The sequence below is a fragment of the Streptomyces sp. NPDC006339 genome, assembly GCF_040612775.1.
Lineage (GTDB): Bacteria > Actinomycetota > Actinomycetes > Streptomycetales > Streptomycetaceae > Streptomyces.
Window position 1 is genome coordinate 1 of sequence record NZ_JBEXQW010000056.1, and the last position, 48,011, is coordinate 48,011.

Here is a 48,011-nt window from a genome sequence, read left to right on the forward strand (position 1 = left end):
CGACAAGCTCGGTCACCGTTCGGCTCCGTGGAGCGGAAGTTCGAGCCGTCCCCGACCCCCTGGCCTCTTAGCGGGTAGGAGGGCGCGCTGCGCCCACCAGAGACGACGGGCCGCGCTGCGGCCCGTGCGGGCTGATCTACGATGCAAACTAGAAACGAGCCGGTCAGCTGGGGTTCAAACGAAGCAGCGACGCGGGGAGGGGGTCGGTCACCTCGCCCGGAATTCCGGCTTTCTCAATTTCTTTTCCCGGTTTTCAATCCCGCTTCGCGGAATTGATTTCCGCTGGCCGTGAGATTCTTTGGCCTTTCCGGGATTTCTCCGATCGCTCCGCGATCGGCTCAACAAGACGATTCTTGCATCGTCTTCATGGGGTGTCAATGCCCGATTTCTAATCTCGGTTCTCTGATTCTCTATCGAGAGATTCTATATCATTCTCAGGGTCGTATGTGCTCATTTCCTGGATTGCCATTACGGCGCTAATCCTTGCCCATTCATCGCGCCTTGCCTCGTTTTCTCGGATTGATGACTCACTCCAGTAGGTGTGCTCTTCCCTTTCCTGGAGCCGGTCCATTCGTTCCTGGAACTCCTCAGCCTTCTCGGTGACTTGATCGGCTGTCATTCCGGTGGCTTCAGCGCGGATTTCGCTCCAGAGCTCGCTCTCGGGAACGGGAAGCGGGACGGGCTCTCCGAGGGGGTGGAGCCAGCGGGCCGGCATCGTGACGGTCTGCAGGTACGGCATCCCCACGGTCTTGTGGTCGGCGTCGAAGACGCTGCCGCCGACGAGGAAGTACCGGGGGCCGGCCGTGAGGCCGAGCGCGGCGATCTGTTCGGGGAGCAGCTCGATGCTGTCGACGTGCGGGGTGCTGCGTTCGCGGAAGCCTGTGACGGTGTCGGTGTCGTGGTGGATCTCGGTGACGGTGAAGGCGAAGCGGTGCCCGCACATGGCCTTGAGGGCGTAGACCTTGAGGGCGCCGTCGATGTCGTTGCGGGTGATCGGGTATCGGCTGCCGGGCAGCGAGTGCGGCACCTGGGCCGTGTAGGTCTGGCCGACTTCGATGTTCTGGGTGCGCATGGGGCTTCCCTCCAGGGGTGTCACGGGGAGGTGTCACGTTGGGCCCTGGAGCGGGGGTTTCGGGGTATCGGTGCAGGTCAGAGGGTGCGTGACACCCGGCGTGACAGGGGAGCGTGACAGGGTCCGTGACACCCGGCGTGACAGCCTCAGCGAGGCTGTGAGGCCAGGATCCCGCGCAGGCGCCGGCCTTCGCCAGGGCGTACGGAAGCACGTCGGCGAGCCGGGCCTCGTGGGAGGCCGGCTCGTATCACAACCACCCTTTGCCGACGGTCTTGCCGAGCGAGGTAGCAGAGTTCTGCAAGGGGTGGGATTTGCCCCTTGCAGAACCGTTTTGCGACTTTCTCGGGTCAAGTGCGGTGCCGGGCGCGGGCGTTGGTCCGAGGCGCTCCCGCTGCGCTGCTCAGCGGGCCGCTGGCGCCCTTGTCGGGGCCTGGAGGAGCCCGTGCGGCCTGGGCGCGGCGGAGGCCTCCAGTGGCCGCTGTGTGGGCTGCTGGAGGCCTCCGCCGGGGGTGCTCAGGCTTCTACGTACGCGACGACGATGACGCTGCGCAGCGCGGTGACATAGAAGATCACGGTGACGTCTTCGACGTCGTCGTCGTAGCGCCAGAGCTCAGGGTCGGAGCCGGGGATCTGCTCCCCCATCGTCGGGTCCACGGAGAGCGCGGCGAGGGCGCGGTCGAGAGCGTGGATCTCGGATTCGGTGAGCTTGTTGATCTGGTCGATGGCGCTGTCGGTGAAGCCGATCCGGGCGCGCCGGCCGGAGTGCTTGCCCATCAGGCGACGTGTCCGCGCTGCGCGGCGAGTTCGGCCAGGCGGCGGTCGCGGACCTCTTCCCAGGGGGTGGTGTGTTCCGGGGCGGGGAGGCCGTTGGTGGCGACGTCCTCGAGGAACGCGGCGAGCTCGTTGGCGCTGGTGCGCGTGCGGGCCGCGTAGGCCCGGAGCGCGTCGGCGCCTTCGGGGGTGACCGGCTGACGGTCGGCGGCCGGCTGCTGCTCGTGGTCGCTCATGGCGGGCTCCTGGGCGTCGTATGGCGTCGCCTCCACGGTAGCGCCGGGCCGGGGCGGGGCGCTGCCCCTTCCCGCCTCTTCGGCGGAGGTGTGCCGCGAGGCTTCGGCCGCGGGGAGAGTGGTCTTGTGGGAGGCCGCAGCAGACGCCGGATACGGGTCTGAACTTCTCCAGACACCTCTGTAGGGAAGTAGTCGGCGTGCTGCGGTGCTTCAAATCTCTGCGTTGACCTGGGGTTTCCCGGGGTCGCGGGAGGGTTCCCGATGCGACCCAGGGCGCGACCCAGGAGGCGACCCAGGAGGCGACCCAGGGCGCGACCTAGGACGCGACCTGCTCGCCGGGTGCCGCTCGGTCGAGGCCGAGGGTCTTCGTGACGCAGCGGCGGGCCCCGGGGAGTGCTCCCCGGGGCCCGCCGCTGGGTGGTGGTGGTGCTAGTCGATGGTGAAGTCCATGTAATCCAGGTCTTCAAGTTGCACTTCGACGTTCCCGTGCTTTCCGCCTTCGTTGAAGTATTCCTTCTGAAGGTAGGCCTGGAGGATTTCCTGAGCGCGGTGGTCGTCTCCGTGCTCCAGTGCGTCCCAGAGCGGGGTGGCGTACATGGCGGGGAGGGTTTCGGCGATGTTGCGCCACCGGGAATCAGGAGTTGTCGTCACTCCGGGGCGTGCGGTGGTGCCGTATCCGAATTTGGCGCGGCTCTGGATGCGGATGGATTTTCCGCGTGCTTCCTTGATGACCTTCTTCTTGAGTCCGGGCTTGGCGCTGTCGCGGACTTCCTTGTCGAGCTTTTCGGCGATTTCCTTCGGCGGGTTCTTCCGCTTGCCGGAGAGGTAGCGGTACACGGAGTCGACCTTGACTCCGAGGCGGGCGGCGAGGCTCTTCTTCGCGGCGGCCTCGCGCTTCCTCGGGTCGGTCTCCGTGCTGCGCTTCATCTCTTCCCGCAGGAGCGCGCTGGCCTTGCCCTTGGTGGTCTTGGGCAGGTCGCGCTGCTTGGGGGTGAGCTTGTCGTGGACGGCCCTGCGCATGCCGTCGAGGATCCGCTCGCGGTGGTTGTTCTTCTGGGTCATCGGTTACCTCACTCCCCTTCGTCGACGCGCTCGCCGTCGCGGGGCGCGACCTTCTTGGCTGCGTTGATGCCGTCGGCCTGCAGCTGCTGATACCAGTCGAAAGAGCGGATGCCTTCGACCTTGGCGTAGCCGGGGCGTACGCCGAAGTTGAAGGCGCCCTTGATCACGGTGGGTGCGGAGTCGGGCCGGATGGCTTCGAGCGGGTTGGTGGTGTGCGTCGGGTAGAGGACGCAGTCGGAGTACGTGGCGAGCGGGGCCCGGCCGGTGAGCGCGAGCGTCTTGACGATCTTTCGGTGCTGGACGATGCGGGCGGTGGAGATGACCGCGGCCCGGATGTCGGGGCGCCACCAGAACTGCGTCATCTCCGACCATTCGTTGCCGGGCCGGTAGCCGGGGATGTAGCTGGGGGTCTGGGCGAGCTTGCCGACGCCGGACTTCACGGTCTGCTTGATCGCCTTGAGGACGGTGCGCTCGATCGGGTCGCCCTCGCCCACGGCGAGGCGCTCCATGGCGGCGAGGAAGGCGTCCATCGGCATGTCCTCGGTGATGCCGAGGTTGGCCATGGTCGTCTTGTAGGCGGTGACGAGGCGCTCGTTCCACGGGTCGAGCCAGCCGGAGCCGAGGGGCTCGCGCAGCCAGGCCTCGATGGGCTCCACCTTGATGCCCATCTTGCGGGCGTAGTCGCAGGTCTGGGTGGTGTACCAGCGGGGGCCGGCGGGCGGTTCGCCGGTGTTGGTGAACGGTGAGGGCAGGCGCGGGTCGAGCGGGTTGGGCTTGCCGTCGGGCACCTGGATGTCGAGGTGGGCGCGGGAGAAGTCGACCTTCCACGCGCCGGGGATCTTCGGGTCGAAGGCGGGGGCGACGTGGTGCACAGGGTCGGCGTTGCCGCCGACCAGGAGGCGCGAGGAGGCCGACAGGAAGCTGGTGTTGGTGTCGATGCCGATGACGTGCGCGAAGGTGGCGGCTTCTTCGGCGGTGGCGTCGCGGTGCCAGCTCCAGGCTTCTTCGCGCATGAACTCTTCATCCGGGCGCTCGCCGTTGGGCCAGGTCTTGAAGACGATCGGGTGGTTCCCGTTCGCCTCGCAGGGGACTGCCTGGACCGTGCGGTGCAGGTGTTCCTCGATCTTGCCCTGCACGTACTTCTGCTCGTCCTCGCTCCACACCGGCTTCGTGGGCGGGCGCAGCTGGAGCATGAGCTCGAGGCCGCTGCTGCCCATCGTGCCGCGCGGCGAGATGACGCGCTGGGCGTAGATGCCGAGGGTGCGGGCGATGTCGGCGGCCGGGGTGTCCTCATCGAGGTACCAGCCGGACTTCGCTCCGAGGGCGTCCCAGGGGACGATGCCGATCTGGACGCAGGCGCGGTCTCCGCCCTTCTCCTTGTCGATCCGCTTGTAGATGCGGGTCCAGGGGCTGAAGCCGCGCTTGGTGAGCTCGAAGCCGGACTTGGCGATGGCCTTGACGACCTTGTGGTTGTCGGGGAGGCGCTGGTGGCGGACGTCTTCGAGGGTCTCGGGCAGGCCGAACTTCTTGGTGGCGGCCGCGGTGAGGATGACCATCGGGTCGCCGTCGGTGCCCCACTTGTGGAGCCGCTTGGCGCCGAGTCCGGCGTCCAGCGCCCACTTGACGAGGGTGGGGATGCTGCGGGCCGGGCAGTCCAGGGTGCGGCCGTCGACGAGGTGGGCGATCACCTGGTTGTCGTCGGTGACGTCGAGGACGGCGAGCGGCCCGTTGGGGTACGTGGCGTCGGTGGCCGGCGCGTCCTTCGTCGTGGTCGTCGTGTCCGTCGGCTTCGTGCGCGCGCTCGACTCGGGGGTGCGACGCGGGGAGGGGGCCGGTGCGGGCTCGGGGCGCTCGGTGAGGCGGGCGCGGGCGAGGTCGGCGTGCAGCTGCACACTCGCCGGGTCGCCGTCGCGCTGCTCGATGGTGACGGCGACGTCCTGGCCGTCACGGGCCACGGTGAGGGTGCGGTCGGCGTCCAGGGTGGCGAGCACGGCGGCGTCGTCGGTGTCGACGACCAGGAGCACCGGGACGCCCAGGCGTTCGGCCGTCTGCTTCAGTGCGCGGGCCGCGTCGGGCAGGGCGTCGCCGGACAGCGGGAGATGGTCGGCGTGCTCGTGCTGGAGCCGGTCGACGACCACGAGGGCCAGGCCGTCGCCGTTGATGTCGGCGGCGAGCTGGTCGATGTCCTGGGCCGTCAGTCCCTGGGTGTCGTCGACGAGGAGCGGCCAGCCGAGGGCGGTCGCGATCTGGTGGGCCGCGGCCTGCTGGTCGGGCGGCAGCGTTCCGGCGCGCAGCTGCTGGTAGTCGAGGCCGGCCTGGGCGGCGACCATGCGGCCGATCACGTCGTCGCGGGTCGGTCCGGACGCCGCGTACAGCACGGGCCGCTGGTGGGTGAGGACCGTGGTGCGGGCCATGGCGAGGGCCAGGAGGCTCGCGCCGGCGCCGGGGGCGCCCGCGATGACGGTGGTGGTGCCGCCGGTGAGGCGGGGTGCGGTGGTGTCGAGGGACGGCAGTCCGAAGGACAGCGTCACCGGCTCGGTGGGCAGTGCCATGTCTTCCTCCGGTCCGTGGGCGGGTGGAACGGTGACAGTGCTGGTCAGAGCGTTGTCACCGGTGGAGAGCGGGGCGGGGGCGGTGCCGGGCGGAACGGTTACGTCGCTGGTCAGCGCGTTGTCACCGTTCGGCGCGGCGGGGGACGTGTAGCCGTTGCTGTCACCGTTGGCGGGGGCAGGAACGGTGACAACGGTTACGTCGCTGGTCAGCGCGTTGTCACCGTTCGGCGCGGCGGGCTGCCCGGGGATGGAAAACCCGCTCTGACCTGCACTGTCACCGTTCTTGGTGGCGATGACGTCGAAGAGCGCGGCGGCAGGGCTCTGACCTGCACTGTCACCGTTGTAGCCGTTGTCACCGTTCTTTTCGGCATAGTTCGCGAGGGAGTTCCCAGAGGGGCTCGCGCCGTCTCCGTCGGCGGGCGGGGTGCCGCCGTTGCCGGGGCCGCCGTCACCGCCTCCGGTCTCCGGGGGCGCATCGAGGTCCCACACGAGGTGGGCCTTCATCAGCAGCAGGCGGGGGTTGTCGTCGCCGACGCGGACCTGGTGGACGGCGACGCGGTCCTTCTGCCGGTCGTTGCGGATGGTCAGCCCGGCCTGCAGGAGCGCGTCGGGCAGGCTGCGCTGGCCGATGCCCTGGACGCGCGGGTCAGAGCTGGCCTTGAGGAGGGTGTGGAGTTCGGGGGTGCGTACGGCGAAGGCCGGGCCCTTCTCGGGGAGCCAGTAGAAGGCGGGGCCCTTGCCCTCCCAGGTGCCGGAGCCGTCCTTGGCGGCGGTGACGCCCTGGACCTGTTCGACCTCGCCGGGGACGGCCGGGGCGATGGTGCCCTTGTCGTCGCGGACGTGGGCACGGCCGGTGGACAGGGCCTGGCGTACGACCTCCACCACGGCGGTGCTCAGGTCGTCCTGGGCGACGTGCTGGTCGTCCATCTTGGCGGCCTGCTTGGCCAGGGAGGCCGCGAGCGGCGCGGCGACGACCTCGATGAGCGGTTCCATCTCCAGGCCGGTGACGGCGGCCAGGAGGCCGAATCCGGCGAGCATCTGGGCGGCCGCGGTGATGACGCCGTCCATGGTGCCGCTGGCCTCGGGGAGTTCGGCCTCCGCGTACGGGGCGAACTGCTTGAGGGCCTTGGCTTCCAGGTCGGCGAGGTAGGCGTCGGCGTCCTCCAGGCCGTGGAGGTGGCGGATGATCCGGTCGCCGAGGGTGCGCAGCGGGACGGCGAGGCTGGTGCCTCCGCCGTCGCGGTACCACCGCCAGTCGAGTTCGCCGCCCTCACGGGTCATGTAGACGACGACCGAGCGGCGGTAGAGGGACTCCTGCATGGAGACCGGCAGCATCTGGGCGGCGATGACCGGGACGGCGCGGACGCGGTTGCCGGGCTTGGCGGTCAGGTCGCGGTTGCGGCGGCCGCGGATGTCGGTCATGTTGCCCGCCGCGCGCAGGACGAACTCGAGCTTCTTCTCCATGTCGCGGACTTCCACGGCGGACGAGGCTCGGGTGAGGGCGACGTCGTCCAGGAGCAGCGGGGTGTCGCCCTCGAAGTCGACGGCGCACTCGATGTCGGTGACCGTGCTGTTGAAGCCCTTGGTGACCACCGGCGGCCAGGGCTTGGGGCGCGCGGTGAAGAGCAGGCTGCGGCCGGTGTTGGCGGCGGCGGTCTTGCCGGAGTTGGGTTCGGCGTCGAACAGGAAGGAGGCCGGCACCGGGCGCAGGGTGTAGCCCAGCGAGCGGGCTCCGACGGCCAGGCCCATAAAGCCCGCCCAGCCGTGCACGGCGATGTCGGCGAGCGCCTGGCGGCACTCGCGGTCGTCGGCGGTGCGGTCCAGCGGTTCGGCGGCGCGGCGCAGCGGCTCGGGGGCGCCGATGAGCCGTACGAAGCGGCCCTCGGGGAAGGTGCGGCCGTCGGCGTAGACGTAGGTGAGGCCGACGTCGGGGAGGGTGTGCCAGCCGGTGCGGGTCACCACGGGGGTGCGGGGCAGCTTCTGCGCCTGGGTCTCCACGCAGTTCAGCAGGGCCTCCTTGACCGGCTTGGAGCCGGTGCCGACGGCGTCGGGGAAGGAGTCCCAGGCCTCGCCGGTGCGCAGGTCCATCACGGCGACGGTGTGGACGTCCTCGCCGACGCGGATGGTGAAGTGCTTCGATCCGGCGGTGCCGTCCTCGTTCATCACCACCAGGCGCTCTTCGGTGACGGGCGCCCAGCTCAGCTCGCGATCGAAGGTGCGGTTCTCGCCGCGTCCGGAGGCGCGCCACATCGCGCCGCGGCGGCCCACGGTGGTGTCGTAGCGCCAGCCGCTGGAGCCTTCGACCGCGTAGCCGGGCGGGGCGGCGCCGGGCTCGCCGTTGTCGTCGCGGTCCTCCAGGTCGTCGGCGGGCCGGTCGTCCTGGTCGTCGGCGGCGGGGGCGTCGGCCGGGGTCTTCGCGGCGGCCGGGTCGGTGGTGGCCGGGCCTTCCAGGCCGGTAGAGGCGAGGTCGGCGAGCGGGACGTCCACGACGTCGTCGACGCTGTGTCCGGCGGCGAAGTGGTCGCTCGCGTCGGCCTTCGCCGTGGTGACGGCCGGGTAGACGATGCGCAGGTCGATGGTGACGCCGGTGCCGTCCTCGGTCGGCTCCGCGTGCACGGCGCCCGCGGCGAGCAGCTGGTTGGCGACGTACCCGGCGTGCATCAGCCCGGCCGGGTCGCGGTCGGCCCAGATGACGACGGAGCGGGCGCCGCGCAGCTGCTCGGTGTGCATCGCCAGCCACTTGTCGCCGGTGCCGGAGTCGGCGCCGAACGGCGCGGAGACCGCGATCTCCCCGGCGGCGGTCAGCGCCTCCTGGTCGCCCTCGCCCTCGCAGATGTGGATGGTGCGGCCGGCCTCGATGGCGGCGGCGAGTTCGGGGGTGCCGTACAGCGGGACGCCGTCGTCGGGCTTGCCGTTGGGGTAGGCGGTGCGGAACGTCTTCTCGCGGCAGCCCTCCACCTTGCAGCGCTTGCGGTGGATGTTGGCGACGATCGTGCCGATGGCGTCGGCGTAGGTGTGGGTGCGCTCGTGCGCGAAGTCGTGGTCGTGGTCGGCCTTCGGCTTCTTCTCCCCCGTCGCGCGGCGCGGCTTGGTGGCCGCGCGCTTGGCCGCCGGGGCGGGGCGACGCGGGGAGGGGGTGGTGGTGCCGCGCCGTTCGGCGTACTCCGGGGAGAGGCCGTCGAACATGTCGGCCCGGCTCAGGCCGAGGGCGTCGAGGATCGTGTCGAAGGTGCAGCCGGACGCGGCGTGGCACTTGAGGAACATGGCGCCCGAGCGCGTACCGTTGGCGGGCTTCCAGTCGCCCGACAGGCTCGCGTCGGTGTCGTCGTGGGACGGGCAGCAGGCGTCCAGTCCCGACTCGCCCCGGGCGCGCGGCTTGCAGCCGGCCTCTTCGAGCGCGGCGAACGCACGCTCGTACGAGGAGCGGTCGGCAGCGGCCGAACGGGGGACGAGGGTGAGCGTCGTCACTGAGCACCACCGCCGGAGATCCACACGGACGGGGTGACATTCAGGACATACAAACTGTGCAAGTAGTGAATGGCCGAAGCCATGGGTACCCTTCCAGAAAGCGAAGCGGTCGCTCCCTGAACCCACAACGGTTGATAAGGCCGTCGTCCGGGCTTGATAACCCCGGCGGGGAACAGGTAGCGATCGGAGCAGGAGGCACGTGAGTGCCGCGATCGGGGCCCGGAATTCTCTTGGCGGAGGAGCCGGGCCTTTGTCGTACCTGGGATCAGGCCACCGCTATCACCCCGGAGTCCTCGTCCCGGGCGCGCATGATCTCGCGCACTAGCTCCTGCAGCTCGTACGTGGCGTTCAAGAACTTCTGCGGGTCCTCCGCGAGCGCCCGCGCGGAGCGCTCGGACAGCAGGCCCACCGACAGCGCGTTCGCCATCCTGCGCGCGTTGTCCGGGGAGATCCCGCGCCGGACGTGATGTCCGGGCACGCCCGCTCTCGCAGCGATCGAGGCGGCGGTCGGACGTGTGACGGCTCCGGACATGCGTGCGATCTCGGCTGCGGTCACCCCCTGCCGCTGATCCGGCCCGCGGTGAGTTGAGCTCATCAGTCTCTCCCCATCGTTCATGAGAAAAATGATCAGACATCAAGCTACACCACATCGCGGGCTTTTGGATCACAACACGCCACCCCAAACAACATTTGTCACATCGGTACGAGCACTGCGGGCCCGGCCTGTTGGTGCCGACCGGGCCCGCCTGGAAGGAAGGGTCAGTTCGCTGAGGTCACGTCATGGGGCGGCGCTCCCCTCGCAGTTGGAACGACGCGGGAGGAGGGACGTGGCGGCCTTCATCCGGCTGCGCAGGTCCTCGTCCGGGATCCACAGGCCGCGGGCGCCGGAGACGCGGACCGGCTCGTCCAGCGCCCGGACGTCGGTCAACTCCCAGTGCCACACGCCGGGTTCGGCCCACCGGCTGCACTCGCCATCGCAGCGGTGGCAGCCCTTGAGGCGGGCGGTCGCGATGACCGCTCCGCGTACGCCGGGCAGAGTGGCCGGCGCCTGCTTGGCGGCCTCCTGGTCGACGCGGAGCCCGGCGTGGATGAGCAGCGGGCCGGTGTATGTCGTACGCCAGGTGCGGTTCTCGATGTCCTTGCCGAGGTACGCCACGGCGTCCGCCCAGGGCTGCTTGATGGTCAGCCCCCGCAGGGCTTTGGTCTCGAGGATGTCGACGGCCATCATGCGGCGCCCCTTCCGGCCGGGGCGGCGGCGTCCTCGATCAGTTCGAGGCCGCCGGGCGTGAGGCGGACGAGGGCGCGGCCGCGGTAGACGAGGACGCCGTCGTCGTCGACGTCCAGGAGCACCGGGGCGCCGGCGAGGTCGAGCCGGTCGGCGTCCTTCGCGTCGAGGGGCTCGTAGATGGCGGTGGCGTCCAGGCGGCGGCCGTCGACCAGGAGGCCGTGGTGGTCGCAGCGGATGGTGTGGCCGGCCTTGTAGAGGACGAGGGCCTGGGCGTTCGCGGCCTTGTCCTCGCGGTCCCACCGCCAGGCGCGGAACTGGTCGTCGCTCATGCCGCCGCTCCCGTCGTCTGCGTACGGCGGCCGCGGCGTCCGCGGCCCTTGACCGCGTACATCGCGGCGTCGGCGGCGCCCAGGGCGGTGGAGGCCGACGGCTGCTCGAGGTCGGCGGTGTGCACCGTGCCGAGCGAGGCCGTCACGCGCAGCGGCCCGCCCGGCCACGGGAGTGGACGGGCGAGCTCTGCGGCGAGGCCGGCGGCGAAGGACTGCGCATCGGCGGTGTCGAGGGCGAGCGCGAACTCGTCTCCCCCGAGCCGGGTGATGGCGGCGTGCGGGCCGCAGGCCTCGGTGAGCCGGGCGGCGGTGGCGACCAGGACGGCGTCGCCCGCCTGGTGGCCGAAGGTGTCGTTGACGGGCTTGAAGTCGTCCAGGTCCAGCAGCAGCACGGTGTTCGCCCGGCCGCGCCGGATCATCCGGTCCGCAACGCGCATCCAGGTACGGCGGTCGGTGAGGCCGGTGAGCGGGTCGCGGCGCTCCGCGCGCAGCTGCCGGTGGAGCCATCCAGCGTGCAGCACCCAGGCCAGGGCCAGGACGGCGAGCACGAGGGCGGGTATCGGGCCGGTCATCACCGCTCACCGCCGGTCTCGGTGCGCCGGGTGTAGTCGAAGGCGGTGGCGTCCTCGAGGAACTGGTGGCGCTGCTCCGCGAGGTCGGGGCCGGTCTGCTTGGTCCGCAGGTCGGCGATCAGCTGGTCGACGGCCGCACGGTCCAGGACCGCGGTCGGGGTTGCCGTACGGGTGGTCGGTGTGGTCATCTCGATCTGCTCCTTCGGGAGTGGTTGGGGCGTGCCCTTCGTGCTTGCTGGCGAGGAGGGCGCGCCCCGCTTGTGTGTGCGGGTCAGTTCGTGCGCACGGTGAGGTCGGCGGGGAAGAACCGCAGGTGGTGCTCACCGGTGGAGGCGAGCAGGACGGCGCGGTCTTCGTGGGTGGCGGCGTCGGGCTGCTGCAGGAGCGCGGGGAACGCGGCGCGCAGCTGGGCGCGGCCGGGGAAGTGGGCCAGCCGCGGCGTCCAGTCGTTGGCGATCACGTGGTGGCCGGTGCGGTGGCCGCTGACGAGGACCTGGAGCAGCAGCTCGTCCACGGCGGTGGCGAGGCGGGTGTTGTCCTTCGCCTTGGTGCGCAGCCAGTTGAGGCCGTCGATCAGCAGGAAGCGGTGGTCGGCCGGGCGGCGCGGGGTGCGCGCGGTCTGCATGCTCGCGTGGAAGTCCTCGATCGCGGCGGCGGCGTGGGCGTGCGTGACGCAGCTCAGGTCCGGGCGGGCAGGCAGCGGCGGGTCCATGAAGCCGGGGATGATCGCGGTGAGTGCCGCGCCGTGGTCGATGACCCGCCGGGTCAGGGCCTCGATGACGCCGCCGACCGGCCAGGTGAACGTGGCGCCTTCGAGCAGCAGGTGCGCGTCGCGGGCGAGGTCGAGGTGGATGGGCCGGCCGCTGGTGGTGTCGATGCCGAGCAGCACGCTCCAGCCCTGCGGGGCGAGCGGCGACGCGGGAGAGGGGTGCAGGCGGGCCTGCCCGGGGACGGCGGGTGCGGGCAGGCCCGCGATGGTGACCGCCGGGCGGCGCGGGGCACGGCGCATCCAGCTGGGGAGGCGTGTGCGGTTCTTGCCGGTGCTGCGGGCCATTCGTCGTGCCTCTCGTCTTGGGCGCCCGGGGCCGGAAAGGCCCCGGGCGCTGATGATCAGCGAGGTCGCCTGTGGATAGAGATCGCGGTTAGTCGGCGATCGGCGGCCGGTTGGCGACGATGCGGGCCTGCTCGGGGGTGAGGAAGGAGAGCGCGATCTGGCGGCCGGTCGTGCCCGGGGTCTTCAGCACCGCGGCGCCGGGGTACGTGCGGCGCAGCTGCGGGTCGACGCCCAGGTGCTGCGCCGTCATCCGGGTGGTGCGGCCCAGGAGCAGCACGGTGACGGCGTCCTGCAGGGCCGCGTCGCCCATGCGGCGAAGCGTGCCGCGGTCGACTCCGCTCAGGGCCAGGTGCATCCCGGCGGCGCGGCCGGCGAACGCGACCTTGCCCAGCAGCTGCACCGCTCGCTTCAGGACGGCGGAGCTCGCGAAGGAGCGGGCGGCCATGAGCGAGGTCGCCAGGTCGTCGACGGCCAGGATGCGGCGCGGTCCCTTCGCGGACTGCTCGTAGCGCCGCTTCATCTCCGCGTGGAACGCCTCGATCTGCGCGGCGAACCCGGCGGGGTCCGTGGTGATGCTCACGCCGGGTACGCCCTCGAACTCGGCAAGGCCGACGCGCCGGGGGTCGATGACGTCGACCGTGCCGCCGGTCGCCACGGTGTGGGCGGTGATCAGGCGCAGGGTGGAGGAGACGCCGCTGCCGGTGCCGCCCGCGATGAGCAGGTGCGGATACAGGTCGAGGTCGAGGGTGATCGGGCGGCTGTTGGACGGGTCGACGCCGAGGGGGAGCAGCTGCTTGTTGTGCGGGTCCGGGATGTACGGAACGGCCACGGGGGTCCTCTTCTCGGTCTGCTTGGCGTCGATGACGGTGAGGCGCTTGCCGGCCGCGCGGGCCTGGGCGATGAGCTGGCCCAGTACCGGCGACTTGCCGGACCCCGCTCCTTCCTCGAAGACGACGGGGCCGGTGCCGGGCTGCGGGATGTTCGGGAGGGTCATGGGTTCCTCTTCTCTCGGTGGATCCGGTCGGACAGCTGCATGGTCTGCGCGAAAGCGGACACCTCAGTCGCCGGCGTTTTCGGCGAGGGCGGCGGCGGTCTCCATCAGCTCCAGGACGGCGCCGAGGGAGGCGGCGAACAGGTCGTTGTGCGTGGCGATGTCGACCTGGCGGCGCACTGCGCTGACGTCGGCGCCGGCGCGGCGGCAGCGGGTGGCCAGGTCTTGCTCCCATTCGTCCGAGCGGGTCGGCAGGCCGGTGGTCATCGCGGCGCGGATGTGGGTGTGGGAGCGCAGCACGGTGTCCGCGTCGGCGTCGACGGCCTGGAGCGCACCGAGGACGCAGTGCCGTCCGGCGGCGTCGGTGAGATGGGTGCGCGACCAGCCCGCGGTCGCCATGACGGCGGCGGCGCGGCGGATGTGGAGGCTGGCGCGGGCGGCCGGGCGGCGGTGGGCGCGGGTGAGGCGCTGCAGCAGGCTCGGGCGGGCCAGGGTGCGGGCCGTCTGGCTGGCGCGGTCGGTGCGCTCGATCTCCGCGAGGCCGGCCGCGGCGAGGGCTTTGATGTCGAGGCCGGAGGTGTTCGTCGACGCGGGAGAGGGGTCGGCGGCCGGGGCCGCTTCGGTGATCGACTTCAGCCAGTCCTCTACCTCGGTGGCGAGAAGCCGGGTGCTGGTCTCGATCTCGATCAGGGTTGCGGTCATGATGGGGGTCTCCAGTTCTCTGTTGGGGGCTGGGGGCCCGGGGCGGCCGGTCGCCTTAGTCGGTGCAGACGGCCGCCCCGGGGCGAAGTCAGCCAGCGCTGACCTCGATCGGGCGGGTCGGGTCGTTGAGGACCAGGACCGCGCCGTACCGGTGGCGGGTCGCCGTCTCACCGGCCGCTTCCTGCAGCGCGACCGCACGGGCCTGGAGCTTGTCCTCCGCCTGGACCCACAGCCACTGCTGGCCTCGGGCGCCGGTCTCCTTGTTGTCGAACGGGATGTCGACCACGAATCGGTGCGTCATCTCCGCTCCTCCTCTCTTCTGTGGGGTTCAGGCCGCGACGGGTTCGTCGGCCTCGTCCTGCTCGCCGTCCTCCTGGTCCTCGTCCTCGCCCGCGTCGGCGGTGGCGGGGAGGGTGCCGTGCGCGGCACGGGCCAGAAGGATCAGCAGGTCGTCGGCGGTCTCCGCGGCCGTGCCCAGCAGTTCGGCGAGCTCGTTCTCGCCGTTGGCCTGCGCGGCGGTGACCATCGCCTCGATCACCACGGCGACGTCGGCGATCCGCCCGCGGCTGGTCAGGGTCGGCGCCTGGAAGTCGGCCGGCTCCGCCATCTGCCGGGTGGCCTGGATCGAGGCGGTCTCCATCAGCGTGAACGCGCGCTCGGTCTGCGCGTCCAGGTGCCGGATCAGGTCGTACTGGTCGCTGTACGTCGTTCCGGTGAGCAGCTGCTCGATGTCCATCACGTGCTCCTTTTAGATCTCGGATCGGGCGGTGAACTGCGCTGATCAGTCGAGGGACTTGAGGGCGCGGCCGTTGATCTCCACGCGCTTGACGACCGGAGCCGGGACGTGGACCTGCGGCTTGACCTCGGGCGCGACCCGGTTGCTGACGTAGTTGGTGATGCCGACGCGGAACTTGCGCAGCGCCACGATCGACAGCAGCGCCCAGGCGATGGCGGTGAGGCCGACGGCAACCTCGCGGCCGGTGGCCGGCGCGCCGTGCCAGACCATCCAGCCGGTGGCCGCGCCCGTCAGGCCCCACGCCAGACGCGCGCCGAAGCTCTTGGTGACGCACGACAGGACGCCGGTGGAAAGGACGGCGAGCAGCCACACGGCGTACGCGGTGCGGGCGTCGACGGCCAGGCCCTGGGTGTGGGAGCGCAGGTACGTCCAGACCGGCGAGGTGATCGAGGCGAGCAGGCCGGTGTTACGGGCGGAGCCGCCCGGGACGGCGCCGGCCGCCGCGTCCACCGCACCCGCGATGCCCTGGACCGTGAGGGAGAGCAGGGCGCCGCCGACGGCGGTGACGCCCACCAGCGCCACGCCTGCGAGGGTCGCCTTGATCCAGCCCTCGGTCTGGCCCCAGCCGCCGAGCACGGCCTGGCGTACGTCGTCGGCGCGGTCGGACAGCCACTCCCCCGCCGCGTCGGCCAGGTCGCGCAGCACGGAGGACGGGTGGGCGAGGTCCTGGGCGAGGCGGTCCTTGGCCGAGGTCGAGCCCTCGAGCTGGCGCAGTTCCTCGAGGCCGCGGTCGATGTTCGTGAAGTCGACGCGGGAGAGGGGCTCGCCGGGCTGCTGTCCGTCGGGGGTGTCGTGGTGATCGGTCATCTCTGCTTCTCCTTGGGGGAGTTCAGGCGGAACGGACGGTGTGGTTGCCGTAGCGGTCGCGGGTGATCCAGTCGCCGAAGTAGGCGACCTGGCGCTGGCCGCGCTCCAGGACGGTGAGGCCGTCGACCTCCACGCCGCGCTTCGCGGCGGGGTTGAAGCGGAAGTGCGGCTTGCTGAGCGTGATCTGCTCGCAGAGCTCGTAGACGTTGTCCGCGGTGAGCTGGAACTCGGCAGGCTTCATCGCGATCTCCGCTACTTGCCGGTCTCGCGGGCTTCGGCCTTCGCCAGGATCTGGTCGACGCGGTTGTCCAGGCGCTTGGTGGACTTGCCGCGGGCCGCCCGGCGTTCGCGGCGGATGCCGAGCAGGACGATCCGGGCCATCTCGTTGTGGTTGACGTAGTCCTTGTCGCTGACGCGCATCGCGTTTTCTCCTTCGGGTCGACGCCGGCCTGGGCCGGTCGCGGGTTAGTGGGAGCAGGTCGGGAAGGTGCGGCCGGCCGTGCACTGGGCGACGTCGGCCGGGGTGGTGTCGACGGTGTGCAGCTCGCCGTCGCCGGTGCGGACGGTGACCTGGGTGCCGGTGTTGGTGATCACGACGCCCAGCGGGAGCGGCTTGGCGGACGAGCCCGCGTCGGGCGTGAAGAGCGTGATGGCGAGGACGACGACCGCCAGGGCGAGGAACGCCTTGCGGGCCAGGGGCGAGAGGCCGAAGAACAACATCGGTAGGGCTCCTTGATCGCGGTGGTCGGGCGGTCCGGTCGGGGACGCCGATGCCCGGGGCTGGTGCGCCGGGGATCAGCGACGGCGGCCGGAATCAGAAGCTGAGCGTGCCGAACCAGTTGAAGAAATTGCCGAGGCCGGTTCCGATCTCGGGGCCGATAGAAGAAGTGGCGAGGTAGTAACCCCATGCGCCGCCGACTATGGGCTGCCAGAACTTCATTGCTCCGAACTTGACGAGGGCGGCGACCAGAAGAGTGAGAACGACGACAACCGATCCAGAAACCATTTCTCGCTTCCCCGCTTTCTTGATTTTTGAGATAGAGGTATCCCGTCGGTGGATCAACGGGGTTTTGCTATCCGAGGGGCGGCCCGGCCTGGAAACAATCCGGGCCGCCCCGGGAACGGGTTACTTCCCGACTGCCTGCTTGGCGATTTCCTTCACACCGGCCTGCGGAAGTTTCGCGTGCCAGCGCTTCAGGTCCTTCGGGTACCAGGCCGGGTACTTTCCGACCTGGAATGTGCCGGGGATGTCCTCGCCGTCGTTCTTGTCCTTGTGGCGCTGGCGGGCCTTGATGAAGGCCTTGACTCCCTTGTCGCCCTCGTAGCCGAGGAACTCCGCGGCGGCCGCGTTGCCGATGATCGGCTTGACCTCCTGGGCGGACTTCACCAGCGGGATGACGTTGCCCGCGCCCCCATGGACATCACTTTCCGTAGTCGCAGCAGCGGGAGCCGGGATTGACCCGTTACCTTCCGTTTTGTCCATGGACTGTCCATGGACAACCCCCTGGTGATCGCTAAGCGTGGACACTTCCCCCTTCACCATGGACACCGGCTCCGGGAGGGCCTCAGCCTCACGCTCCGCAATCGGCACGTAGACCGGCGGGGCCAGCGGCTCACGACCGTTGAGCGCCCACTCGCGGGCCTCGTCATCCGACATGAACAGCATCTGGCACTGCCGCTCCGAGCCGCCGATGACCACGATGGCGCGGCCGTTGTGACGACTCGACTTCGGCCTCGGGGTCGTCCCGACAAGGGAATTCCAGGCCTGCGGAGAGAAACGGGCAAGAATCTTCGCGCCGTACTGGTCACGCAGTTCCGTGCCACCCGCCGCACGCGCCGTAAGACGCTGGTACACAGACACAACATTCATGTCCGCCTGGCGCGCCTTGAAAAGCACGCGGGCAATGTCGCCGAATACCGGCGGCTTGGCCGGGTCCTTCTTGTCCTTGACCTCGCTCCAGTACTGGTACGACTCCTCCGCGAAGTCGTTCTGCTCCTCGCAGACGAGAATCCAGCGCGGGAATTTAACATCCTTGTTGAACCGCTTGACCTGGTAGCGGCGCTCCATTTCCCGCCTGAACTCTGCAACGGCCTCCCACTGTTCAGCGAGCTCCGTGTAGATCTCAATTCCGGGAACATCCTGGAAACAGTCCAGGGAAATCAGCTTCGGGTCGATGATGATGACCCGCTCAGCGCCCTTGCGGACCATCTGCGCGATGATCGACCGCAGCGTGGAGGACTTGCCGCCACCAGTGCCGATACTCAGGCCGACGTGCGGCGTCTCCGCGTCGAAGTCGATGCAGATGCTCTCCCCGCGGGTGCCCAGGCCCAGCAGGGCCTTCGACGCCGAGAGCTTCTCCAGCTCCTCACGGACGTCATCCATCAGCACCTTGGCCGGCGGCTTCGGCGGCTGCCGGAAGACCACCTTGAACTCCTGGTGGTCCCAGTGCGCCTCCCACTCACCCGGAACCCGGCGCTTGACCAGGCCCGTCAGCCGCGCCTGCTCGCCCTCGCCCAGCTCCGCCTCGGGCGGCAGCTTCACCGACAGCTCGCTCTGCTCCAGCAGCCGCGCCTGCCGCTCCAGGTACCAGGCGACCGGCTTGCAGTCGTAGAACTTCTCCCGCAGCTCACGCGGCCGCTTCAGCAGCTTCTTCCTGGTCAGAGCCATCTTCGCGACCCAGCCCCAGGAGTCGTACCGCTCCACCCACGACTCCGGCAGCCGGTCCCGCCACCCCTTGGACACGTCCTTGTCGTTGCCCATCAGGTGCCGCGGGATCTGCACCCACTGCTTGTACGTGGCGTCCGCCGGGATGTCGCTGAAGATCTTCCGCAGCACCGCGAAGAACGGCTTCAGGACCTTCTCGCGGTGCCGCCGCGCCTCACGGCCACGGCGCCACGCCCACACGGACGTCACGAGAATCAGCAGGCCAGCGGCGGTGACGTAGCCCTGGTAGTTGACCCAGAGCCACCATCCGCCGACGGCCAGCGCGGCCGCCAGGAGCACGAAGAGCACGATCGCCCAGCGGGGCACCAGGCTCAGCCAGTGCCGCTTCTGGCCATTCGCCCAGGACCCGGGCATCCAGTCCGGCGCGTCGGCCGCCTGCATCGGCATCTGCACCCGGGACATCCGGCGCAGAAGGCGACGCTCAGCGCGCGTACCGCGGTTTCCGAAGAACAGGGCCAGGACGAGGACGCCGGCCAGCACCATCCAGACCGGCATTACTGCTCCCTCGCATCCGTACGGAGGGGGAAGAGGTAGTTGATGTCCGGCGCCGCGGGCAGCACGATCGTCCGCTGCTCGTCCGGGATGCAGATGCCGCTCTTCCTGCCCAGGTGCACCAGTTCCTCGAGCAACCCCTGCATCTTGGGCGACAGCCCGCTGTACATCTCCTCTTCCAGCGTCACGAGCAGTACCGGTGCAGTACTGCTCTCACTGCTCTCGGTGTCGTCCCTGCCCTGCTCCGGCCCCTGCTCGGGCACTGCCAGAATGTCGCTCACGGTTTCCTCCACTGAGCTGGTGGGCCGTGCCGGTCGGCGGTGACTGCCTGCAAGCTCTTCATCCGCCGACCGGTCCACCCGTCCACTACGGGATTGATCAGGTATTTCGCTGCTCTTCTCCTGCTGAGGGGTCCTGCCGCAGTCCTGCGGGAGGGCCGGGACGAGCACGGAGAGCGACATCGCGGGCCTGCCCGCCTGCCTCGCCCACTGCATCCCGGCGTCCACGTCAGGCCCCCGTCGTAGGGCGCAGCGGCCGAACGTTGCTCCGGCGCTGCTCCTCTTCCTGCTTCTTGGCCACGCGGTAGGCCTGGCCCTCGTTGACTCCCTCCCGGCCGTGCTCCGCGAGCCACCGCACGAGCTGCCCGGCGACCGTGGTGCCGGTCTCCTGGATCGCGTAGCGGATCGCGTCGGCGTTGGTCTTCAGGTCCTCGCCCTTGAGGGCCTCGATGTGCCGGGCCCGTGCGATCTCCGCCTCGGTCAGCACCGGCTCCGGCTCGCTCTCCGGCGCGGCCTCGGGGGCCCACACCGTGGCGTTCAGTACGGCCTCGCTGTCGTCGCCCTTCTGCTCCGGCAGCGGGGCGCCACCCGGGCCCTTCGGGCCGTCGTGGTCGTCGTCGGGACCGTCCTCGCCCTGGCCGTTCGTCGCGGCCGCGGCCTCCAGGAGCTGCTTCCACTCCTCCTCGTCGGCGTCGGTCTTCGACGCGGGGAGGGGGTGGCCGGCCTCCAGGGCCGGGACCGCCGGGACCGTGGCCAGCTCCAGGACCTCCTCCCACGGGGAGGCGTGCTCCAGGTCGACCAGGGCCGGGGCGTGCGCGGAGACGGCGAGGTCCTCCAAGAGCAGCTGCTTGCGCTCCTGGCTCCCGGCGACGCCGGCCTTGCGGAGCGTGGTACGCAGCTGCGCCCGCAGCTTGCGGCCCTTGCGGCCCCTGCTCTTCTTCTCGTCCAGGTTGCGCAGCCGGTCGACCAGGTCAGCGGCCTTGCTGCGGGCCCGCTCCCGGTAGATGTCCTCCGCCGTCACATCGTGGTCGGCGATACCCAGCCAGGACAGGATCTGCTGCTGGACCCGGCGCAGGATCTTCGCGCCGACGCCGTTGTTCTCCGCGTCCTCTTCACCGCTCTGCCGCAGCTCGATACCCATGGCCAGGTGCCACAGCAGCGCCGCACCCAGCGGACCAAGCACGATCCGCCACGCCGCACCCGCGAACGAGTCAGACTCCGAGATCGCCGGGACCGCGAGGAACCCGGACAGCACCCACACCAGCGTGCCCGGCAGACCCGTACGCCGCATCGACGGATTGTGCAGGTTCTGCCGCGCCATCAGCGCCAGGCCGAACAGCATCACCTCACCGACCAGGAACAGTGCCGCCCGCTCCACCACGTTCGTGATGTGCAGGTGCTCCCCCGCGAACCGCCACGCCGTGTTCGCACCGACACCCGTCGCACCGAGCGCGCCCACCACGGACACCATCTGCGCGACCGTCAGCCGACCCTGCGAGTAGCGGCGGGCCCTGAAAGCCCTCGCCCCGGCCCTGCCACCCCGCGCCAGCAGCCCCAGCCCCACCAGGGCCACTACCACCGCCGCAAGAGCAGCAGGCCAGGGGTTCGCCTCAGCGAAACCCTCGATCCAGCTGGTCATCTGCCTCTCCTTCGGTCAGGCGCGCTTCTTCGACACTGCTTCATTCCTGCTATGCGAAGCGCGCTAACCTCACGCTACAAGTAGCCGCATAGATCACGCAACACTCACACTACATTTTGGGCTACGCGCCCGACTCGTCATGCTGCCGCGGGAAGCGGACAGGCCGGTTCGACGCGGGAGGGGAGTCGGAGCAGGGGCGCGGCCTGCGCTTCCTGCGGGAGCACTGCGGCGACGCGGCGCTGCTGTACGGGGAGCAGGCCGCCGTGGATGCTGTCGCGGGTGTCGCCGGTGAGGATCGCGAGGGAGAGGCAGCGGTCGCGGACGGGGCAGCCTTCGCAGATGCTGCGCTCCTGCTCGGTGCGTACGAGGTCGCGGGCGAGGGAGCGGGTGCCGGTCGTGTCCATGAGCCAGCGTTCGGCGTCGAAGCGCCGGCACTCCCCCAGTTCGTCCACCGCGGCCGCCAGGTCGTCCATGGGGACGGAGTCGCGGACCAGGGTGACGCGGCGGGCGAGTTCGGTAGCGGTGTCGAGCGGCAGTGCGTTCATCGGTGCCCCCTCCGAGCTGCGGTGATCGGTGAGACAAGCCAACCGGGATTCGGAGCCGGGCAGTATCACGATGCTCTGCGGTTCTCCTTCAACCCGGACTTCAACGCGTTCTTCAACTCGGTGGCAGTCCGAGTTGAAAGTCCGAGGAAGCGACGCTGCGTCGACCGCTGCCCTGCGCTGAGTACTCGTCAACTTCATGACGAGAAGCCTCGGATGGGAGACGATGACCATGCGAGGGCCTGCCCCGGACCCCTGGCGGACCGCATGCGGACCAGAACAGGACCTGGAGCGGCAGCTCACTGAAAGCGCGGGAACCTGAAGACGCAGACCACGTAGCAGGGGGCGACGCTATGGCTGGCAACGCCGGCAAGAGCGGCCAGGATCCAAGAACCGTGCTTGAGCTGCTGCTCTCACAGCAGCCCAAGACGTACGAGGAGATCGCTCGTGACTTCGGGGTGCTGGCCCGCAAGATGGGCGAGGACGCGACGCTAACTGCCCGCCATCTTCGGCGACTTGCCTCTGGTCAGCGGTCCGGGGTCAACCCCGTCACCCGCCGTGTTCTGCAGATGATGTTCGGCAAACCGCTTGAGGAGCTGCTCAGCCCATGGGATGGGGCACTCGTCACTGCGGGGAGCACGCCTTCGGGTTTGGTCGTTGCGACTGGCCATCCCACCGCAGACAAGGAGCTGATCAACGTGGCGGCACAGCGGGCCCGACGCTTCGCCCTGGCAACAGGACAGACCGACCTCACTCCCGAGGCCATGGATCAGGTCCATGCCGATGTTCAACGCCTGGCCATGGACTATCCGCAGCGGCCGCTTTCCGAGCTGCTGCCCGACATGATCGAGGCGCAGGACACCATCTACACCTTGCTCGAGCGCCAGCGGCGTCCTGGGCAAGCTCGTCAGCTCTATCTCCTGGCCGGTGTGACCGGCGGGCTGCTGGCCAAGGCGAGCCACGATCTGGCTGATCCGCACGCCGCGCTCACCCAGGCCCGGACGGCGTTCATGTGCGCGGATCAGGCCGACCACAACGGGCTGCGGGCGTGGATTCGAGGTGTGCAGTCCTTGGTTGCGTACTGGGCCGGCCGCACTCGCGAGGCTGTGCAGTACGCGCAGTCCGGTGCGGAGTTCGCGGATCTGGCGGGCAGTACGGCGAAGGTGTGGCTGCCGATGAACGAGGCCCGCGCCTGGGCGGCTCTGGGCAACGCCGACAAGTCACGTGCAGCGATCCGGCGGGCGGAGGAGGGCTGGGAGTCGGTCCGTGAGGACGAAGTGGATGAGCTGGGCGGTCTGTGCACATTCGGCCGGGCGCGCCAGATCTACTACGCCGCGGATGCTCTGACGTGGCTGCCCTCCGAAGCGGGGGCCGCCCAGGACTACGCCGAGCGGGCCGTGCTGGAGTACGAGGACGAGTCGGCTCCCGAGTGGGCGTTCGGCGACCAGGCGGGCAGCCGGGCGGACTTGGCGATCGCCCGGATCCAGATGGGCGAGCTGGAGGGGGCCACCGAGGCCGTCGTTCCCGTCCTGGACCTCGCACCCGAGCAGCGCATCAACGGGATCGTGCACAGCGCGCAGCGAGTACACCGCGCGCTGCGGGACTCTCCCCTGGCTGAGGCAGGATCTGACCTGCAAGAGCAGATCGAGATGTTCACCCGCACGCCGCTGAAGTCTCTGCCCCGTTGAGGAGATCCGTGACCTACCCCCTGCGTCTGACCGGCCAGCGTGTCGTCCTCCGGGAATTCACGCTAGACGACGTCGACGACGCCCTGAAGATCATCGGTGACGACCGGGTCACGCACTTCCTGTCCTTCGACAGCCGTAGCCGTGACGAGGCCCTGGCCATGATCGAAGGTGCGGTGAAGCGTGCCCAGGAGTCACCGCGGACGGAGTTCTACCTCGCGGTGGCCCGCCGCGACGACGACAGCATGATCGGCTTCGCCCGCGTCGCCTTCGCCGGCGTCAAGGCCGGGAAGCTGGGCTACGCCATCGCGGCTGACGAGTGGGGCCACGGGTACGCCACAGATGCCGCGCGGACGCTCACCGACTTCGCCTTCGGCGTTCTCCAGCTCCACCGGATCAGCGCTGCCATCGGCCCGGAGAACACCGCCTCGATCACGCTCGTGGAGCGACTCGGCTTCACCCGGGAGGGAATCCTCCGGGACCACGTCTTCACCAACGGTTCCTGGCGGGACAGCGTCCTGTACTCCGTCCTCGCACACGAATGGCAGTCCTAGTAGGAGGCGACGCGCTCCGCTCCCAGGCCCGGGTCGTCGACCCGGGCTTTCTGCTGCCCTTCGAATTGCTGACCGAGTTGACACACCTGAGCGCTATGGTGCAGTTCACAGGGATGCATTCGTGCAGCTCAGGGGGCGTTTTCAACTTCCTCTTCAACTCGGCAGTGATACCGGCGTCCCGCGAGGCGGACCTAGCCTCCGGGCCATGGAGACGATCGGCGGGAACGAAGTGGCACCGAAGGAACGGCCTGGGTGGGAGCCCAGGAAGCTGCGGGAACATCGCGATGATCATTCGCTGACCCTGGAGCAGGCCGGTGAGGAGCTACGGAAGATCTCGGAGGTCCTGAAGCTCAAGCCGGCGCTGCAGGGCAACTTCCAGACCGTCTTCAACCATGAGACGGGCAAGGCGTATCCGGACCCTCGCTACCAGCGGGCGTACTGCGCTCTGTACGGGGCCACGCCCTGGCAGTTGGGGTTTCGGCACAAGCTGCCACATGAGGAGGAGTCCCACCTCCCGAGGCTCACGCCGCAGCAGGACATGGTGACCGGCGCGCACGTCCAGGCGGTGGAGTCCGCGCTGCTGCAGATCGACGCGGGAGGGGAGGTCGACCACCACGGCCTGCGTCACCGGATCATGGATGCGTGGCGCCGGCGGCACACCGGTGGTGATCCGCACCGGCCGCACATGGTGCTGGTCGGCGGGTACGCGGGGAGCGGGAAGAGCGAGCTCGCGGAGTTCATCAGCCACATCACCGGCTGGCCGCGGCTCGACAAGGACTCGCTGACGCGTCCGCTGGTGGAGGCGCTGCTCACCGCGCACGGCGGTGACCCGCACGACCGGCACACGCCGCTCTACCTGGAGAAGGCGAGGGATGCGGAGTACCAGTGCCTGATGGAGTCGGCGTACGACAACATCAAGGCCGGCATCTCCACCGTGCTCGATGCGCCGTTCCTCAAGGAGCTCGGAGATCCGGCCTGGATGCAGCGCCTGGCCAACAAGTGCCGCTCGTTCGGCACCGAGTTGGCGGTGATCTGGGTCCGGTGTGATCACGACTCGATGCGGGAGTACATCACCCTGCGGTCCGCGGCCCGGGACGCGTGGAAGCTCGCGAACTGGGAGGAGTACATCAAGGGCGTCGACGAGGACTTCGCGCCGAAGGTGCCGCACTTCGTCGTCGACAACCGGCTCGGCAGCGCCGTCTCCCTCACTGACCAGGCCAAGCTCGCCCTCGGAAGGATGTACGCCTGATGACCAGTCCTCTCCCCCGCGCCGTGATCCTGTACGGGCCGCCCGCTGCCGGGAAGGACACCGTGACCCGGGCCCTGGTCGAGCGCGACGCCTCGTACGCGCTCTTCCAGCGCTTCAAGGTCGGCGCGGGGAAGACGAGCGGCTACCGGATGGGAACCGCGGAGCAGCTGGCCGCGCTCGAAGAGGCGGGCGACGTCATCTACGCGAACTCCCGGTACGGCAACACGTACGCGGTCGACAAGCCGGGCCTGGACGAGATGGTCGCGGCCGGCCTCGTGCCCGTCCTCCACCTCGGACAGATCGAGGGGGTGCGCGCGGTGATGGACGCGTACCCGGCGCGGTGGACGACCGTGCTGCTGTGGTGCACCCAGGAGGAGACCGAGGAGCGGTCGGTCGGACGGGGTGACGCGGACACCGAGGCCCGGATCAAGGCGTGGCAGGCGACGAAGGACGACGTCGACGCCCACCCGGATCAGGTCTGGGACTTGACCGTGCAGACCGGCGCCTACTCCCCCGCCGTGACCGCCGACCGCATCCGGCTGGCCTCGGATCCCGGGGCCGGCCCGGCGTAGCTGATGGATCAGGGCCGTGTTTCCCGCGGGAAACACGGCCCTTTGCTGTCTGGCTGGAGGTGCTCTGGCCTGGTCCGTTCTGGTGGTGCAGGGTCGAGGCAGTCTGGGCCGCCAGGTCCAACCTGTATCGGGGAGCGCCGAGTTGAGCTATCAGCACAAGGATCTGAACCTGACCGACCCGACGCGGGGATCTCTCCACTTCGTCATGTACACCGAGCTGCGGATGGGGCTCGCCTTCGGCGCGCTCAACGCCCATGTGACGTTCCATCCTCAGCAGCAGACCCCGTTGACGCGCGAGTGGGTGGACCGATTGGAGCGCTGCGAGCCCAACGCGCTGCACTGCAGTCTGGTGAGCGCGCAGCAGGAGATCCCGGCGCTGTTCCATCCGTGTGTGGAGGAAGACAAGGAGAGCCCGTCGGCCTTCGCCGGATCGGGCTGTGAGTGCCGCCGCTCCTTCTACGACCTCGAGTTCGGGATGCCGGTGGTCGGGGAGCACTACCGCACCGTGTCCGGGAACATAGATCAGTGGTTCTACCGGACGTACGCCCCTTTGGACCTGCGGCCCGACGATGTCTTCGACCGGTTCATCGTCGACAACGGCCACTTCTGGGTCCGGACGGAGAAGGGGCTGCTGTCGATCCTGCCGCAGCAGACCGCGCTCGGATACGGCGTCGGCTACGAGGGCGGCGGACCGCACGCTCTGGCCGCCTACCTCTCCGAGGTCGCCGCGACCGGCGGCAAGAACACCGCTGCCGGCGCTCCGTACGAGAAGGCGGATCCCGGGATTCTCGCCTGGACGGAGAGCCCTCATCGGACGACGAACGAGCTGACGCTGCAGGATCTCAAGGCGCTGCGGCGGGGCTGACGGGTCCGATCGAACCTCCCAGGTCGCGTCCGCATTGTCCGTTCTTCTCAGGAGAGCTGAGAGGTAGCACCCCTGTTTTCGCAGGTAGAGGCGTCTGGTGGCGGAGCTGGGAGCCTGGGAGGTATCACCCGCCAGGGCGTATGCATGCTGGTATGCGTGTCGATACTCTGGAAGGTATGACGACTACGAAGCGCATCACGGTGACGTTGCCCGCGGACATACTGACCGCGATCCAGTCGGAGGCGGGCGGGAACGTGTCCGCGTACACCGCGAAGGCCCTCAAGGCGCAGGCTGTCCGCGATGCTGCGGACCGGCTCTCCGCGTGGCAGGCCGGGCGGGCCGAAGCGATCGAGGACCTTGAGGAGCTTGCCTTCGACACGCTCGATGGCCTGCCCGGCGGTGGCCAGTGAGTACTCCCCCGCCGCTGCGTCGTGGTCAGGTCTGGGAAGCCGTGACGCCTCGGGGCCGACGCCACACCTTCGCCGTGCTCCAGGCGGACTCCGCGATGGCCGCGTACCCGCTGACTGCCGTGACGGCGGTGTGTGACACCTCGGGCACCGCGCCGGACACGCTGCTGTCCGCACCGATCACGGCTCCGGTGGCCGCGACCGTCATCGGGACGCAGCTCCACACCGTCACGGCCTCGTTCCTGACCTCGGGCACGTACCTCGGGATCATCCCCGCTGAGGAGATGGAGGCCGTCTCCCGCGCGGTACGGCTCTCGCTGGATCTTTCCGACTGACACCGCCGATCCCTCACGTGGGCCCTGAGCCATATCCATCGGCTCGGGGCCCACGTACGCCCATCCGCCCTACGGTGATCGCCATGACTCCTGAGCCGCAGCGCGCCGCGATCACTCCCGCCCAGATACGTACGGCGCTCGCCTACATCAAGGCCGTATGGACCGACGACCACGACGAGATCCTGTACCTCGAGGACCGCCGCCCCGGCGAGGTGCCCATCAAGCATCTGCTCGTGGCGTTCGCCGAACCGCTGGTCCGGGGCGGGGCCGGGCTGATGACCGCTGACGAATCACGGCGGGACGCTCCCGGCGCCGGGCCGGACTACGCGGTGGCCATGTCGAACGTGCTGATCGGGACACTGCGGCGCTGGGCTGCCACCGAGGACCTTGAGGCGGCTCCGGGGATCGCCCGGAGCATCGGTCACTATCTGCTGGCCACGACGGCGAATGACAGCGATCTGCTCCCCCTGCTGAAGCAGCTTCGGCAGGTCATGGCCCCTGGGGAGTCCTAGCCGGGCGGGCCGTGCAGCTGCTCCAGGGCCTGGCCGACGCTGAGGTGGCTGTCGTCCTTCGTCGGCGCCCACCTCTCCAGGACGGCGGCCGCGGCGCGCAGCATGTCGTCGGGAAGGCCGGCCTCCTGGAGCATGTCGGCGGCCTCGATCAGTTCCGGGCTCCACCTCCAGGCCCTCGCCGCCGTCTTCGGGATGTAGCCGGTCTCCGTCAGGTACGAGCCGGGTCGTTTGCCCGCGATGGCGAGCAGCTCCTGGTCGACGCAGTGGTCGGCGGCGAGGCCGTAGGAGACGGCGGCCAGGACGCGGCTGGCCTTCTGGTACGCGCTGTACGAGAGCTTCAGCGCGGAGGCCTGCCCGATCCGCTCCCCCAGAACGTGCGTCGTGATGTCCGTCCCTCCGAACAGCTCCTCCACCGGCTCGGTCGCCGGGCCGGAGAGGTAGAGGGTGGGCCGTTTGCCGCCGACCGGCGGGGAGCCGACGATCCCGCCGTCGACGACGGTGGACGCGGGGAGGAGGCGGGCGATCCTGCGGGCCCGCTCCGGAGTGATCGCGTTCGCTTCCACCCAGGTCCCGGCGTACGCGCTGGCGGCGTGGGCGACGTCTTCGGCGACGGCCGGCGGGCAGATGCTCAGCACGACTTCCGCCTCGTCCAGGAGCTCCGCGAGGTCGCGGGCCGGAGTGAGTCCGGCCCTGGTGGCGCGCTCCGCGCTCGCCGCCGATCGGTGGGCCGGCGCCCAGAGCACGCGGTGGCCGGCACGCACCAGCTGGCCGCCGACGGCCGCGCCCATCGCGCCCGGGTGCAGCAGTCCGACCGTGCTCATCGGCTGCCGCCCTGCAGGAGGAGGGCGATGGCGTCCGCGACGGTGTCGACGGTGTGGTTCGGAGCGGGCGTGCCCTCGGGCCAGGGCCGGCCGCGCAACCAGATCGTGGCCAGCCCAGCCGCGTCGGCCCCTCCGATATCCCCGGCCGGGTTGTCGCCGATGTAGAAGACCGAGCGGGACGGGATGCCGCCGCAGCGGGCGACGGCCACCTCGAATGCCTCGCGCTCCGGCTTCCACGCCCCGATCTCCTCCGAGACCACCACGGCGTCGACCAGGTCCGCGAGCCCGGCAGCCCGGATCTTCGCGCGCTGGATGTCGGAGGCCCCGTTGGTGAGGATGCCCAGCCGCCAGCCCGCGGCGCGCAGCCGCTCCAGGCCGTCGACCGCGCCCGGGTTCGCGGTGACGCTCGCGGCGATCCCGTCGACGTATCCGGCCCACAGCCGGTCCGCCGGCTCCTGGAGGGCGAGCTCCTGGCGCAGCCGCTCGAAGGTCCGCGGGTAGGCCCGCTCCCGCAGCGCGTCAACGAGGTGCTGCTCAGCTCCCCCGTCCAGGCCACGGTCGCGGCAGAAGCCGGCCGCCCACTCCTGCAGGGCCCATTGCCGGTCGATCAGGGTGTTGTCGAGGTCGAAAAGCGCGATCGTCACGCCGCCCGACCCTAGCTTCTGCACCAAAAGCGGAAGGGCGACGCAGGAGGAAGGTGTCAGCTCGGTACGCTCACGCCATGTACTTCGTCGCCAATGTCAGCCCTCGCAGTACGGGCAAGACCACGAATTCAGCGTGGATGGGCCACGCCCTGCACGAGCGCGGACGCAAGGTGATCGGCTACGACGCGGACGACTCCAAGCAGTTCAGCCGCTGGCAGGCCGCGGGCAACTACCCCTTTGTGGTCCAGCAGGCCGCCACTCCGGCTTTCCACCTCAACGTGCCGCAGATGGTCCCGGCCGGGTTCGAGGACGCCATCGGCGTCGTCGACGTCGGCCACCTCGAGGACCACCGGAAGGTCGGCGCGTCCGTGCTGCGCCTCGCGGACCTCGCCATCATCAACCTCCCGCCGTCCATGAACGACGTGGAGCGGATGGAAGAGCTCCCGACCAAGGAGTTCATCGACGACATGGCGTCGCTGCGGATGGACAGCAAGCCGCCAGCCACCTGGGTGCTCCTGTGCAAGGCCCCGACCGGCGTCAACGAGATCCCGCAGGTCCGCGAGTACCTGGAGGACGAGGGATACAACGTCTTCACCACCGTGGTGCCGGCCGTCGTGAAGTACATGCGCACCCACGAAGGCAGCGACATCCTCGCGAAGGGCTCGGTGTTCGACGAGCTGGTCACCGAGATGGAAGAGCGGGGGCTGCTGCCGTGACCAAGCCCAACCCCTTCAAGGACCGCAAGGAGCGCAAGAACTCCGACAAGGGCACCCCGGCCGGGACCGCCGTGGTCCCCGGCCAGGGGACAGCGCTCCCCGAGGTGCCGAGCACCTTCTCCAGCGGCGGCAACGGCCAGCCCGTGGTCGCCTTCGCCCAGGGCCGGGCGGAGAAGATGCTCACCTTCGCCGACCTGCCGGACCCCGTGGAGACACCGGACGCGACCGGCGACCTGAGCCAGGAAGAGGAAGAGATCCTCGCCCTGTGCATGCAGGCCTTCAAGCAGTTCGAGAACGCCTGGTGGGTCACGGCCAAGGGCATGGCAAACGTCAACGCCCGCAAGCTGTACCGCAAGACCCACCCGACCTTCGAGGCCTTCGCCCGGGACGTCTTCAACAAGTCCCGCCCCCTCGCATACGAGGAAATGGCCGCCTACCCGATCGGCGAGCTTCTGTCTGCACGTGCAGACAAAGCGTTCGAAGAGAATTCGAACGATGTGTCTGCACGTGCAGACACTCCCGCGATCAGCAAGAAGGCCGCCGGCGCCTACAACCCGATCACCAAGGACTACGGCCCCGAGGTCTCCGTCGCGGTCCACGAGACCATCACGGACGCCACCGGCAGGAACGTCCCCGTCAAGACGATCACCGGCATCGTCCAGCAGCTCCCCCGCAAGGAAGAGAAGGAGCTCACCCAGGAAGAGCTCACCGCACTCGCCCGCGAGCTCGCCGCCCAGCAGCAGAACGACAACGGCTCCACCGACAAGCCGGAGAAGGCGGAGAAGGACGCCGGGTCCAGCACGACCCCGGCCCTGGACGCGCTCCGCGCCGCCGTGGACCAGCTCGAGTCAGCGCACCGCGGCCTCGCCCCCGCGAAGATCAAGAAGGCACTGGAGGAGGACCCCGCCAAGGCGGCGGTGATCCTCGCCGACGCCAAGTCGACCGCGGACAAGGCCAGCAAGCGAGCCGAGGCGTACCTCCCTGAGTAGCCCAGCTCCGGACACGGCGAAGGGGCGAGACCCGATCTGATCGGGTCTCGCCCCTTCTGCATGTGCCGTGTCGCTCGAGCTCAAAGCTCCCCGCGTAGCCGGAGTTCGCCCCCGTTCACAGCTTCCCTGCCTTCCTCATCAAGGCGTCCAGCATGGCCTTTGCCTCTTCCCAGTCCAGCGGTTTGGCAGTCACCCGCTTCTTCCTCGGTGGAGCGGCGGCCAGCGCATCGGGGTCGAGCCATGTCCAGCCGGGGTGGATGTTGTGGACCGGCCGCCTGGTTCGGATCTCCACGGCCTCCTGCCTGAGCGCGGCCTCCCTGGAATCAACCCACTCGATCTCCCTCACGGAGACTTGGCCCCACCACTCCTTGTCGCGCCGGTGAAAACGCCAGCGCTTCCACGGGTCCTGGGCGACGCCGACGTACAGCAGCTGCTCGGTGTCGTCATAGAGCCGGTATAAGGCGGTGCGATCGCCATCTATCACTCTTCGCCGCCTTCCTCGTCTCCTTCACCGATGTCCCGCTTCATGTGGGCGAACAGCGCCAGGTAGTCGTCGCGGGTCGTGCCCGTCGGGTCGTACGCCCCCCGCTCCCAGGCACTGACCGTGATCCGGTGCACCTTCAGCAACTTCGCCAGACCCTCCTGGGTCAGCCCGTACGCCTTGCGGACCCGCTTGCGCTCCTCCGGGGCCGGGAGAGCGGTGTCCAGCGCCTTGGGCTTCTTCCGCAGGGCCTCCGCCTCCGCGATCAACTGCTCCACGGTTCTCTCCTCGGGCTTCTCGGAGTTCTCATCCTCACGAGACATGACGCTACACCGACCCCTTCACACGACACAACATCTACGCTACATTTCTACGCATAGCCGCTAGCTACACGGCAACAGCGCAGATCGCTTTACAGCATCGCATCAGCAGCTTTGCATTCACAGCTACAAGGGGAGCGCGTGATGGCCGCAGTTCCGCGTCAGGTCCATACGTTCGTGCACCGCGTCTCGCTGGCTGCGGCCGGCCTGCTCAGCCTCCTGATGGTCTGGGCGCTGGGGCAGTCGCTGCTGCCGGTGGTGACGTTCCTGGTCGTCGCGTTCGTCTCGTACGGCTCGTGCCAGTGGATGGCGCAGCGGCTGCTGAGCCGCAAGAAGTCCCGTCGGCGCCCGGCGCGGGCCCGCTGAAGTCCCGGGCCCGGCGTCCGGCCGGGCCTCGTCCGTACCGTCTCGATTCGATGGGGGAAGACCTGATGGCCTGGTACTGGTGGATGCTCCTGGGGGCCGTTCTCGCGCTGGTGGCGCGGTGGTGGTGCCAGGACCTGTTCGTCTCGCTGCGGCCGGTGAAGTCGTGCGAGTGGTGCCGGCGGACGAGCGGCGGCCACGAGGTCCTGGGGCATTCCTGGGAGGAGTGCGAGGGGCCGCGGGCTGAGCGGCGAGCGGAGGAGCGCCGGGAGGCCGACCGCCAGTTCAAGGCGGAGCGCCGCAAGGAGAACGCGGCGGCGAAGGCCGCGACTGACGCGGAGAACATCGCGCGGCTGGCGGCGAAGCTGCGGATCATCCAGGTCGGCACGATCACGACGCGGCGCACTGCGCGGGGCGGGGAGATCAACGTGTCCGGCTGGAACTTCGACCGGGTGCACGGCCCGAACAATGGCGGTCCGAGTTCGCCGAACGCTGAGGCGCTGGCCTGGAAGGGCGCGCCGGAGCAGGCGCACGGCTGGACCCTCCTGGAGCTGCACACGATCGCGCACGGCGGGGCGTGCCGGTGCGACGTCCTCGATCTGGCCCGGCACGTCCGGTACTGACCTGATCTTTTCTCAGACCTTCCGCACCGCTTTCCCGTTGGGGGGATCTCCATGGACATCGACCGTCCGACTCTGACCTTCATCACCGTGATCGCCGCGCTGGTCGGCGGGTGGGCGGCCTGGTCGGCCGCCAAGGCCGGGAACGACGCCGCCTCGGTCGGCGGCGTCGTCTACGCCCTGGTCGCCGGGGCGCTGGCGAAGGTCTTCGGTGGCAGCTCGTTCGCGGTCGTCTTCCGCTCGGTCTTCTTGATCGTCGGCGGGGTGTTCGCGCTCGTTGCCTCGGTGCTGCTGGGCAGTTGCGCCGGGATCCGCCTGACTCCGACCACTCACTGAAGCAACAGAGAGGATGTGCTGACCATGGCGTTCGGACGTAACCGACGCGAACAGGCCGACAAGGACCGCACTGGTCGCCTGCTGGACCACGTCGACCAGGCCTTCGAGAACGACGCCAGCGAGATGGCCCTCCAGAACGACGACTCGTTCGAGAGCATCGTCCTGTTCGGAGTGGCCGGTGACCCGGCGCAGCAGTACCCCCCGCCCGGCCACGACTACCCGCGTGGGCGGTGAGCGCTCAGATGGGACTGTTCGGACCAAGCGTGCGGGTGTCCGCGCACCGGATGGGCTGGGGCCGCGGCGACGTGCTGCGTTTCGTCCGCAACGTCGCGCCGCTCGCGGCGAAGACCGTGGAGCAGCACTTCGGCCGGCGCCTTCAGCCGGTGCAGATCACACTGACGACCGCGGACGGGATCGCGGAGCTGGCGTGCCGGGCGGAGTACCAGTTCGCCCCGGAGCTCCCGGCCCGGGAGAAGGCGGACGGGTTACGGCTGGCCCGCAGGAACGCGAAGGACGCGGCCGGGCACGTTGTCCTCGATCCCCGTAGCCGGGGCACGCTGATGTTCCTGAACGTGCGCGCGGACGCGATGCGGGTTCCCGACGGCATCGTGACGACGGTGGCGCACGAGCTGGTGCACTGCGACCAGTTGGGGCGCCGCGGCATCCGGGAGTTGCTGATTGCGCACGCCCGGCATGAGTTCGGCGTCGAGGCGATGGCTGCCCAGGACGCTTTGGCCTGCGAGCGGATGGTCGACGACCACGAGCGTGAGGCGTACGGCCTCGAGGACGCGCTCGCCCGTCAGGTGCTGGCGGCTCTGCCCTCGCCCGCGTGACCCGGCTTCTCGACTGGTATCCGGGCCACCGGCTCGGACCTGACCTCGTACAGCACGGCGCCCGTTGTGCGGGCGCGGACCGCGAGTGCCGGGACCGCCCCGGGCTCGCAGAGGAAGGAGTTGTCATGCCAAGCGACCGCGCGAACAACCCGCCCAAGGGGGAGTGCCGGCAGTGCTGGCTTCACGCCTACGACAGCCGTGAGCAGCACAAGCATCTCGGTCCTGGTGAGGACTGCCCGCAGTGCGTGGCCCACATGGGCGGCAACTGCCCCGACAGCATGATCGTCAGGTGAGGGCGGTGACGCGGGAGAGGGGATCTCGGCTGGCGTCGGTCCGGCAGCCGGTCGCGTTAGCCGCGGCGATCGTCGTGTCCAGTCTGGACGTGGTGGTCGCGTGGGTGTGCGCCGTGGTGTTCGCCGTCGTCGCGTACGGCGCGATGGGCGTGGCGCTGTGGCTGGCGGCCGCCATGGCGGTGGTGATCGGCGTCGGCGTGTGGCTCTCGGTGGGGCCGTTGTGCGAGTGGCGGATGCTGTCCTGGTCGGCGCGGATCAGGCGGTGGGGCGCGCCGGACACGGTGTACGCGCCTCCGGCGCCCGTGGACTACGTGGCCGCGCTGCTGGCGGCGAAGCCGGTCCGGCCGGCGCCTGCGCGGGTGTCGCAGTCGACGGAGCCTCGTCCGCTGAAGCCGTACGAGCTGCTCGGCAAGGAGCCGTGCTGGCGGTGCGGCGAGCCTCCGGTGGAGGGCACACACGCCTGGGACGACCGCGGTGACTTCCAGCTTTTGTCCAACCACACCTTCCGGTGCGCGAACGGGCACGGCTGGACGCACAGCACGGACGGGGGCTGACATGCGGCTGCTGATGTGGGTGCTGCCCAACTGGCTGACGGACTTCTTCGTGGAGCTGGCCGGGCACTGGCAGATCAGCCGGGACATCGACCGGGCCTTCGCCGCGGGGGACCAGGAGGCGCTCGCCGTCTTCAAGACCGGCACGTTCGCGGCCGTCTTCACCCGGCGCGGCCTGTATGCCCGCGGGGACGAGTTCGTGGAGTACGCCCGACTCGTGTTCGAGGCGGACGGCAGCTGCGCCCGCTTCCACCGCACCTTCGCCGACCGCGACCGGCAGGACTGAACTTCGTGATCGCCCCCGTCGGCAGGGTGCCGGTGGGAAGACTGTGCCGGGGCCGGATGGCCGGCCCCGGCCGGGAGGGGAACTGATGCTGGACAATCCATCGCTGCGCTGCCCGGAGTGCAGCTCGTTCGAGCTGCGGGCGTCGTTCGTGGAGTACGCCGACGGGCGCCGGGATGTCTCCGCCTTCACCTGCAGCCGGTGCTCGTTCGACTGGGAGGTCTGGGAGACGCCGGCGTTCGCCGCGCCCAACTACGCGAGCGCCTACGCCGGTGCGCCCGCGCTGGTGGACGAGGAGCTCGCCCTGGTGCTGCTGACCGAGGGCGTCAAGGAGCGCGCCACGCAGGCGCTCACCGGCAAGGGCCTGCCGCTGGACAGCAGCGAGCACCGGATCGTGTTCCTGCGGAAGGCGGCCTGGCTGGACCGGGCGGCCCGCGAGCGGGAGGTGGACTGGTACCTCGGGCGCTACAGCGATGCCGAGGTCAACGACGCGAGCGGCAAGGCCGTGAAGGCGGCGTTCGAGTTCCTGAAGTTCGACCTGGACCACGGCGGCGTCTACACCGAGGGCCCGATCGGAGCGGGCTCGCCGGAGTGGGACATCGCGGGCGGGAGCCGGGCGTACGTGCGCCAGGAGTACCGCGAGCTCCTGGACCAGGAGCAGCGCGACGACGTCGACGCGGGGGAGGGGTCGGCGTGATGCGCCGTGCCGATGCCCGCGTGTGGGGAGCGGCCCGCAGCTTCGAGGACCTGGCCCGGCTTACGGCCGACTGGCTGGAGGGCTCCCTGGTCTCGCACCCCAACGGCCATCACGACGGGCCCGATGAGGAGACCGGTCCGCTCACGGGCCTGCTGGCCGCGGCGAACCGCGGCGGGTTCCTCACCGAGTCCAGCCAGCCCAGCGAACTCGCCGAACACGAAGGGGAGCCGTGGCATCAGCGGGCCTTCGTCTCCGGGTTCACCGGTCCCGGCCTCGCCGGTGTGCTGGGCGAGGTGGCGCGGCAGGCCGGGCTCGTCACCCGCGTCTACCTGCCCGCCGGACGCCCGATGCTGGACGGCGGCGCCGTCGACGTGACCCGGTGGGGCGAGCGGATCAACACCGGCGCCGGCCACTTCCTGGGGCCCCGCGCCGTGCGCCAGATCTTCCTCGGCTGCCGCAGGGAGGCCGTGCAGAAGGTCGTCATGACCTGGCAAGTCACCCTCATTGACCCCGAATGGGGCCGGAACGATCTGCTGTGGGCGACGGTGCGCCGGGCGCTCGCGGCCCACCAGGAGCTGGAGAAGAAGGAAGGTGCGCGGCAGTGAATCAGGACGTGGCATGGGGCGGGGAGTGGCGGCACGAAGCGTGCGGTGCCTCCGGTGATGCCGTGTGGGAGGACGAGGACACCGCGTACTCCGGGCACGAGTGCGACCAGGACGGCGAGGTGACCTGGAGCGCGGAGTGGAAGTGCCACGGCTGCGGCGCCTCGGGCCTGGTCGAGCTCGAGGACGACACCACGACGTACGCCGACCACGACGAATGCGACCCCGAGGACGTTCGGGAATGGAAGGAGCTGACGGCATGAGCACCGCTGAGACTCCCGCCGGACGGGACCTGACACTGATCACGACGGCCGGGGCCGTGGACCTGATGGCGGCCGTCACCGAGGGCCCGCCCGACATGGTCAGGGGCCGCGCGATCCCGACCGTGGACGTGGTCTTCGCCTCGCGGTGCCGGGACTGCGGACAGGCTGAACGCCGCGACAGCGCCAACCTGTGGCGCGACAGCTGGGAGTCGATCTCCGCCAGCCCGCACTTCGCGAGTACCGGGTGGGGCAAGTGGGCCCGCGAACACCCCGAGGAATGCCCGGAGCGGCTCCGTACGATCGCCCGCTACCTGACGGCCGGCGGGGCCGTCGTGACGGTGACCAACCGGCATGACTCCAGCTGCGACGGCTGCGGCCAGGCCGATCACAGTGACAGCGAGCCGTCCGCCCGCGAGTGGGCGCAGAGCCATGCCGAGCGGTGCCGCGCGATGCCCTCCGATGAAGGGGATCAGGCATGAGCGGCGCCACGGTGAGTGTGGTCTTCGAGCCCGCGTGGGAGGACAACCCGACCTGGGAGGGGAGCGAGTTGTATGCCGACCTCGCCCGCGCCCAGGTGCTCGCGGCCGACGCGTACGTCCGCGAGATGTACGAGGTCCTGGACGAGGACGACGACGGGCCCGGCGAGCTCGTCTGGACGCCGAACGGCGGCGGTTGGGAGCTGACGGACGGCGGGAAGCCGACCCCGGTTTCGATCTGGCCGCGCACCGTCCAGGGCACCTCACAGGCCTCGCCGACGCAGCTGGAAGCGCACGACATGACGCTGGGGATGCTGGTCGCGGTGCTGATGCACCTGGGCGGCTCGGTCGATCTGCCCGCCGACGCGTTCGCCCCGGACGCACTGGGCACCGCCGACGGCCACCTGCACGCCGCCGCGTTCCAGCCCGTCGACGACAAGGTCCGCCTGTACGTCGTGCCGCGGCCAGCCGACTACGACGGCGGCATCGTCTTCCCCGACGACGCGGGGGAGGGGTGAGCCGCCCGCCCGACACCGTCCGCCCGACTACGCCGCCGACCACCACGATCGAGAGAAGGCCGACCATGAACATCCGTCCCGAGACCGTTGATCCCCGCGCCCTGGTCATCGCCCAGCAGCGTCAGCGCATCACGCACGAGGCCTACGGCACCACCGCGAACTGGAACCGGCTGACGCCGGATGAGCAGAAGCTCATGGTCGAAGAGGCCGCGACCTGGCTGCGCGCCGCCGTCGAGGCCGGCATCGTGCCACTCGCGGAGAAGCCGACCCGCGACCACTACGCCGTGTACCTCGATGAGTACGGCTACGTGTGGGGCGAGTACGACGGCGACGACATCCTGCGCCTGGTCCAGGTCAGCGAGCAGGCGCAGTCCAAGGAGCTCCTCGAGGAGCAGGGCGCCGAGTTCCGCCTCATCGGTTGGCACCAGTGATGAGCGCCGTGGACGAGCTCGAGCTGCTGCGCCAGCAGATGGCGCTGGTCTCGGAGTTCAGGGTGCCGGTCCCGGACAGCGGCGCCGGCGGGTACGCGGAGATCGTGGTGTGCCGTGAGCGGACCGGCGTCGACCGGTGGGCGGTGACCGACGGGTCGCTGACGGGCCTGCGGGCCTGGGTGGCGGGCGAGGGCTGGCAGTACGTCAGCGACGTCGGGCGCACGGTGGCATACGCCCACGAGCGGGACGCGGCGCTGGCCCTGGCCCGGCAGGTCGCGGAGCTCGAGGCGGCTTGCTACGGCGCGGAGATCGACGCGCTGCGTGCACAGGACCAGGACGGCGAACGGTAGAACGACTGGATCAGGTCGAAGGGCGCCCGACTCCACCAGGAGCGGGCGCCCTTCGTCGTACGGTCGGGGCACTCGGTTCGCACCTGGGAGGGGCTTCGCGGTGAACAAGCATGCTCTGGCGTACGTACGCCGTCTCGACATCGCCGATGCGACGGCGCGGCGGGTGTTCCTGCTGCTGGCGGAGCGCACCGATGCTCCCGGAGACCGGTATCGGCCGGAGGACGTTCCCGAGATCATGGGTCTGGAGCTGCAGGACGCGGACATCCCGGCACTCGCCCAGCGGGCCGGGCTCGATGCGGAGGGGTTCCGCGAGCAGCTGCGCGGGCTGAAGCAGCACGTGCGGATGGATGTCCTCGAACACAGCGACGGCGTCTGGGAGATCGTGTACGGGCCGTCGTACACCCGCCCGCCGAAGCCGCGGCCGACCGCGCCGGATCTGACACGCGGCGGCCCGCACCCGTTCTGGCTGCCGGGCTGGGAGAAGTACAGCACCTGGGGCTACGACAGCGACCCGAGCGGCCAGACGCACCTGTACGCGCAGCTGATCCCCAACCAGGACGGCCCGGATGCCGCGCCGCGCGTCTGGATCACTCCGCCTGCGCAGGTGGCACGAGACCTGGACGAGTTGGCGGCCGCCGTTGCCGAGGGGCTCAATCCGTACATGCTGGTGCGGCTGCCGGTCTCGGAGGTGAAGCGGTGGCTGACCAAGCCTCCCGGGTCCTGGGGGTGATGCTGTCCCCGATCGACGCTCATGATCGGTGACACGGTGACGGTGCAGGTCAGCGGGCATGTGGCGGACGTAGGTGGTGCATGGCGCAGGCCTTGGCCGGGCCTGTGACCTGCGCTGTCACCGTTCTTTCGGCCGTCAGGCCCGTTGATCGCTTCTTCCGAGGCTCTGACCTGGGCTGTCGCCGTTGTCACCGGTGTAGCCGTTGGTTCGGCAGGTTCGTTATGGGTGTTGATCTTTGCTCGGTCGTTGCGGGCAGTCCGGCGAGGCCACCCACCGGCAGCTCGGGGCGCGGCCGGCGCAGTGCGGGCAGAGTTCGGTGACCGACGTGAGCGGTAGTCCGTGCACCCAGCGCAGGCACGAGGTGGAGCGCATCGGCCCGGCTTCGGCGGGACGGTGGTGGAGGTCGGGCAGCTGGTTCCAGCGGCTCTCCGGTGTCATCCGGCCGCGCGGCATCTCCTGGTCGGTCTGCTGGCCGTGGAGCTCCAGCCAGTAGGTGAGCGGCGCGCTTTCGCGGCCGTCGACGATGCCCGGCGTCTTGAACCGGTCGGCGACCTCTGCGCGCCACTCGCGGGCGGAGGCCTTGGGGTCCGTGGCGCGGAGCGTCTCCCAGGTGTTCAGCGCGTCGGCCAGGAGGAGGGCCTCGGGGTAGACGACGGCGGGGGCCGCTCGGCGGCGGTGCTTCGGGAAACCGAGGGTGTTCTCGCGTTCGCGCCATTGGTCGTGGGCGACTTGGCGGCTGGTCCACCACCACAGCGTGATCTGATGTGCGTCGGCGACCAGGGCGTCACCGGCCGGGCCCAGCTTGTGGTCGAGGGCCCGGTGGTCGCGCAGAGCGGCACCGATCTCCGGCAGGGGCGTGGTGTCGATGAGGTAGCCGTTGTCGTCGCCGCACTGCCAGCGCCGGCCGCAGGTACAGGGGCGCCAGCGGTGTCCGTCGGCGACCAGCCAGGCGCCGTCCTCCAGGCACAGCGGGCAGGCCTTGAGCGGGCCCTCGCCTGCCGCCTCCGGCCAGAGGCTGATGCGGACTTCGGCTCCGGCGGTGCCCAGCAGCTTCTCGGGACGCAGGCCGGGCAGCGCGCGGCGCAGCTGGTCTTCGTCGCGTTCCACGAGTTCCGCGAGGCGGGTGACGGCTTTCTGGCTGAGCCGGGTCTCCTGCAGGTTCGGGTGAACGGGAGCGAAGGTGCCGCCCGGCAGGCGGCCCTGGTGGAGCGCCTTGAGGAGTCGGCCGGCCTCGATCCCGTTGGCGGCCGCGGTGCGCGCGAGGTAGGAGGCGGTCGTCTCCCCATGGATCAGCGGGACACGGATCGGCAGGTCGGTCTTCTTCAGCGGCTTGCTGGTGGTGCGGGGCTTCGGTGCGCCCTTGGTGCCCTGGGTCATGTGCAGACCGTTCCACATCCGGCCTGTGGACGGAGTCGGCGTGTCAGTACGGCCTCGGACGCGGGGGAGGGGTTCACCGGATGCGGGCGGGCTCGGTGCCGCCAAGGAAGCGACGCGGGAGGGGAGTTCGGCAGGGCTGGGCGCGAACTGGCCGGATGGTGCGGGGAGTTGGCCGAAGATGACCCTAGCCACTGCTGTACGCATCTCGTACAGTTCTTGGTGTACGAGATACGTACAGAACATTGGAAGGGGAGACCCGTGGAGCACAAGCTCAGCACCACCGAGGACGGCCAGATGGAGCTCACGATCCGCTGGAACAAGGAGCAGGACGACCCGATGGGCTTCCTCTACGGCTGGGTCGCCAAGGGCCACCTCGAGTCGTTCCTGCGCACGTTCCCCAAGCCCGGCGAGGGCGGCAACCCCACCGACGCCGACGACGCCTACCACCTGGCCCTCGGGCTGAACTGGCTGGCGGAGCACACCGACCGGCGCCTGGAGCTCCTCCTGCTGCTCCTGCGCGACCAGTACAAGGCCTCCTGGGGCACCCTGGCCGCCGCGCTGGACGCGCCCCGCTCCACCGCGAAGTCCCGCTACCAGAAGGTCGCCAAGCAGTACGCGGAGCACGGCGACTACGTGGACGAGACCGGCCTGCGCTCCGGCCCGCCGGCCGAGGTGAAGAAGCTGGTCGCCGACCGCCTCAGCTCCCGCGACCTCCAGGACAACCTGATCGAGAAGGCCGTGGCCAAGCTCAAGGCCGGCGACCGCGTCCGGGACCGCCGCAACCCCGACCGGCAGGGCGCCGTCGTGGAGCCGAAGTGGGGCCAGTGGGTCATCGACTGGGACGACGAGGGCGAGCTGCTGACCTCCGGCGAGGACATCGTCCCGCTCGGCTGACACGGCGAGGCGGCCAACTCACTGTCCAGGCGACTGGCCGCCCCGCCCCTCCCGCCTCCCGTACACGAGAAGAGGAGAACCCTCATGGTCTCGCACACCGAAACGATCGCCACGTTCGCCGCTGTGTTCGCCACGCTCTGGGTCGCCCACACCGTCGGTGATCACTGGGTGCAGTCCAGCGCGCAGAGCGCCGCCAAGGGCAAGCCCGGCTGGACCGGGCGGCTCGCAGACACCCGCCACGTCATCGGCCTGACCCTCACCAAGGCCGTGCTCCTGGCCCTCGCCGCGCTCGTCCTGGACCTGCGCCTCACCGCCGTCGGGCTGACCGCCGGCCTCGCCCTGGACGCCGGTTCACATTGGTGGGCGGACCGACGCTCCACCCTCGCCTGGCTCGCCAAGGTCACGAACAAGACCGAGTTCTACAACCTCGGAACCGGCGCGCACCCGGCCCACCCGACCACCGCCGACGGCACGCCCTCCGCGCACATCGGGACCGGCGCCTATGCCCTCGATCAGTCATTCCACGCTCTGTTCCTGTTCTTCGCCGCCCTGATCATCGCCGCCGTCTGACACCCGCGACCTGGAAGGACATCCCCACCATGAGCAGCACGCCGAAGATGCCGCTGGACCAGGAGCTCGCCGCGGCCGTCGCCATCGTCCGCGTCGGCCTGGACCGGATCCGAGATGCCGCGACCCGCACCGAGGACGTCGCCCCGCACATCGCCGCCCTGCGCGCCCTGTACGACCAGAGCGACACGGAGGCCGGCGTCCTGGCGGCCGTCGCCGACGTCATCGGCACCATCAGCACCTCGCTCACCGAGGTCGGCCACGCCGAGAGCCAGTCGGCCGTCGAGCTCCTGGACGAGGCGCAGGCCTACGCCCAGGACAGCACCGGCGAGCGCATCTACCGCGCCCTGGAGAAGCTCGCGCCGCTCCTGGTCTGCAAGGAGTGCGGGCAGCAGAAGCCGGACGTGAAGGTGATGCCGGACCCGTTCACCGAGGCCCTGGCCCCGGAGCGCGACGACCACGAGCTGATGCCGCTCTGCCACGACTGCGCCACCGCCCGCTTCGAGGAGAGCTGACCGGCCGACCCTCGCAAAGAGGAAACGGGAAACATCGCCAACTCCCTGTCGCCGCACCGCGGCGGCAGGGAGGGTGAAGGCACCGCCCCACCCTGACGAACAAGGAGAGCTCCCCCATGCGCGACTACAGCGGCAGCGAATTCCCCTGGGTCCACGTCCACACCTTCGGCTTCGACCACGGCGTCCCGGAGACCGTGATCGGCTGCCTCCTGGTCGACCTGCGTGGCGTCGACTTCGACGACCCCAACCTGCAGGACCACCTCAAGGGCAGGGACGGGAAGGACCCGGACGTCATCGAGCACGTGATGTCCTCCAGCGGGGCGTTCACCAAGCTCGAGCAGACCGTGGGCCAGGCCAAGGCCCTGCTCGACTTCAACGCGAAGAAGAACTTCATCCTCCGCGTCCTGATCGGCGACCACGACGGCCGCACCCGCTGCGTGGTCGTGGGCGACGCCGTGGCGGAGATCCTCAACGGCCGCGGCATCCCGGCCGAGGTGGAGCACCACCACCTCGCCGCCGGCGCCCAGAAGTGAACGTGTCCGGGACTGCTGATACCAGCCCCGGACACTCCGCCCAGCACACCACACCCTCGGGCCCCGCACCCCGGCGGGGCCCGCCCGCTTCCTGGAGGTCCCCATGCCTGCAACGCCCCAGGTCATCATCACCTCGTACGGCGCCCGCTGGAACGACCCGCCCCGCCACGACGGGCCGGTGCTCACGCTCGATGTCTCCGGCACGCTGTGGGATCCGGCCGCGACCGCCATCACCCGGGACCTGGTCCCGCACACCGGCCTGCACCCGGATGTCCGCAACCACGTGCTGGCCACCCCGGGCGCCGGCCGACTCGTCGGCAATACCGGCCGGGACGCGCTCGCCCTGGCCGCGCGCCGCGGCGAGCCGGTCCACCTCGATGTCCACTGCTGGTACGGCCGTCACCGCGCCGTTGCCGTGGCCGAAGAGGTCGCCAACTGGCTGCGCGGCCGCGGTGCCGACGTCACGGTTGTCCACCGCCACATCGCCCGTCCGCTCGTCCACCGCGATCCGACCATCGGCGCCACGTGCGTGTTCTGCCAGATCGTCGCGGGCACCGCGCCCGCCACCGTGGTGCGCGAATGGGACGACGCGCTCGCCATCAAGCCGCGCGGCGGCGTCAATGCCGGGCACACCCTGGTCATCCCGCGCCGCCACGTCGACAACGCCCTCGTAGACCCGGCCATCACCGCGCTCACGATGGCCCGAGCTGCCGAGCTGGGCGCCGAACTCGGCTGCGACCTCAACGTCATTACCAGCGTCGGCGCTGCGGCGACGCAGACCGTCTTCCACCTTCACGTACATCTGGTGCCGCGCACGGCGGACGACGGGCTGCCGCTTCCCTGGACCCCGCAGCAGACCGCGCACGCCGCCGCTGCCGCCCTCAACTGACCCACCAGGCCCGTCCCGGAACGGCCGGGCCGCTCCCTCCCTTCAGCGCCGCCAGGGGTCTCGCAGAGTGCTCTGCGCGGACCGCTGGCGGCGCTGTCGTACAAGCCGGACGCGGGGAGGGGGTCGGCGGCCGCGGTGCCGCATCGTCACCCGTTCGAGGGACGGCGCTGCGCACGGCCGCCACGGGATGCTTGAGGGCATGGACAACGGCATGGTCGGTCCCGCAGGCGCCATACCTACGCGAGCCGACCTCATCGAGTACGGCGTGCTCGTCGACGTCCCGGCTCCGGTCGCCCGCGCTGCGGGGATCACGGTCCCCGTGGCGTTCAGCGCGCCCGCCTGGCAGACGTACGTCGGCGACGAACCCGAGGGCCAGTTGCCGGCCGTCCTGGCCGCGGTCGTGCGCTCCCTCACCCGAGCCCCTCACGCGGAGAGCCTGGTGATCACGGGCGCGCCCACGGTGTCCGGCCAGCCTGCCCTCAGCCACGAGCAGCTGCACGGTGAGGCGCATCCCGGCGATGCCGGGGAGCCGGCGCTGCTCCTGCTGCTCCCCGGCGACTACTGATCCGGGGTGTCACGCCGGGTGTCACGCACCGCTGTCACGTCGACTGTCACGCACCCTCTGACCTGCACATATACCCATAAGAGGCGTTCCGGGTGCCAGCGTGACAGTCGGCGTGACACCCCAGATCAGTGCTGGTCGATCCAGGCCAGGCCCTCGCGGTCGAGGACCTCGGTCGCGCGGGTGACGGCGACGTAGGCCGCCATCGCGTACGACGGCTCGACACGTCCGGCGGAGCCGTTCTCCCGTCGCGGGGGCGGCGGGAAGTCGCTCGCGATCCGCACCTTCGGCCACTCCAGTCCCTTGGCCTTGTGCACAGTGGAGATCACCACGCTCGCCGACTGCTCGTCCGGTGCCATGGCGTCCGCGGCCTTGATGATGCGCCGCGGCCCGTGCTCGTTGACCACGTCCACGAAGGCCTTGAGGTCGGCGCCGTCCGGGGTGTCCGCGTACTCGCAGACCTCGTCCCAGGAGGTGAAGGCGGCCAGCTCTGGATGCGTGGTCGCGTTCCGCTGCTGCAGCTCCTCGCAGGCCTCCGCCAGCTTCCTCACCTTCTTGGAGCCGCCGACCAGGGTCGGGCGCTGGCCGGCGGCGAGCAGGTTGAGGGCGAGCACCACCGCCTTGCCGTTCGTACGGCACAGGATCGCGTCCGGGTCCTGCAGACCGCCCGTGATGACCCGGGTGTCGAGGTGCGGGCTCCCCTTCAGCCGCATCGAGGTGTCCAGCTTCGCGAGCCACCGGTTCGCCTCGTCCGCGGCCGCCGGCCCGAACCGCCACGACTGGGTCAGCATCAGGCGCCGCTGCGCGGGCCACGACGCCATCGCGTCGACCGCGCCCCGCCACTCGTACATCTGCTGGCAGGAGTCGCCGACCGCGATCAGCTGGGTGTCCCGCTGGTTCTGGACCACCTGCGCGAGCACGGGGTTGGAGTCCTGCGCCTCGTCCAGCATCACGTACGCGTAGCCCATCTGGGGCTCCTCCAGGGCCCACAGCTTCAGGTACACGTCCGGAGGGAAGTGCAGTCGCCCGGCCGGTGAGGAGAGGTCCGCCCAGGCCTTGAGCGCCATCGGCAGCACCGCGTCCCGCAGCTGCTGCGCCTCGGTCGGCGTGAGCAGCGACGGGACGGGCACGTGCTGCTTCTCGATCTGCGAGTCGGCGCTGTGACACCACCGCACCACGGTCTGCGTCGCCATCTCCGCCAGGCGCGCGGGCCCGTACCGGCGGTGGCCGTTCACCTGGAACACCTCGTCTATCCCGAGGATCTCCGCCTGCTTCACTCCGGACAGCCGCGGGGAGTTGAGCCGCTCCTTGTAGCGGTAGCCGACAGCGGCGTACGCGAGCTTGTGCGCGTTCTTGCACGTCACGTCCTCGGGGAAGACCTTCTGCCCAGCCAGGATCGAGGCCTTGGTGAACGTCGTATACAGGCCGCGGTCCGGCATCCGCTTCGCCATCATCACCAGCGTCGACGTCTTCCCCGTGCCCGCGCCGGCGTCGACCACCATGGACTCGCCCCGTGTCCCACCCTCGATCACCTCCTCTTGTTCTCCGGTCGGCCGGCGGTCTTTCCGTACGAGTGGTGCCGCGGTCGACGTCGGCTTCGCGGCGGTCGGCTCGGTCAGCAGCGGACGCGGGGGAGGGGTGGCCGGGGTGAGGCGTCCGATGGCGTCCAGGGCCTCCACGGCGCGCTGCGCGTGGTCCTGGAGCTCCAGGAGCTCCAGTTCGTCCAGAGGCTCCAGAGCGCGCGTCTCGCGCGTCAGGCCAGCCGCTGCCTGCCGCAGCGCGGCGAGGGTCTGCCAGGCCCTCGCCTTCAACTCCCAGGGAGTCGGCGCCGGTTCGTTGTCGTGATCTCGAATCGTCATGCAGCGACCTTGAGCCGGTCAGGGGCCGGATGGCCAGCGCGGATCGTCCTGAAGCGCCTGATCTCCCGCAGGGTGACTTTTTTTCTGCTTTCGCGTCCCGGCCTGCGGGAACGCCGCTCTTCCGCCGGGCGGCCACACCCCGTACGAACAAGCGGAGAGCGCAGCGGACGCCTGGTCCGCCGCGCTCTCCGTACGTCGCTGCGAGCGCCCCTCAGCCCACCGTCGCGGCGGCGTCGACAGGGGCGCGCGGGGTGAGCTTGGCCAGCGGAGAGGGCCGGCCTTTCGGTGTCGCCTTGACCTGCTCCCAGTCGATCGCCGGGTGGACCAGGAGCAGCTCCAGGTCGCCGACGCGGAAGAGCGGCACGGTGGGCGCGGCCCGGCGCGGGTGCCGGCTGTTGCGCACCCACAAGGTGGGCTCCAGCCACTTCGCCTTGATCAGGTGCTCCAGATCCGGGAGCCGGATGCCCAGGTGCGCGGCCGCGTCGCCGCGGGTGAGCAGCCGCCCGTTGCGCTGCGCCTTCTCCAGGACCGCGAGGTCATCGAAGTGCTCGAGCGCCTGGCCGTCGTAGAGGTCGTATCCCTTGTACTCGCCGACGCTCTCGATCGCTCCGACGCGATCCAGCTCGATCAGGACCTCGGAGTGGACCTCGATGCCGAACCGCTCGCTGAGCACGTCAGCGGCGCGGCCGGCGCCCATGTCCGGCAGCGTGCCGGTAGCAGCCCGGATCTCCTCCGCCCGCGCGGCCACCTCGTCGACGACGGCCGCGGACCAGCGGCAGCCGTCGACGTCGGCCGGGGGGATCAGGCCCTTCTTCAGGGCCCGCTCGAAGCGCCACAGCTCGAAGTCGATCCGGTCAGGGAACTGGATCGGCCCGTAGTCCTTCGGCGCCTTCTTGGCGGGCTTCTGGTCCTGCGTCAGCTTCTGCTCCGTCACGTTGCGTCGCCTCCACGAGGGTTGGTCACGGCGCCGCCGCGCCGCGTCTCCTGTAAGGGAAGGTAGCCGTGCACAGCCGGTCCCGCAACTCACGCAAGCCGCTGACCATTGCGTTTCTAGTTTGCATACTTAGAGCGGAGTTCGGCGGCGGCAGCGATCCCACGCTCCAGCCCACCCCTCCACACATCACCCACCGTCGTCACGCTGAGCGCGAGGCGGGCGTACTCCTCCAGCGGCCCCTCCAAGTCCTTCGGGTCGACGACGTACCGCTTCGGCACCATCCCCGGATGCCGATCCCGCCAGTCCCGCAGCGCCTCGATCGACTTCACCGACGTGAACCAGCAGGCCGCGTACACCTTCCGCGCCAGCGGCTGAGGCAGCCGCAGCGGCACCGACTTGGGGTACCCGCCATCCCGCGATCCGGGCCAGCGCCCCGGATCCATCGCCTCCTCCGGCACCGCCGGCCAGCGCCGATCCCACCAGCCGCGGGCCCTCATCTCCAGTTCGATACCGTGTATGGCGAGCACGTCGACGGTGTCGAGCAGCTCGCCGGCCTTCCTCAGCCGCTCCATCTCGCGCCGCCGCGCCGCTCGAACCCGCGCAGCCTCCTGACGCGTCATGCCCACCACGATCCACCGCTCGTCACCCTCAAGTTCCTTGCGGTGCTTCTTCTGCGCCTCAAGTTCCTCGTTGAGGCGCTCCCGCGTCTGCAGCCTGACCTTCGCGGTCACCTGGTGCTTGCCCCGCTTCTCCATGGCGCTCATCATCCCATTCCTAGTTTGCAAACCTCATCAGGTCGCGGCGCGAAGCGACGCGGGGGCGGGGTCGCCCTCGGGCCGGCCCCGGCGAGGCGCCCGGCCGCCGGGGCCGGGTCGGCGCAGCGCGCCGACGATCACTCCGCCGAACTCGCCCCGGCGCCGCCGGAGTTGACGACGCATCAGGACCCGGGAGGGAGGCGCGGAGCGCCGGACCCGCGGAGAGGGGCGCAGCGCGCCCCACTACCCGCTGCGCGAGCGCTTCGGCCTGGAGCCGGAGGATCTGAACATCGACCTGGGGCCGCTCGGCAAAC

At 70.1% G+C, this 48,011-nt stretch carries 64 protein-coding genes; 32 read left to right on the forward strand and 32 right to left on the reverse strand.

Going from position 1 to position 48,011, the window contains the following annotated elements; all coding sequences use genetic code 11:
* Positions 1–388 precede the first annotated feature (388 nt).
* The 24 genes from ABZ135_RS32630 to ABZ135_RS32745 all read right to left on the reverse strand — a co-directional run bounded on the left by ABZ135_RS32630 (position 389) and on the right by ABZ135_RS32745 (position 21,319).
* A complete protein-coding gene (locus ABZ135_RS32630; RefSeq protein ID WP_356700952.1) occupies positions 389–1,072 on the reverse strand; it encodes a hypothetical protein in 684 nt (227 codons plus the stop codon).
* A gap of 513 nt (positions 1,073–1,585) precedes the next feature.
* A complete protein-coding gene (locus tag ABZ135_RS32635; protein WP_356700953.1) occupies positions 1,586–1,846 on the reverse strand; it encodes a hypothetical protein in 261 nt (86 codons plus the stop codon).
* Complete coding sequence (locus ABZ135_RS32640; RefSeq protein WP_356700955.1) at positions 1,846–2,079, reverse strand: hypothetical protein; 234 nt, start codon at positions 2,077–2,079, stop codon at positions 1,846–1,848. The genes ABZ135_RS32635 and ABZ135_RS32640 overlap by 1 nt, the downstream gene beginning before the upstream one ends.
* Before the next feature lie 429 nt (positions 2,080–2,508).
* Positions 2,509–3,141: a hypothetical protein gene (locus tag ABZ135_RS32645; RefSeq protein WP_356700958.1), complete on the reverse strand. Its 633-nt coding sequence runs from the start codon at positions 3,139–3,141 to the stop codon at positions 2,509–2,511.
* A gap of 8 nt (positions 3,142–3,149) precedes the next feature.
* On the reverse strand, positions 3,150–9,161 hold the full coding sequence (locus ABZ135_RS32650; protein ID WP_356700959.1) for a DnaB-like helicase C-terminal domain-containing protein: 6,012 nt from the start codon (positions 9,159–9,161) through the stop codon (positions 3,150–3,152).
* 265 nt (positions 9,162–9,426) lie between these two features.
* Complete coding sequence (locus ABZ135_RS32655; protein ID WP_356700960.1) at positions 9,427–9,639, reverse strand: hypothetical protein; 213 nt, start codon at positions 9,637–9,639, stop codon at positions 9,427–9,429.
* Positions 9,640–9,939: 300 nt separating this feature from the next.
* On the reverse strand, positions 9,940–10,389 hold the full coding sequence (locus tag ABZ135_RS32660; protein WP_356700962.1) for a hypothetical protein: 450 nt from the start codon (positions 10,387–10,389) through the stop codon (positions 9,940–9,942).
* A complete protein-coding gene (locus ABZ135_RS32665; RefSeq protein WP_356700964.1) occupies positions 10,386–10,718 on the reverse strand; it encodes a hypothetical protein in 333 nt (110 codons plus the stop codon). The genes ABZ135_RS32660 and ABZ135_RS32665 overlap by 4 nt, the downstream gene beginning before the upstream one ends.
* On the reverse strand, positions 10,715–11,290 hold the full coding sequence (locus ABZ135_RS32670) for a GGDEF domain-containing protein (protein WP_356700966.1): 576 nt from the start codon (positions 11,288–11,290) through the stop codon (positions 10,715–10,717). Before ABZ135_RS32670 ends, ABZ135_RS32665 begins: the two co-directional genes overlap by 4 nt.
* Positions 11,290–11,478: a hypothetical protein gene (locus ABZ135_RS32675; protein WP_356700968.1), complete on the reverse strand. Its 189-nt coding sequence runs from the start codon at positions 11,476–11,478 to the stop codon at positions 11,290–11,292. The genes ABZ135_RS32670 and ABZ135_RS32675 overlap by 1 nt, the downstream gene beginning before the upstream one ends.
* An 83-nt stretch (positions 11,479–11,561) precedes the next feature.
* Positions 11,562–12,344: a hypothetical protein gene (locus tag ABZ135_RS32680; RefSeq protein ID WP_356700970.1), complete on the reverse strand. Its 783-nt coding sequence runs from the start codon at positions 12,342–12,344 to the stop codon at positions 11,562–11,564.
* 88 nt (positions 12,345–12,432) lie between these two features.
* Positions 12,433–13,338: an FtsK/SpoIIIE domain-containing protein gene (locus ABZ135_RS32685; protein ID WP_356700972.1), complete on the reverse strand. Its 906-nt coding sequence runs from the start codon at positions 13,336–13,338 to the stop codon at positions 12,433–12,435.
* A 63-nt stretch (positions 13,339–13,401) separates the two neighbouring features.
* Positions 13,402–14,037, reverse strand: a complete 636-nt coding sequence (locus tag ABZ135_RS32690; protein ID WP_356700973.1) for a hypothetical protein — start codon at positions 14,035–14,037, stop codon at positions 13,402–13,404.
* Positions 14,038–14,125: 88 nt separating this feature from the next.
* Positions 14,126–14,338 (reverse strand): hypothetical protein, encoded by a 213-nt coding sequence (locus ABZ135_RS32695; RefSeq protein ID WP_356700975.1) that lies wholly within the window; start codon positions 14,336–14,338, stop codon positions 14,126–14,128.
* Between the two features lie 27 nt (positions 14,339–14,365).
* Positions 14,366–14,773 carry a hypothetical protein gene (locus ABZ135_RS32700; RefSeq protein ID WP_356700977.1) on the reverse strand — a complete coding sequence of 136 codons (408 nt, stop codon included), beginning with the start codon at positions 14,771–14,773 and terminating at the stop codon, positions 14,366–14,368.
* A gap of 45 nt (positions 14,774–14,818) precedes the next feature.
* A complete protein-coding gene (locus ABZ135_RS32705) occupies positions 14,819–15,640 on the reverse strand; it encodes a hypothetical protein (protein ID WP_356700978.1) in 822 nt (273 codons plus the stop codon).
* 22 nt (positions 15,641–15,662) lie between these two features.
* A complete protein-coding gene (locus ABZ135_RS32710; RefSeq protein ID WP_356700980.1) occupies positions 15,663–15,881 on the reverse strand; it encodes a hypothetical protein in 219 nt (72 codons plus the stop codon).
* An 11-nt stretch (positions 15,882–15,892) separates the two neighbouring features.
* Positions 15,893–16,060 (reverse strand): hypothetical protein, encoded by a 168-nt coding sequence (locus tag ABZ135_RS32715; protein ID WP_356700982.1) that lies wholly within the window; start codon positions 16,058–16,060, stop codon positions 15,893–15,895.
* A 45-nt stretch (positions 16,061–16,105) separates the two neighbouring features.
* Entirely contained in the window at positions 16,106–16,360 is a 255-nt protein-coding gene (locus ABZ135_RS32720; RefSeq protein WP_356700984.1) for a hypothetical protein, read from the reverse strand.
* 94 nt (positions 16,361–16,454) lie between these two features.
* Complete coding sequence (locus ABZ135_RS32725; protein WP_356700986.1) at positions 16,455–16,703, reverse strand: hypothetical protein; 249 nt, start codon at positions 16,701–16,703, stop codon at positions 16,455–16,457.
* Between the two features lie 63 nt (positions 16,704–16,766).
* Complete coding sequence (locus ABZ135_RS32730) at positions 16,767–18,860, reverse strand: FtsK/SpoIIIE domain-containing protein (RefSeq protein WP_356700988.1); 2,094 nt, start codon at positions 18,858–18,860, stop codon at positions 16,767–16,769.
* Positions 18,860–19,138 carry a hypothetical protein gene (locus ABZ135_RS32735; RefSeq protein WP_356700990.1) on the reverse strand — a complete coding sequence of 93 codons (279 nt, stop codon included), beginning with the start codon at positions 19,136–19,138 and terminating at the stop codon, positions 18,860–18,862. The genes ABZ135_RS32730 and ABZ135_RS32735 overlap by 1 nt, the downstream gene beginning before the upstream one ends.
* A 226-nt stretch (positions 19,139–19,364) precedes the next feature.
* On the reverse strand, positions 19,365–20,774 hold the full coding sequence (locus ABZ135_RS32740; RefSeq protein WP_356700992.1) for a hypothetical protein: 1,410 nt from the start codon (positions 20,772–20,774) through the stop codon (positions 19,365–19,367).
* Positions 20,775–20,911: 137 nt separating this feature from the next.
* Positions 20,912–21,319, reverse strand: coding sequence for a WhiB family transcriptional regulator (locus ABZ135_RS32745; RefSeq protein WP_356700994.1), 408 nt, complete (start codon positions 21,317–21,319; stop codon positions 20,912–20,914).
* A gap of 350 nt (positions 21,320–21,669) precedes the next feature.
* On the opposite strand from ABZ135_RS32745, the gene ABZ135_RS32750 reads away from it, so the two are divergent.
* From ABZ135_RS32750 to ABZ135_RS32785, 8 genes are all read left to right on the forward strand, one after another.
* Positions 21,670–23,004 (forward strand): hypothetical protein, encoded by a 1,335-nt coding sequence (locus ABZ135_RS32750; protein WP_356700996.1) that lies wholly within the window; start codon positions 21,670–21,672, stop codon positions 23,002–23,004.
* A gap of 8 nt (positions 23,005–23,012) precedes the next feature.
* Positions 23,013–23,555: a GNAT family protein gene (locus ABZ135_RS32755; RefSeq protein ID WP_356700998.1), complete on the forward strand. Its 543-nt coding sequence runs from the start codon at positions 23,013–23,015 to the stop codon at positions 23,553–23,555.
* Positions 23,556–23,760: 205 nt separating this feature from the next.
* The gene (locus ABZ135_RS32760; RefSeq protein WP_356701000.1) at positions 23,761–24,804 is read left to right on the forward strand and encodes an AAA family ATPase; all 1,044 of its coding nucleotides are present in this window, start codon (positions 23,761–23,763) and stop codon (positions 24,802–24,804) included.
* Positions 24,804–25,376: a guanylate kinase gene (locus ABZ135_RS32765; protein ID WP_356701002.1), complete on the forward strand. Its 573-nt coding sequence runs from the start codon at positions 24,804–24,806 to the stop codon at positions 25,374–25,376. The genes ABZ135_RS32760 and ABZ135_RS32765 overlap by 1 nt, the downstream gene beginning before the upstream one ends.
* A 142-nt stretch (positions 25,377–25,518) precedes the next feature.
* Positions 25,519–26,241, forward strand: coding sequence for a hypothetical protein (locus tag ABZ135_RS32770; RefSeq protein ID WP_356701004.1), 723 nt, complete (start codon positions 25,519–25,521; stop codon positions 26,239–26,241).
* Between the two features lie 176 nt (positions 26,242–26,417).
* The gene (locus ABZ135_RS32775) at positions 26,418–26,651 is read left to right on the forward strand and encodes a type II toxin-antitoxin system CcdA family antitoxin (protein ID WP_356701006.1); all 234 of its coding nucleotides are present in this window, start codon (positions 26,418–26,420) and stop codon (positions 26,649–26,651) included.
* A 41-nt stretch (positions 26,652–26,692) separates the two neighbouring features.
* Positions 26,693–26,983: a hypothetical protein gene (locus tag ABZ135_RS32780; protein WP_356701009.1), complete on the forward strand. Its 291-nt coding sequence runs from the start codon at positions 26,693–26,695 to the stop codon at positions 26,981–26,983.
* 83 nt (positions 26,984–27,066) lie between these two features.
* On the forward strand, positions 27,067–27,495 hold the full coding sequence (locus tag ABZ135_RS32785; protein ID WP_356701010.1) for a hypothetical protein: 429 nt from the start codon (positions 27,067–27,069) through the stop codon (positions 27,493–27,495).
* Here the strand turns inward: ABZ135_RS32785 and ABZ135_RS32790 are convergent.
* Together ABZ135_RS32790 and ABZ135_RS32795 are read right to left on the reverse strand one after the other, a co-directional pair.
* Positions 27,492–28,316, reverse strand: a complete 825-nt coding sequence (locus ABZ135_RS32790; protein WP_356701012.1) for a DUF1932 domain-containing protein — start codon at positions 28,314–28,316, stop codon at positions 27,492–27,494. The two genes, ABZ135_RS32785 and ABZ135_RS32790, sit on opposite strands and share 4 nt — an antisense overlap.
* Positions 28,313–28,960 carry an HAD family hydrolase gene (locus tag ABZ135_RS32795; protein WP_356701014.1) on the reverse strand — a complete coding sequence of 216 codons (648 nt, stop codon included), beginning with the start codon at positions 28,958–28,960 and terminating at the stop codon, positions 28,313–28,315. Before ABZ135_RS32795 ends, ABZ135_RS32790 begins: the two co-directional genes overlap by 4 nt.
* A gap of 77 nt (positions 28,961–29,037) precedes the next feature.
* On the opposite strand from ABZ135_RS32795, the gene ABZ135_RS32800 reads away from it, so the two are divergent.
* Both ABZ135_RS32800 and ABZ135_RS32805 read left to right on the forward strand, forming a co-directional pair.
* Positions 29,038–29,676, forward strand: coding sequence for a plasmid partition protein (locus tag ABZ135_RS32800; RefSeq protein WP_356701016.1), 639 nt, complete (start codon positions 29,038–29,040; stop codon positions 29,674–29,676).
* Positions 29,673–30,665: a hypothetical protein gene (locus tag ABZ135_RS32805; RefSeq protein ID WP_356701018.1), complete on the forward strand. Its 993-nt coding sequence runs from the start codon at positions 29,673–29,675 to the stop codon at positions 30,663–30,665. The genes ABZ135_RS32800 and ABZ135_RS32805 overlap by 4 nt, the downstream gene beginning before the upstream one ends.
* 115 nt (positions 30,666–30,780) lie before the next feature.
* On the opposite strand, the gene ABZ135_RS32810 is transcribed toward ABZ135_RS32805, so the two are convergent.
* On the reverse strand, positions 30,781–31,149 hold the full coding sequence (locus ABZ135_RS32810) for a GIY-YIG nuclease family protein (RefSeq protein WP_356701020.1): 369 nt from the start codon (positions 31,147–31,149) through the stop codon (positions 30,781–30,783).
* Positions 31,146–31,469, reverse strand: a complete 324-nt coding sequence (locus ABZ135_RS32815; RefSeq protein ID WP_356701022.1) for a helix-turn-helix domain-containing protein — start codon at positions 31,467–31,469, stop codon at positions 31,146–31,148. The genes ABZ135_RS32810 and ABZ135_RS32815 overlap by 4 nt, the downstream gene beginning before the upstream one ends.
* 141 nt (positions 31,470–31,610) lie before the next feature.
* Here ABZ135_RS32815 and ABZ135_RS32820 point away from each other — a divergent pair, with 141 nt between their 5' ends.
* The 16 genes from ABZ135_RS32820 (at position 31,611) to ABZ135_RS32895 (ending at position 38,812) form a co-directional block, all read left to right on the forward strand.
* On the forward strand, positions 31,611–31,832 hold the full coding sequence (locus tag ABZ135_RS32820; RefSeq protein WP_356701023.1) for a hypothetical protein: 222 nt from the start codon (positions 31,611–31,613) through the stop codon (positions 31,830–31,832).
* A gap of 50 nt (positions 31,833–31,882) precedes the next feature.
* Positions 31,883–32,452, forward strand: coding sequence for a hypothetical protein (locus tag ABZ135_RS32825; RefSeq protein ID WP_356701025.1), 570 nt, complete (start codon positions 31,883–31,885; stop codon positions 32,450–32,452).
* Positions 32,453–32,503: 51 nt separating this feature from the next.
* The gene (locus tag ABZ135_RS32830) at positions 32,504–32,785 is read left to right on the forward strand and encodes a hypothetical protein (protein WP_356701027.1); all 282 of its coding nucleotides are present in this window, start codon (positions 32,504–32,506) and stop codon (positions 32,783–32,785) included.
* A 24-nt stretch (positions 32,786–32,809) separates the two neighbouring features.
* Positions 32,810–33,019, forward strand: a complete 210-nt coding sequence (locus tag ABZ135_RS32835) for a hypothetical protein (RefSeq protein WP_356701028.1) — start codon at positions 32,810–32,812, stop codon at positions 33,017–33,019.
* Positions 33,016–33,618 carry a hypothetical protein gene (locus ABZ135_RS32840; RefSeq protein WP_356701030.1) on the forward strand — a complete coding sequence of 201 codons (603 nt, stop codon included), beginning with the start codon at positions 33,016–33,018 and terminating at the stop codon, positions 33,616–33,618. The genes ABZ135_RS32835 and ABZ135_RS32840 overlap by 4 nt, the downstream gene beginning before the upstream one ends.
* Positions 33,619–33,743: 125 nt before the next feature.
* Entirely contained in the window at positions 33,744–33,911 is a 168-nt protein-coding gene (locus ABZ135_RS32845; protein WP_356701032.1) for a pRL2-8, read from the forward strand.
* Between the two features lie 74 nt (positions 33,912–33,985).
* Positions 33,986–34,465 carry a hypothetical protein gene (locus ABZ135_RS32850; protein WP_356701034.1) on the forward strand — a complete coding sequence of 160 codons (480 nt, stop codon included), beginning with the start codon at positions 33,986–33,988 and terminating at the stop codon, positions 34,463–34,465.
* A 1-nt stretch (position 34,466) separates the two neighbouring features.
* A complete protein-coding gene (locus ABZ135_RS32855; protein ID WP_356701036.1) occupies positions 34,467–34,748 on the forward strand; it encodes a hypothetical protein in 282 nt (93 codons plus the stop codon).
* 85 nt (positions 34,749–34,833) lie between these two features.
* Entirely contained in the window at positions 34,834–35,442 is a 609-nt protein-coding gene (locus ABZ135_RS32860) for a hypothetical protein (protein WP_356701038.1), read from the forward strand.
* Positions 35,442–36,047: a hypothetical protein gene (locus tag ABZ135_RS32865; protein WP_356701040.1), complete on the forward strand. Its 606-nt coding sequence runs from the start codon at positions 35,442–35,444 to the stop codon at positions 36,045–36,047. Before ABZ135_RS32860 ends, ABZ135_RS32865 begins: the two co-directional genes overlap by 1 nt.
* A complete protein-coding gene (locus tag ABZ135_RS32870) occupies positions 36,044–36,307 on the forward strand; it encodes a hypothetical protein (RefSeq protein ID WP_356701041.1) in 264 nt (87 codons plus the stop codon). Before ABZ135_RS32865 ends, ABZ135_RS32870 begins: the two co-directional genes overlap by 4 nt.
* The gene (locus tag ABZ135_RS32875; protein WP_356701043.1) at positions 36,304–36,786 is read left to right on the forward strand and encodes a hypothetical protein; all 483 of its coding nucleotides are present in this window, start codon (positions 36,304–36,306) and stop codon (positions 36,784–36,786) included. Before ABZ135_RS32870 ends, ABZ135_RS32875 begins: the two co-directional genes overlap by 4 nt.
* Positions 36,783–37,301, forward strand: a complete 519-nt coding sequence (locus ABZ135_RS32880) for a hypothetical protein (protein ID WP_356701044.1) — start codon at positions 36,783–36,785, stop codon at positions 37,299–37,301. Before ABZ135_RS32875 ends, ABZ135_RS32880 begins: the two co-directional genes overlap by 4 nt.
* A 65-nt stretch (positions 37,302–37,366) precedes the next feature.
* Complete coding sequence (locus ABZ135_RS32885) at positions 37,367–37,732, forward strand: hypothetical protein (RefSeq protein WP_356701046.1); 366 nt, start codon at positions 37,367–37,369, stop codon at positions 37,730–37,732.
* 8 nt (positions 37,733–37,740) lie between these two features.
* A complete protein-coding gene (locus tag ABZ135_RS32890; RefSeq protein ID WP_356701048.1) occupies positions 37,741–38,082 on the forward strand; it encodes a hypothetical protein in 342 nt (113 codons plus the stop codon).
* A gap of 100 nt (positions 38,083–38,182) precedes the next feature.
* Positions 38,183–38,812: a hypothetical protein gene (locus ABZ135_RS32895; RefSeq protein ID WP_356701049.1), complete on the forward strand. Its 630-nt coding sequence runs from the start codon at positions 38,183–38,185 to the stop codon at positions 38,810–38,812.
* Between the two features lie 219 nt (positions 38,813–39,031).
* Here the strand turns inward: ABZ135_RS32895 and ABZ135_RS32900 are convergent, their stop codons facing one another.
* On the reverse strand, positions 39,032–40,189 hold the full coding sequence (locus tag ABZ135_RS32900) for a TniQ family protein (protein WP_356701050.1): 1,158 nt from the start codon (positions 40,187–40,189) through the stop codon (positions 39,032–39,034).
* 258 nt (positions 40,190–40,447) lie between these two features.
* Between ABZ135_RS32900 and ABZ135_RS32905 the strand changes: the two genes are divergently transcribed.
* The 6 genes from ABZ135_RS32905 to ABZ135_RS32930 all read left to right on the forward strand — a co-directional run bounded on the left by ABZ135_RS32905 (position 40,448) and on the right by ABZ135_RS32930 (position 44,152).
* Positions 40,448–41,083, forward strand: a complete 636-nt coding sequence (locus ABZ135_RS32905) for a hypothetical protein (protein ID WP_356701052.1) — start codon at positions 40,448–40,450, stop codon at positions 41,081–41,083.
* 84 nt (positions 41,084–41,167) lie between these two features.
* Positions 41,168–41,653 carry a transcriptional regulator gene (locus tag ABZ135_RS32910; protein WP_356701054.1) on the forward strand — a complete coding sequence of 162 codons (486 nt, stop codon included), beginning with the start codon at positions 41,168–41,170 and terminating at the stop codon, positions 41,651–41,653.
* 29 nt (positions 41,654–41,682) lie between these two features.
* Positions 41,683–42,165, forward strand: coding sequence for a hypothetical protein (locus ABZ135_RS32915; protein WP_356701056.1), 483 nt, complete (start codon positions 41,683–41,685; stop codon positions 42,163–42,165).
* 116 nt (positions 42,166–42,281) lie between these two features.
* The gene (locus ABZ135_RS32920) at positions 42,282–42,698 is read left to right on the forward strand and encodes an RNase adapter RapZ (protein WP_356701058.1); all 417 of its coding nucleotides are present in this window, start codon (positions 42,282–42,284) and stop codon (positions 42,696–42,698) included.
* Positions 42,699–42,801: 103 nt separating this feature from the next.
* A complete protein-coding gene (locus tag ABZ135_RS32925) occupies positions 42,802–43,587 on the forward strand; it encodes an HIT domain-containing protein (RefSeq protein ID WP_356701059.1) in 786 nt (261 codons plus the stop codon).
* Positions 43,588–43,786: 199 nt separating this feature from the next.
* Positions 43,787–44,152 carry a hypothetical protein gene (locus ABZ135_RS32930; RefSeq protein ID WP_356701061.1) on the forward strand — a complete coding sequence of 122 codons (366 nt, stop codon included), beginning with the start codon at positions 43,787–43,789 and terminating at the stop codon, positions 44,150–44,152.
* Between the two features lie 125 nt (positions 44,153–44,277).
* Here the strand turns inward: ABZ135_RS32930 and ABZ135_RS32935 are convergent, their stop codons facing one another.
* The 3 genes from ABZ135_RS32935 to ABZ135_RS32945 all read right to left on the reverse strand — a co-directional run bounded on the left by ABZ135_RS32935 (position 44,278) and on the right by ABZ135_RS32945 (position 47,706).
* Positions 44,278–46,008, reverse strand: a complete 1,731-nt coding sequence (locus tag ABZ135_RS32935) for a UvrD-helicase domain-containing protein (protein ID WP_356701062.1) — start codon at positions 46,006–46,008, stop codon at positions 44,278–44,280.
* 211 nt (positions 46,009–46,219) lie between these two features.
* On the reverse strand, positions 46,220–46,942 hold the full coding sequence (locus ABZ135_RS32940; RefSeq protein WP_356701064.1) for a hypothetical protein: 723 nt from the start codon (positions 46,940–46,942) through the stop codon (positions 46,220–46,222).
* Between the two features lie 116 nt (positions 46,943–47,058).
* The gene (locus ABZ135_RS32945; RefSeq protein ID WP_356701065.1) at positions 47,059–47,706 is read right to left on the reverse strand and encodes a hypothetical protein; all 648 of its coding nucleotides are present in this window, start codon (positions 47,704–47,706) and stop codon (positions 47,059–47,061) included.
* Positions 47,707–48,011 lie beyond the last annotated feature (305 nt).

What these genes read in the sequence shown, in the direction of transcription:
- ABZ135_RS32730 (WP_356700988.1), bottom strand. Translation starts at nt 18,860, where the DNA reads ATGCCGGTCTGGATGGTGCTGGCCGGCGTCCTCGTCCTGGCCCTGTTC.
- ABZ135_RS32830 (WP_356701027.1), top strand. Translation starts at nt 32,504, where the DNA reads ATGGACATCGACCGTCCGACTCTGACCTTCATCACCGTGATCGCCGCG.
- ABZ135_RS32660 (WP_356700962.1), bottom strand. Translation starts at nt 10,389, where the DNA reads ATGATGGCCGTCGACATCCTCGAGACCAAAGCCCTGCGGGGGCTGACC.
- ABZ135_RS32825 (WP_356701025.1), top strand. Translation starts at nt 31,883, where the DNA reads ATGGGGGAAGACCTGATGGCCTGGTACTGGTGGATGCTCCTGGGGGCC.
- ABZ135_RS32670 (WP_356700966.1), bottom strand. Translation starts at nt 11,290, where the DNA reads ATGACCGGCCCGATACCCGCCCTCGTGCTCGCCGTCCTGGCCCTGGCC.
- ABZ135_RS32705 (WP_356700978.1), bottom strand. Translation starts at nt 15,640, where the DNA reads ATGACCGATCACCACGACACCCCCGACGGACAGCAGCCCGGCGAGCCC.
- ABZ135_RS32855 (WP_356701036.1), top strand. Translation starts at nt 34,467, where the DNA reads ATGCGGCTGCTGATGTGGGTGCTGCCCAACTGGCTGACGGACTTCTTC.
- ABZ135_RS32760 (WP_356701000.1), top strand. Translation starts at nt 23,761, where the DNA reads ATGGAGACGATCGGCGGGAACGAAGTGGCACCGAAGGAACGGCCTGGG.
- ABZ135_RS32695 (WP_356700975.1), bottom strand. Translation starts at nt 14,338, where the DNA reads ATGACGCACCGATTCGTGGTCGACATCCCGTTCGACAACAAGGAGACC.
- ABZ135_RS32750 (WP_356700996.1), top strand. Translation starts at nt 21,670, where the DNA reads ATGGCTGGCAACGCCGGCAAGAGCGGCCAGGATCCAAGAACCGTGCTT.
- ABZ135_RS32785 (WP_356701010.1), top strand. Translation starts at nt 27,067, where the DNA reads ATGACTCCTGAGCCGCAGCGCGCCGCGATCACTCCCGCCCAGATACGT.
- ABZ135_RS32665 (WP_356700964.1), bottom strand. Translation starts at nt 10,718, where the DNA reads ATGAGCGACGACCAGTTCCGCGCCTGGCGGTGGGACCGCGAGGACAAG.
- ABZ135_RS32865 (WP_356701040.1), top strand. Translation starts at nt 35,442, where the DNA reads ATGCGCCGTGCCGATGCCCGCGTGTGGGGAGCGGCCCGCAGCTTCGAG.
- ABZ135_RS32765 (WP_356701002.1), top strand. Translation starts at nt 24,804, where the DNA reads ATGACCAGTCCTCTCCCCCGCGCCGTGATCCTGTACGGGCCGCCCGCT.
- ABZ135_RS32775 (WP_356701006.1), top strand. Translation starts at nt 26,418, where the DNA reads ATGACGACTACGAAGCGCATCACGGTGACGTTGCCCGCGGACATACTG.
- ABZ135_RS32645 (WP_356700958.1), bottom strand. Translation starts at nt 3,141, where the DNA reads ATGACCCAGAAGAACAACCACCGCGAGCGGATCCTCGACGGCATGCGC.
- ABZ135_RS32880 (WP_356701044.1), top strand. Translation starts at nt 36,783, where the DNA reads ATGAGCGGCGCCACGGTGAGTGTGGTCTTCGAGCCCGCGTGGGAGGAC.
- ABZ135_RS32800 (WP_356701016.1), top strand. Translation starts at nt 29,038, where the DNA reads ATGTACTTCGTCGCCAATGTCAGCCCTCGCAGTACGGGCAAGACCACG.
- ABZ135_RS32845 (WP_356701032.1), top strand. Translation starts at nt 33,744, where the DNA reads ATGCCAAGCGACCGCGCGAACAACCCGCCCAAGGGGGAGTGCCGGCAG.
- ABZ135_RS32900 (WP_356701050.1), bottom strand. Translation starts at nt 40,189, where the DNA reads ATGACCCAGGGCACCAAGGGCGCACCGAAGCCCCGCACCACCAGCAAG.
- ABZ135_RS32680 (WP_356700970.1), bottom strand. Translation starts at nt 12,344, where the DNA reads ATGGCCCGCAGCACCGGCAAGAACCGCACACGCCTCCCCAGCTGGATG.
- ABZ135_RS32945 (WP_356701065.1), bottom strand. Translation starts at nt 47,706, where the DNA reads ATGAGCGCCATGGAGAAGCGGGGCAAGCACCAGGTGACCGCGAAGGTC.
- ABZ135_RS32920 (WP_356701058.1), top strand. Translation starts at nt 42,282, where the DNA reads ATGCGCGACTACAGCGGCAGCGAATTCCCCTGGGTCCACGTCCACACC.
- ABZ135_RS32875 (WP_356701043.1), top strand. Translation starts at nt 36,304, where the DNA reads ATGAGCACCGCTGAGACTCCCGCCGGACGGGACCTGACACTGATCACG.
- ABZ135_RS32930 (WP_356701061.1), top strand. Translation starts at nt 43,787, where the DNA reads ATGGACAACGGCATGGTCGGTCCCGCAGGCGCCATACCTACGCGAGCC.
- ABZ135_RS32915 (WP_356701056.1), top strand. Translation starts at nt 41,683, where the DNA reads ATGAGCAGCACGCCGAAGATGCCGCTGGACCAGGAGCTCGCCGCGGCC.
- ABZ135_RS32740 (WP_356700992.1), bottom strand. Translation starts at nt 20,774, where the DNA reads ATGACCAGCTGGATCGAGGGTTTCGCTGAGGCGAACCCCTGGCCTGCT.
- ABZ135_RS32820 (WP_356701023.1), top strand. Translation starts at nt 31,611, where the DNA reads ATGGCCGCAGTTCCGCGTCAGGTCCATACGTTCGTGCACCGCGTCTCG.
- ABZ135_RS32815 (WP_356701022.1), bottom strand. Translation starts at nt 31,469, where the DNA reads ATGTCTCGTGAGGATGAGAACTCCGAGAAGCCCGAGGAGAGAACCGTG.
- ABZ135_RS32745 (WP_356700994.1), bottom strand. Translation starts at nt 21,319, where the DNA reads ATGAACGCACTGCCGCTCGACACCGCTACCGAACTCGCCCGCCGCGTC.
- ABZ135_RS32860 (WP_356701038.1), top strand. Translation starts at nt 34,834, where the DNA reads ATGCTGGACAATCCATCGCTGCGCTGCCCGGAGTGCAGCTCGTTCGAG.
- ABZ135_RS32710 (WP_356700980.1), bottom strand. Translation starts at nt 15,881, where the DNA reads ATGAAGCCTGCCGAGTTCCAGCTCACCGCGGACAACGTCTACGAGCTC.
- ABZ135_RS32885 (WP_356701046.1), top strand. Translation starts at nt 37,367, where the DNA reads ATGAACATCCGTCCCGAGACCGTTGATCCCCGCGCCCTGGTCATCGCC.
- ABZ135_RS32925 (WP_356701059.1), top strand. Translation starts at nt 42,802, where the DNA reads ATGCCTGCAACGCCCCAGGTCATCATCACCTCGTACGGCGCCCGCTGG.
- ABZ135_RS32635 (WP_356700953.1), bottom strand. Translation starts at nt 1,846, where the DNA reads ATGGGCAAGCACTCCGGCCGGCGCGCCCGGATCGGCTTCACCGACAGC.
- ABZ135_RS32835 (WP_356701028.1), top strand. Translation starts at nt 32,810, where the DNA reads ATGGCGTTCGGACGTAACCGACGCGAACAGGCCGACAAGGACCGCACT.
- ABZ135_RS32640 (WP_356700955.1), bottom strand. Translation starts at nt 2,079, where the DNA reads ATGAGCGACCACGAGCAGCAGCCGGCCGCCGACCGTCAGCCGGTCACC.
- ABZ135_RS32630 (WP_356700952.1), bottom strand. Translation starts at nt 1,072, where the DNA reads ATGCGCACCCAGAACATCGAAGTCGGCCAGACCTACACGGCCCAGGTG.
- ABZ135_RS32675 (WP_356700968.1), bottom strand. Translation starts at nt 11,478, where the DNA reads ATGACCACACCGACCACCCGTACGGCAACCCCGACCGCGGTCCTGGAC.
- ABZ135_RS32690 (WP_356700973.1), bottom strand. Translation starts at nt 14,037, where the DNA reads ATGACCGCAACCCTGATCGAGATCGAGACCAGCACCCGGCTTCTCGCC.
- ABZ135_RS32935 (WP_356701062.1), bottom strand. Translation starts at nt 46,008, where the DNA reads ATGACGATTCGAGATCACGACAACGAACCGGCGCCGACTCCCTGGGAG.
- ABZ135_RS32715 (WP_356700982.1), bottom strand. Translation starts at nt 16,060, where the DNA reads ATGCGCGTCAGCGACAAGGACTACGTCAACCACAACGAGATGGCCCGG.
- ABZ135_RS32700 (WP_356700977.1), bottom strand. Translation starts at nt 14,773, where the DNA reads ATGGACATCGAGCAGCTGCTCACCGGAACGACGTACAGCGACCAGTAC.
- ABZ135_RS32790 (WP_356701012.1), bottom strand. Translation starts at nt 28,316, where the DNA reads ATGAGCACGGTCGGACTGCTGCACCCGGGCGCGATGGGCGCGGCCGTC.
- ABZ135_RS32910 (WP_356701054.1), top strand. Translation starts at nt 41,168, where the DNA reads ATGGTCTCGCACACCGAAACGATCGCCACGTTCGCCGCTGTGTTCGCC.
- ABZ135_RS32720 (WP_356700984.1), bottom strand. Translation starts at nt 16,360, where the DNA reads ATGTTGTTCTTCGGCCTCTCGCCCCTGGCCCGCAAGGCGTTCCTCGCC.
- ABZ135_RS32685 (WP_356700972.1), bottom strand. Translation starts at nt 13,338, where the DNA reads ATGACCCTCCCGAACATCCCGCAGCCCGGCACCGGCCCCGTCGTCTTC.